The sequence below is a fragment of the Pseudoalteromonas rubra genome, from assembly GCF_005887115.1.
Classification (GTDB): domain Bacteria; phylum Pseudomonadota; class Gammaproteobacteria; order Enterobacterales; family Alteromonadaceae; genus Pseudoalteromonas; species Pseudoalteromonas rubra_F.
In genome coordinates this window covers 1-57,163 of the sequence record NZ_PNCJ01000003.1, presented here as the reverse complement: position 1 = coordinate 57,163, position 57,163 = coordinate 1, and the positions used below count along the sequence as shown (strand labels likewise).

58 protein-coding genes and 1 pseudogene (1 of these 59 cut by a window edge) are annotated in these 57,163 nt (G+C 47.4%); 14 read left to right on the top strand and 45 right to left on the bottom strand.

What is annotated here, in order from left to right; translation table 11 throughout:
• Positions 1 to 30: the 3' end of an RNA recognition motif domain-containing protein gene (locus CWB98_RS00655; protein ID WP_138543061.1), read on the top strand. 444 nt of this gene lie to the left of the window's left edge; only the last 30 of its 474 coding nucleotides appear in the window; its start codon lies beyond the left edge, outside the window; the stop codon is at positions 28 to 30.
• A gap of 139 nt (positions 31 to 169) precedes the next feature.
• On the opposite strand, the gene murI is transcribed toward CWB98_RS00655, so the two are convergent.
• Positions 170 to 973 (bottom strand): glutamate racemase, encoded by an 804-nt coding sequence (gene murI, locus CWB98_RS00650; protein WP_138543060.1) that lies wholly within the window; start codon positions 971 to 973, stop codon positions 170 to 172.
• A 99-nt stretch (positions 974 to 1,072) separates the two neighbouring features.
• Positions 1,073 to 2,185: a DUF5610 domain-containing protein gene (locus CWB98_RS00645; protein ID WP_054017559.1), complete on the bottom strand. Its 1,113-nt coding sequence runs from the start codon at positions 2,183 to 2,185 to the stop codon at positions 1,073 to 1,075.
• A 159-nt stretch (positions 2,186 to 2,344) separates the two neighbouring features.
• On the opposite strand from CWB98_RS00645, the gene trmA reads away from it, so the two are divergent.
• Positions 2,345 to 3,442 (top strand): tRNA (uridine(54)-C5)-methyltransferase TrmA, encoded by a 1,098-nt coding sequence (gene trmA, locus CWB98_RS00640; protein ID WP_138543059.1) that lies wholly within the window; start codon positions 2,345 to 2,347, stop codon positions 3,440 to 3,442.
• Positions 3,443 to 3,503: 61 nt separating this feature from the next.
• Here the strand turns inward: trmA and CWB98_RS00635 are convergent, their stop codons facing one another.
• From CWB98_RS00635 to ccoG, 4 genes are all read right to left on the bottom strand, one after another.
• Complete coding sequence (locus CWB98_RS00635) at positions 3,504 to 4,139, bottom strand: thiol:disulfide interchange protein DsbA/DsbL (protein WP_138543058.1); 636 nt, start codon at positions 4,137 to 4,139, stop codon at positions 3,504 to 3,506.
• Between the two features lie 12 nt (positions 4,140 to 4,151).
• A complete protein-coding gene (locus tag CWB98_RS00630; protein WP_138543057.1) occupies positions 4,152 to 4,775 on the bottom strand; it encodes a thiol:disulfide interchange protein DsbA/DsbL in 624 nt (207 codons plus the stop codon).
• A 19-nt stretch (positions 4,776 to 4,794) separates the two neighbouring features.
• The gene (locus CWB98_RS00625) at positions 4,795 to 5,769 is read right to left on the bottom strand and encodes a serine/threonine protein kinase (protein ID WP_138543056.1); all 975 of its coding nucleotides are present in this window, start codon (positions 5,767 to 5,769) and stop codon (positions 4,795 to 4,797) included.
• A 112-nt stretch (positions 5,770 to 5,881) separates the two neighbouring features.
• Entirely contained in the window at positions 5,882 to 7,309 is a 1,428-nt protein-coding gene (gene ccoG, locus CWB98_RS00620) for a cytochrome c oxidase accessory protein CcoG (protein ID WP_138543055.1), read from the bottom strand.
• 233 nt (positions 7,310 to 7,542) lie between these two features.
• On the opposite strand from ccoG, the gene CWB98_RS00615 reads away from it, so the two are divergent.
• Together CWB98_RS00615 and CWB98_RS00610 are read left to right on the top strand one after the other, a co-directional pair.
• On the top strand, positions 7,543 to 7,899 hold the full coding sequence (locus CWB98_RS00615; protein ID WP_054017553.1) for a hypothetical protein: 357 nt from the start codon (positions 7,543 to 7,545) through the stop codon (positions 7,897 to 7,899).
• Positions 7,899 to 8,102, top strand: a complete 204-nt coding sequence (locus CWB98_RS00610) for a hypothetical protein (RefSeq protein ID WP_138543054.1) — start codon at positions 7,899 to 7,901, stop codon at positions 8,100 to 8,102. The genes CWB98_RS00615 and CWB98_RS00610 overlap by 1 nt, the downstream gene beginning before the upstream one ends.
• A 5-nt stretch (positions 8,103 to 8,107) precedes the next feature.
• Here the strand turns inward: CWB98_RS00610 and CWB98_RS00605 are convergent, their stop codons facing one another.
• The 13 genes from CWB98_RS00605 to gspC form a co-directional block, all read right to left on the bottom strand.
• Positions 8,108 to 8,683, bottom strand: coding sequence for a UPF0149 family protein (locus tag CWB98_RS00605; protein WP_138543053.1), 576 nt, complete (start codon positions 8,681 to 8,683; stop codon positions 8,108 to 8,110).
• A gap of 3 nt (positions 8,684 to 8,686) precedes the next feature.
• Entirely contained in the window at positions 8,687 to 9,445 is a 759-nt protein-coding gene (locus CWB98_RS00600) for a type II secretion system protein N (RefSeq protein WP_138543052.1), read from the bottom strand.
• Positions 9,446 to 9,447: 2 nt separating this feature from the next.
• Positions 9,448 to 9,924, bottom strand: coding sequence for a type II secretion system protein GspM (gene gspM / locus CWB98_RS00595; RefSeq protein WP_138543051.1), 477 nt, complete (start codon positions 9,922 to 9,924; stop codon positions 9,448 to 9,450).
• Entirely contained in the window at positions 9,921 to 11,129 is a 1,209-nt protein-coding gene (gspL, locus tag CWB98_RS00590) for a type II secretion system protein GspL (RefSeq protein WP_138543050.1), read from the bottom strand. The genes gspM and gspL overlap by 4 nt, the downstream gene beginning before the upstream one ends.
• A complete protein-coding gene (gene gspK, locus CWB98_RS00585; RefSeq protein WP_138543064.1) occupies positions 11,129 to 12,127 on the bottom strand; it encodes a type II secretion system minor pseudopilin GspK in 999 nt (332 codons plus the stop codon). The genes gspL and gspK overlap by 1 nt, the downstream gene beginning before the upstream one ends.
• Complete coding sequence (gene gspJ / locus CWB98_RS00580) at positions 12,108 to 12,812, bottom strand: type II secretion system minor pseudopilin GspJ (protein ID WP_138543049.1); 705 nt, start codon at positions 12,810 to 12,812, stop codon at positions 12,108 to 12,110. Before gspJ ends, gspK begins: the two co-directional genes overlap by 20 nt.
• Positions 12,812 to 13,207, bottom strand: a complete 396-nt coding sequence (gene gspI / locus CWB98_RS00575) for a type II secretion system minor pseudopilin GspI (protein ID WP_138543048.1) — start codon at positions 13,205 to 13,207, stop codon at positions 12,812 to 12,814. Before gspI ends, gspJ begins: the two co-directional genes overlap by 1 nt.
• The gene (locus CWB98_RS00570; RefSeq protein WP_138543063.1) at positions 13,204 to 13,797 is read right to left on the bottom strand and encodes a type II secretion system protein; all 594 of its coding nucleotides are present in this window, start codon (positions 13,795 to 13,797) and stop codon (positions 13,204 to 13,206) included. Before CWB98_RS00570 ends, gspI begins: the two co-directional genes overlap by 4 nt.
• Positions 13,798 to 13,832: 35 nt before the next feature.
• Positions 13,833 to 14,258: a type II secretion system major pseudopilin GspG gene (gspG, locus tag CWB98_RS00565; RefSeq protein WP_054017544.1), complete on the bottom strand. Its 426-nt coding sequence runs from the start codon at positions 14,256 to 14,258 to the stop codon at positions 13,833 to 13,835.
• A gap of 72 nt (positions 14,259 to 14,330) precedes the next feature.
• Positions 14,331 to 15,557 carry a type II secretion system inner membrane protein GspF gene (gspF, locus tag CWB98_RS00560; RefSeq protein WP_138543047.1) on the bottom strand — a complete coding sequence of 409 codons (1,227 nt, stop codon included), beginning with the start codon at positions 15,555 to 15,557 and terminating at the stop codon, positions 14,331 to 14,333.
• On the bottom strand, positions 15,557 to 17,044 hold the full coding sequence (gspE, locus tag CWB98_RS00555; protein ID WP_128064772.1) for a type II secretion system ATPase GspE: 1,488 nt from the start codon (positions 17,042 to 17,044) through the stop codon (positions 15,557 to 15,559). The genes gspF and gspE overlap by 1 nt, the downstream gene beginning before the upstream one ends.
• 58 nt (positions 17,045 to 17,102) lie before the next feature.
• Positions 17,103 to 19,160 carry a type II secretion system secretin GspD gene (gspD, locus tag CWB98_RS00550; protein WP_138543046.1) on the bottom strand — a complete coding sequence of 686 codons (2,058 nt, stop codon included), beginning with the start codon at positions 19,158 to 19,160 and terminating at the stop codon, positions 17,103 to 17,105.
• Positions 19,161 to 19,188: 28 nt separating this feature from the next.
• Positions 19,189 to 20,085, bottom strand: a complete 897-nt coding sequence (gene gspC / locus CWB98_RS00545) for a type II secretion system protein GspC (RefSeq protein ID WP_138543045.1) — start codon at positions 20,083 to 20,085, stop codon at positions 19,189 to 19,191.
• A 241-nt stretch (positions 20,086 to 20,326) separates the two neighbouring features.
• Between gspC and hslR the strand changes: the two genes are divergently transcribed.
• From hslR to CWB98_RS00530, 3 genes are all read left to right on the top strand, one after another.
• Entirely contained in the window at positions 20,327 to 20,737 is a 411-nt protein-coding gene (gene hslR / locus CWB98_RS00540; RefSeq protein ID WP_138543044.1) for a ribosome-associated heat shock protein Hsp15, read from the top strand.
• Between the two features lie 11 nt (positions 20,738 to 20,748).
• Positions 20,749 to 21,594: an Hsp33 family molecular chaperone HslO gene (gene hslO / locus CWB98_RS00535; protein ID WP_138543043.1), complete on the top strand. Its 846-nt coding sequence runs from the start codon at positions 20,749 to 20,751 to the stop codon at positions 21,592 to 21,594.
• A 259-nt stretch (positions 21,595 to 21,853) separates the two neighbouring features.
• Complete coding sequence (locus CWB98_RS00530) at positions 21,854 to 23,392, top strand: phosphoenolpyruvate carboxykinase (protein ID WP_138543042.1); 1,539 nt, start codon at positions 21,854 to 21,856, stop codon at positions 23,390 to 23,392.
• A 97-nt stretch (positions 23,393 to 23,489) separates the two neighbouring features.
• On the opposite strand, the gene CWB98_RS00525 is transcribed toward CWB98_RS00530, so the two are convergent.
• The 3 genes from CWB98_RS00525 to ompR are packed head-to-tail and all read right to left on the bottom strand — an operon-like array spanning position 23,490 to position 26,256.
• Positions 23,490 to 24,194: a hypothetical protein gene (locus tag CWB98_RS00525; protein ID WP_249364560.1), complete on the bottom strand. Its 705-nt coding sequence runs from the start codon at positions 24,192 to 24,194 to the stop codon at positions 23,490 to 23,492.
• On the bottom strand, positions 24,187 to 25,536 hold the full coding sequence (envZ, locus tag CWB98_RS00520) for a two-component system sensor histidine kinase EnvZ (protein WP_138543041.1): 1,350 nt from the start codon (positions 25,534 to 25,536) through the stop codon (positions 24,187 to 24,189). The genes CWB98_RS00525 and envZ overlap by 8 nt, the downstream gene beginning before the upstream one ends.
• A complete protein-coding gene (gene ompR, locus CWB98_RS00515; RefSeq protein WP_054017535.1) occupies positions 25,537 to 26,256 on the bottom strand; it encodes an osmolarity response regulator transcription factor OmpR in 720 nt (239 codons plus the stop codon).
• Positions 26,257 to 26,466: 210 nt separating this feature from the next.
• On the opposite strand from ompR, the gene greB reads away from it, so the two are divergent.
• Positions 26,467 to 26,940, top strand: coding sequence for a transcription elongation factor GreB (gene greB / locus CWB98_RS00510; protein ID WP_138543040.1), 474 nt, complete (start codon positions 26,467 to 26,469; stop codon positions 26,938 to 26,940).
• 85 nt (positions 26,941 to 27,025) lie between these two features.
• Positions 27,026 to 29,362, top strand: a complete 2,337-nt coding sequence (locus tag CWB98_RS00505) for a Tex family protein (protein WP_138543039.1) — start codon at positions 27,026 to 27,028, stop codon at positions 29,360 to 29,362.
• A 75-nt stretch (positions 29,363 to 29,437) separates the two neighbouring features.
• Here CWB98_RS00505 and CWB98_RS00500 read toward each other — a convergent pair whose 3' ends face one another.
• The 3 genes from CWB98_RS00500 to bioH all read right to left on the bottom strand — a co-directional run bounded on the left by CWB98_RS00500 (position 29,438) and on the right by bioH (position 31,489).
• A complete protein-coding gene (locus CWB98_RS00500; protein WP_138543038.1) occupies positions 29,438 to 30,340 on the bottom strand; it encodes a putative metalloprotease CJM1_0395 family protein in 903 nt (300 codons plus the stop codon).
• Positions 30,340 to 30,648, bottom strand: a complete 309-nt coding sequence (locus CWB98_RS00495) for a hypothetical protein (protein ID WP_046007059.1) — start codon at positions 30,646 to 30,648, stop codon at positions 30,340 to 30,342. Before CWB98_RS00495 ends, CWB98_RS00500 begins: the two co-directional genes overlap by 1 nt.
• A 103-nt stretch (positions 30,649 to 30,751) precedes the next feature.
• The gene (bioH, locus tag CWB98_RS00490) at positions 30,752 to 31,489 is read right to left on the bottom strand and encodes a pimeloyl-ACP methyl ester esterase BioH (RefSeq protein ID WP_138543037.1); all 738 of its coding nucleotides are present in this window, start codon (positions 31,487 to 31,489) and stop codon (positions 30,752 to 30,754) included.
• Between the two features lie 57 nt (positions 31,490 to 31,546).
• Between bioH and CWB98_RS00485 the strand changes: the two genes are divergently transcribed.
• A complete protein-coding gene (locus CWB98_RS00485) occupies positions 31,547 to 32,221 on the top strand; it encodes a ComF family protein (protein WP_171045551.1) in 675 nt (224 codons plus the stop codon).
• Here the strand turns inward: CWB98_RS00485 and CWB98_RS00480 are convergent.
• Positions 32,218 to 34,752, bottom strand: a complete 2,535-nt coding sequence (locus CWB98_RS00480; RefSeq protein ID WP_138543035.1) for a M14 metallopeptidase family protein — start codon at positions 34,750 to 34,752, stop codon at positions 32,218 to 32,220. The genes CWB98_RS00485 and CWB98_RS00480 overlap by 4 nt on opposite strands.
• 155 nt (positions 34,753 to 34,907) lie before the next feature.
• On the opposite strand from CWB98_RS00480, the gene nfuA reads away from it, so the two are divergent.
• Entirely contained in the window at positions 34,908 to 35,483 is a 576-nt protein-coding gene (gene nfuA, locus CWB98_RS00475; RefSeq protein ID WP_125721746.1) for a Fe-S biogenesis protein NfuA, read from the top strand.
• An 18-nt stretch (positions 35,484 to 35,501) separates the two neighbouring features.
• Positions 35,502 to 35,762, top strand: a complete 261-nt coding sequence (locus CWB98_RS00470; RefSeq protein WP_249364559.1) for a hypothetical protein — start codon at positions 35,502 to 35,504, stop codon at positions 35,760 to 35,762.
• Positions 35,763 to 35,785: 23 nt separating this feature from the next.
• Here CWB98_RS00470 and dinF read toward each other — a convergent pair whose 3' ends face one another.
• Positions 35,786 to 37,117: an MATE family efflux transporter DinF gene (gene dinF / locus CWB98_RS00465; protein WP_138543033.1), complete on the bottom strand. Its 1,332-nt coding sequence runs from the start codon at positions 37,115 to 37,117 to the stop codon at positions 35,786 to 35,788.
• Between dinF and CWB98_RS00460 the strand changes: the two genes are divergently transcribed.
• Positions 37,094 to 38,140 (top strand): polysaccharide deacetylase family protein, encoded by a 1,047-nt coding sequence (locus tag CWB98_RS00460; RefSeq protein ID WP_138543032.1) that lies wholly within the window; start codon positions 37,094 to 37,096, stop codon positions 38,138 to 38,140. The genes dinF and CWB98_RS00460 overlap by 24 nt on opposite strands.
• Here CWB98_RS00460 and CWB98_RS00455 read toward each other — a convergent pair.
• From CWB98_RS00455 to CWB98_RS00395, 13 genes are all read right to left on the bottom strand, one after another.
• A complete protein-coding gene (locus CWB98_RS00455) occupies positions 38,118 to 39,149 on the bottom strand; it encodes a protein-glutamate methylesterase/protein-glutamine glutaminase (RefSeq protein ID WP_138543031.1) in 1,032 nt (343 codons plus the stop codon). The genes CWB98_RS00460 and CWB98_RS00455 overlap by 23 nt on opposite strands.
• Before the next feature lie 8 nt (positions 39,150 to 39,157).
• Positions 39,158 to 39,772 (bottom strand): chemoreceptor glutamine deamidase CheD, encoded by a 615-nt coding sequence (cheD, locus tag CWB98_RS00450; protein WP_138543030.1) that lies wholly within the window; start codon positions 39,770 to 39,772, stop codon positions 39,158 to 39,160.
• The gene (locus CWB98_RS00445) at positions 39,769 to 40,590 is read right to left on the bottom strand and encodes a CheR family methyltransferase (RefSeq protein WP_138543029.1); all 822 of its coding nucleotides are present in this window, start codon (positions 40,588 to 40,590) and stop codon (positions 39,769 to 39,771) included. Before CWB98_RS00445 ends, cheD begins: the two co-directional genes overlap by 4 nt.
• A 162-nt stretch (positions 40,591 to 40,752) precedes the next feature.
• Entirely contained in the window at positions 40,753 to 43,437 is a 2,685-nt protein-coding gene (locus CWB98_RS00440; protein ID WP_138543028.1) for a methyl-accepting chemotaxis protein, read from the bottom strand.
• A 1-nt stretch (position 43,438) separates the two neighbouring features.
• Positions 43,439 to 43,954, bottom strand: a complete 516-nt coding sequence (locus CWB98_RS00435) for a chemotaxis protein CheW (protein WP_138543027.1) — start codon at positions 43,952 to 43,954, stop codon at positions 43,439 to 43,441.
• Positions 43,951 to 46,059: a chemotaxis protein CheA gene (locus CWB98_RS00430; protein WP_138543026.1), complete on the bottom strand. Its 2,109-nt coding sequence runs from the start codon at positions 46,057 to 46,059 to the stop codon at positions 43,951 to 43,953. Before CWB98_RS00430 ends, CWB98_RS00435 begins: the two co-directional genes overlap by 4 nt.
• A gap of 18 nt (positions 46,060 to 46,077) precedes the next feature.
• On the bottom strand, positions 46,078 to 46,440 hold the full coding sequence (locus CWB98_RS00425) for a response regulator (RefSeq protein WP_046007072.1): 363 nt from the start codon (positions 46,438 to 46,440) through the stop codon (positions 46,078 to 46,080).
• A gap of 9 nt (positions 46,441 to 46,449) precedes the next feature.
• Complete coding sequence (locus CWB98_RS00420; protein WP_138543025.1) at positions 46,450 to 46,722, bottom strand: STAS domain-containing protein; 273 nt, start codon at positions 46,720 to 46,722, stop codon at positions 46,450 to 46,452.
• Between the two features lie 121 nt (positions 46,723 to 46,843).
• The gene (locus CWB98_RS00415; RefSeq protein WP_138543024.1) at positions 46,844 to 47,449 is read right to left on the bottom strand and encodes an SCO family protein; all 606 of its coding nucleotides are present in this window, start codon (positions 47,447 to 47,449) and stop codon (positions 46,844 to 46,846) included.
• On the bottom strand, positions 47,446 to 48,351 hold the full coding sequence (gene cyoE / locus CWB98_RS00410; protein WP_138543023.1) for a heme o synthase: 906 nt from the start codon (positions 48,349 to 48,351) through the stop codon (positions 47,446 to 47,448). Before cyoE ends, CWB98_RS00415 begins: the two co-directional genes overlap by 4 nt.
• Positions 48,352 to 48,354: 3 nt before the next feature.
• Positions 48,355 to 49,347, bottom strand: a complete 993-nt coding sequence (locus CWB98_RS00405; RefSeq protein WP_138543022.1) for a COX15/CtaA family protein — start codon at positions 49,345 to 49,347, stop codon at positions 48,355 to 48,357.
• The gene (locus tag CWB98_RS00400) at positions 49,344 to 49,844 is read right to left on the bottom strand and encodes a transmembrane cytochrome oxidase associated protein (RefSeq protein ID WP_171045550.1); all 501 of its coding nucleotides are present in this window, start codon (positions 49,842 to 49,844) and stop codon (positions 49,344 to 49,346) included. The genes CWB98_RS00405 and CWB98_RS00400 overlap by 4 nt, the downstream gene beginning before the upstream one ends.
• Entirely contained in the window at positions 49,834 to 50,508 is a 675-nt protein-coding gene (locus CWB98_RS00395; RefSeq protein ID WP_249364562.1) for an SURF1 family protein, read from the bottom strand. Before CWB98_RS00395 ends, CWB98_RS00400 begins: the two co-directional genes overlap by 11 nt.
• A 62-nt stretch (positions 50,509 to 50,570) precedes the next feature.
• On the opposite strand from CWB98_RS00395, the gene CWB98_RS00390 reads away from it, so the two are divergent.
• Positions 50,571 to 50,879, top strand: a complete 309-nt coding sequence (locus CWB98_RS00390) for a DUF2909 domain-containing protein (RefSeq protein ID WP_138543019.1) — start codon at positions 50,571 to 50,573, stop codon at positions 50,877 to 50,879.
• Here CWB98_RS00390 and CWB98_RS00385 read toward each other — a convergent pair.
• From CWB98_RS00385 to lexA, 5 genes and pseudogenes are all read right to left on the bottom strand, one after another.
• On the bottom strand, positions 50,779 to 51,642 hold the full coding sequence (locus CWB98_RS00385; RefSeq protein ID WP_138543018.1) for a cytochrome c oxidase subunit 3: 864 nt from the start codon (positions 51,640 to 51,642) through the stop codon (positions 50,779 to 50,781). The genes CWB98_RS00390 and CWB98_RS00385 overlap by 101 nt on opposite strands.
• 103 nt (positions 51,643 to 51,745) lie before the next feature.
• A pseudogene (locus CWB98_RS00380) lies at positions 51,746 to 52,273 on the bottom strand (cytochrome c oxidase assembly protein); the annotation flags it as partial.
• Complete coding sequence (gene ctaD, locus CWB98_RS00375; protein WP_138543016.1) at positions 52,270 to 53,868, bottom strand: cytochrome c oxidase subunit I; 1,599 nt, start codon at positions 53,866 to 53,868, stop codon at positions 52,270 to 52,272. The pseudogene CWB98_RS00380 and the gene ctaD, both read right to left, overlap by 4 nt.
• A complete protein-coding gene (gene coxB / locus CWB98_RS00370) occupies positions 53,865 to 54,977 on the bottom strand; it encodes a cytochrome c oxidase subunit II (protein ID WP_249364561.1) in 1,113 nt (370 codons plus the stop codon). Before coxB ends, ctaD begins: the two co-directional genes overlap by 4 nt.
• 329 nt (positions 54,978 to 55,306) lie before the next feature.
• Positions 55,307 to 55,915 (bottom strand): transcriptional repressor LexA, encoded by a 609-nt coding sequence (gene lexA, locus CWB98_RS00365; protein WP_138543014.1) that lies wholly within the window; start codon positions 55,913 to 55,915, stop codon positions 55,307 to 55,309.
• Positions 55,916 to 57,163: the final 1,248 nt, after the last annotated feature.

Sequence of the window (57,163 nt, the reverse complement as noted above, 5' to 3'; positions counted from 1 at the left end):
GAATCGCTGACTAATAACGATCAAGACTGATCTTTAATTTTATAACAGCTCGTTGTACACACTAACAGGGGGTAGTACCAGTCAGGTTACTACCCCTTTTTTATTGCCACATTTTTTGCTGCTCCTGAATTTGAGCATGCTGAAATGCACCCTCCAACCAACTCTTCAATTATTCCTGATCAAGATTGATCAGTTTGATTTCAGGCCGCCCAACCAGGCGTGCTTGTTGTGCTGTTGCATACCAGTTCATTGTGCCATGCTTTATTCTTAAACACTCAGCCTGAACTTCATCTTCCTCAACAGCACTATCTTTTGCAAGTAATGTATACACCCGCCTCGCAATCGCTGTACCTGAATCAATCAGAGTTATCGACTCCGGAATAGACTCGCTCAGGGGTTTCTCAATGATGGGGAAGTGCGTGCAGCCTAGTACCAGATGATCTAACTCAGGTGAGAAGTTAAGCTGGTTGATCTCAGCGACAAGCTGTTTACGATCAAGGTTACCGGACCAGTAAAACTGCTCAGCCAGTTCAACCAACTTAGTCGACTGATAAAGATCAACCCGGCATTCATTGGCAAATTGCTGGATCAACTGCTGCGTATAGATATTCCGAGAGGTTGCTGGTGTCGCCAGTAAACCAATGTGCTTTGCGCGACTGGCTGATGCCGCGGGCTTAATCGCAGGGACTACTCCGACAATCGGAATAGAGGTTAATTGGCGAGTTGCTCCCAACGCATAGGTTGAAGCGGTATTGCATGCAATCACGATAATATCGACGGGACGCTGCTCACGGTCAATCCACTTGATGAGCGCAGCCAAACGCTGCTGGATCGTCTGCTGGGACTGCAAGCCATAAGGCAGCAACTGATTATCCATCACATAACTGTAGTCGGCATGAGGCAAAGCGTTACTAATGTGCGTAAGTACACTGGTTCCGCCAATACCAGAATCAAAGACAAGAATATGTGGCACATGCGCTCCTTAATTACAGTTCGCGCGCAGTGTGCCACGGTCAGGGTTTAAAATAAATACTAACGTCAAATCCTAAACTGGGAGAAATTGATCTCCCTTCTATACTTGCTGATCTTGCTTATCAGCCTGACGAGATTCAAGTGCACTAAAGAACCCTTGAGCATAATCAAGAAACTCATTCAGACGCGCCTGACCCTCGTTTATCCAGGCCATGATATCCGGCAACTGAGCTTCTATGCCCAGTCCTTTCGCTTCATCATGGATCCCTTCCAGGCGCTGATCCAGTGGCTGTAGTGCCTTTTCCAGATCTTTCATCGGATTGCTCTGCTGATACTGAGCAATTGCAGCCGACGTTTTGGTCTGGCGCAGATCCATTGTGAAATTGACGATTTGCTCACTGTTAATTCCCAGTTCCTGCACTTTGGCAAACGCATCATCATAGTCACCGGCGAAAAAGGTATCGCTCACATCGCGGATGTCTTTCATCATGTCATTAATCGCGGCCTGCTCATCTTCGTTGAGATCGCCATTCACACTGATGGAAAAATTAAGCTCATGACTGCTTTGCTCACCATACGCAAACCCTTCGCCGTCGCCATTACGTGCATAGCTTGCCGCTTTCGACTGACTCATCGCATCACTGAAAGAAATCACCACTTCGTCGCCTTCAGCTGTGGTGAAGGCATACTCAGCTTGATTAGATAAACTGGCAAACTGTGCAGCACTCACTGATACTTGCTGCGGTTTAGGATCAAACAGCTCTTTTTCAAACTCATCCAACCCTTTAAAAATCCCTTCGCGGGACTTTTCTATGCCTTCCTCAATTTCATCATTAAACAGGCCTGTGCCTTTTAAATCTTCAGACGCTTCATCAATTCCCATCTGCACGCCCTTACGTGCTTGATCAAGCATACTTTTGAGTGTGTCGTCGTCTTCTCCGGCGGCCTTGGCTTTTTTAACTGCCCCCTGGACAAACCCCAGCACATTTTTGACAATTTCTTCAAAATCAAACAGGGGCTTGTCTTTTTCTTCTTTTTTCTCAATGCCCAGTGCTTGAGCGAGTTTATCATCGAGGATCTTTGCCGCTGCCTGAGACTTGTTTCCGTGGTAACTATCCGTATTAATTGACATATTAGGGATAAGCGATTTGGCTTTACCCGCGTTATGCTGCATCGCCGGATTCAACAGCTGATTCAACTGTCCGATTTTCATGTCTGCTCTCCGCTTTACTTGATAGTTGGTTATCGGCCAAAACGCCTTAAGCTTAAGTCTATTGTACAATAAAAGAGCAAAATATTTTGCTCTTTGCTGGACAAATCGAAAGTGCATCCTAAAATAGCGCCTCTTTGCATTAACTATGGTGGTTTTAATATGGCGGTGATCACGATTGACACTTCGACCTACGAGCAACAGTTGACAGAAAAACAACAGCGGATCAGTGCGCAATTTGCCCGCTTCGATGCGCCACAACTGGAAGTGTACGACTCCCCAAAAAGCCACTATCGCCAGCGTTGCGAATTTCGCGTCTGGCATGATGGAGACGATCTGTTCCACATCATGTTCGATCAACAGACCAAAGAAAAGATCCGGGTCGATCAGTTCGATCCTGGCGCCCCTTTGGTCAATGAAATGATGCAGGTCATGATGGATAAGCTGCGCCACAACGACATCCTGCGCCGCAAGTTATTCCAGATCGATTATCTGACAACACTCAGTGGCGAAGTACTGATCAGTCTGCTTTATCACAAGGCGCTGGACGACACCTGGCAAGAGGCCATGCAGGTTTTACGTCAGGAACTACAACAAAATTACAAGGTCGACTTTATCGGTCGTGCCAGAAAGCAAAAAGTGGTGTTTGGCAATGATTTTGTGACAGAGCAGCTCACAGTCAATGGTGAACAGTACACCTACCAGCAGGTTGAAAATAGTTTTACTCAGCCTAATGCGGCAGTAAATGAAAAAATGTTGGCCTGGGCACAGGACCTTTGTACGCCGCTGCAAAATGACTTACTTGAGCTATACTGTGGCAATGGCAACTTCTCTATCGCACTGGCAGGGCAGTTTAACCGAGTATTAGCCACAGAAATCTCTAAGTCATCGGTTCACTCTGCACAATACAATATTGCAGCGAATCAGATTAATAACCTGGATATCATTCGTATGTCGAGTGAGGAATTCACGGCAGCAATGAAAGGCGAAAAGCAGTTTTCCCGCCTCAAAGGCATAGACCTGCAAAGTTATAACTGCCAAACCATTTTAGTCGATCCACCTCGCGCTGGTATGGATGAGCTCACCTGTAAACTGGTCAGCCAATACGACAACATCATTTATATTTCTTGTAACCCGGATACGCTGGAGCGCGATCTGGAATTACTCTGTGACACGCATCAGGTTTCACGCATCGCCATTTTCGATCAGTTCCCCTATACCCACCATGTGGAGTCGGGTGTCTTTCTTACCAGAAAATAAAAGTGAATTTTAGGTATAAAAAAACCCGCGTTCATCGCGGGTTTTTTTATCCCTAAAAGTATTAGGACTTTTTCGCCAGATAGTTGATCAGAGCGGCAATGTCATCAGGTGAAGTCACACCAGATTCACGCGATAGGATCAGCTTGTATTTTCCATTTACAATAAAAGTCGGTACACCCGTCAGTGCGCCTTTGTCTTGCATCTGCTCTTGTAAGCGCTTCATTTTTTTCGCTTTAGTGCGTACAGAGAAGCTCTTATATAATTTATCAAATTTCTCTGCTGATACGCCCTGAGCAACAAACAAATCTTTAATGTCAGCAATTTCGTTAAACTTACCACGCTTGCCATGCAAGTGGGCAAACATCGCCGCAACGATCTTATCCTTTTGCGGTAATACGGACGCCGTAGCCAATGCATTACTCATCATCTGCTGGATTTCAGGATCGCGTACACCAACAAAGTCAACGTGGCTTTTTTTGAATTTCACGTCGCTGTCTAGTTTTGGTTTGAACTCACCAATTAAAGATTCAAAGTTGTTACAGGCCGGACAATAAAACGAGAAGTACTCAGTTACTTCAGGCTTTTTGGTGCCCCGCTCAGCGACAACCTCATAGTGCTTGCCTTCCTGGAAACTGGCGGCGCTTGCCATCAAAGGTAGGAATAGCGCCAATGCTGCGGCGTAAATTGATTTAAACATGGTCTGCTCCCATTATTTTTCTAGTAAGTATTTAACCAGCTCATCCAGCTCAGCCTGACTGCTTAGCTCTCTCAGGTTAATTTTGTATTTGTCATTCACAACGAAAGTCGGTACACCTGTCAATGCGCCCGCCTTACCGAAAGTATCCTGCTTTTCAACCATCGCTTTTTCCGCGCTAATCACTGGCATGCTGGCCATTGCGGCATCAAACTGTTCGCCACTGATACCATTGGCTTCCAACAGCTTTTTGATGTCTTTAAGATCTTTAAGTTGTATCTGCTGTACATGGATGGTGTTGAAAATCTGATCACTGACCTGCTGCGCTTTACCATGGTGTTTTGCAATGATGTAGGCATAGCTCAGATAACTTTGCACTTCAGGTGACAATCCGCCCAAGAAATTCACGTGGCTTTTTTCAAATATTGCACCTGCTGGCAGGTTTTTTTCTAATGCTTTCGCTACCGGCTCGAACTGAAAACAGTGCGGGCAGTAAAAGGAAAAAAATTCAGTGACCTTGGCAGACTCACTCTTTGTCGTTGTTAATGTCTGGTAGTGTTTACCATCCGTGAAATCGGCAGCCATTGCCAGCACAGGCATACACAACGCAATTAGCGCAACCTTAATCGATTTTAACATTACTATTCTCTCTAAATTTTTATGGATAAAGACTGATCGCCGCTTCATCCAGTGCGGCAAGTTGTTCTTTTAATGCCAGGATCTGCTGTTCCCAGTATTTGTCTGTTGCAAACCACGAAAAGTTCCGGGGAAACGCCGGATCGTGCCAACGTTTGGCCAGCCACCCCATGTAATGTACCATACGCATTGCTCTTAGCGGCTCAATTAACGCCAGTTCACACGTATCGAACGAGGCAAACTCTTCGTAGCCGGATAACAGGGTATCAAGCTGCATGACCTGATTTTGTCTGTCACCGCTTAACATCATCCAGAGATCCTGAACAGCGGGACCGTGACGACAATCGTCAAGGTCCACAATCATTAACTGTTCCTGAGACCATAGAATATTGCCAGCATGGCAATCACCATGCAAACGGATCTGCTGGAATGGTGTGAATTTTTCTTCTGCTTTGTTAATCACCTGATCAAGCACCGTACTAAATGCCAACCGCAATGTGTCGGGCAAACACTCAGAGGCAAGAATTTCAGTACGAGGCTGGTGCAAATAGCTGGTCACATCAATCTCAGGACGGTGCACAAACGCACTCTGTTGCGCAACGCTGTGTAGGCGACCAATGTAGCGCCCCAGCATTTCCAGGTGATCCAAATTATCCATTTCGAACTGCCGACCACCGACACTCGGAAACAAACAAAATCGATAGCCCTGATGTTCAAACAAACTGTGTCCGTCAACACGCAGAGGAGCGACAACAGGTACTTCATCCTCCTGCAGGGCCAGTGTAAAATCGTGCTCTTCCTGGATCTGTTCTGACTGCCAACGCTCGGGGCGATAAAACTTGGCAACATAACGGCGGTTATCATCAGCACGAAACTGATAAACCCGATTCTCATAGCTATTGAGTGGTAATAATCCGGATTCGGGATAAATACCGACACTTTCAACAGCGTCGAGGATTAGATCAGGCGTTAAGTTCTGAAAACTGAAATCTGTCATAGTTTTAACCTTTCACAGCCCGGGACCTCAATAGCGGTGGGCCAAGTAACAAAAAAGCGGGCTAACCCGCTTTTGTGATGTATATGAGTTACCCCATTGTACCCTATCTGCGCTAACGACCTTTAAAAAAGTTCGTTGGCTGTGCGATGTACTCTTCGGGCTCATCTTTTACTGTAATGACAAACTCAAACTCCGTCACCGGCAGCGTCAAGTCGTACGGGTCAATCACCACAGATAAAGGCTGGTCTATAGTTGAGCCTGCCGCGATTTGAATTTCCTGTTTTCCAATGATCGTGAAGTCAGACAAACCGCGAACGCTGATCAGGAAAGTCTGAGGCTCCTGCGCCTTGTTGATCATTTTCAGCGTATAGGTATTTTCCACCAGGCCCTCTACATTAACCCGGTAAAGCTGATTTCTGTCTCTGATGATATCCAGATCGAGTGTTTTGCGCATCGCAACATTGGCAACCAGCGCGCCACTGAGCACAATCAGGATCAGCAAATAGCCAATGAGCTTACCCCGCACCGCTTTAGTTTTTTCACTACCACTTTCCAGATTGCGTTCAGTTGTGTAGGAAATTAAGCCTCTGGGGTAATTCATTTTATCCATCACGCCATCGCAGGCATCAATACAGGCGCCACAATTAATACACTCGTATTGCAGGCCGTTACGGATATCGATGCCGGTCGGGCAAACCTGCACACACAACTTACAGTCGATACAATCCCCCAGTCCCAGGGCTTTTGGATCTTCCTTACGACCACGCGGTCCGCGGCTCTCACCGCGCTCGTTGTCATAGCTCACCGTAAAGGTATCTTTGTCGAACATCGCTGACTGGAAACGTGAGTAAGGACAAATATGCAGACACATGATCTCCCGCATCCAGCCGGCATTACCATAAGTACATAAGGTGAAGACCAGCACACTCAACGCTGCATAGCCAGATGCAGAGAACATCAACAGATCAGGTAAGAGTTCACGTATAGGAGTGAAATAGCCCACAAACGATATCGCCGTATACAGGGAAAACAGCATCCAGCTAAGGTGCTTGGCGGATTTGCGCCAGAATTTATCAAAGTCCATCGGCCGCTGATCAAGCTTTTTACGCTGATTGGCGGTACCCTCTAACTTTTCTTCAAACCAGATAAAAATGAAGGTCCAGACCGTTTGCGGGCAGGTATAACCGCACCACACCCGGCCATAAAAGGTGGTTACCAAAAATAAGGCAAAGGCTGCAATCATCAGAATAAAGGCCAGAATGGTTAAATCCTGAGGCCACAAGGTCAGTCCAAAAATATTGAACTTTTGCTCAAAGATATCGAATAGTACCGCCTGCTCGCCGTTGAAATTGATCCAGGGTAACAGCATGAAGGCCAGCATGCCGATAAAGCCAATTTGCTTTCGGAGTTTCTGATGCAACCCAGTGACAGCCCTGACATAAATACGGTTGCGAGGGTTAAACCTGTCTGGTTGTAAATCGTCGGGTTTATGAATTTTGACGTCGACGGGGATATTCTTGACCTTAATTTGTTTGTCCATCTCAGCTCCTTACGCGCCTGGGACAGGTACTTGCTACAGTGACCTCTATTTTATATGTGTAGTATATCAATCTGGATTAGATCTTGCTCATTTTAAAGGGAAAAGCCGACATAAAACAGCAATACTGATAAACTAAGTAATAAAAAATTCCTAGCACTAAACTTGCTTTTATTTCCCTCATTTTATTACACTGGCGACATCTTTTAGCTGTTTAGATCAAAGTAGTTGCAGTTATGAAAAAGTACCTGATTTTAGTCGTGGTGATCCTGGCCCTGTTCACCATAGACCATCCTAGCATCAAAGAGCCACGCGAACAGATGATCCAATATGGTGTAGACCTGCTTGGAGATACCAGCAAAGCCCAGTACAGTATGGCTGCAAAATTGGCTCGTCAGCAGATTAATAAAGAGCTGACTTTGACTGAGTCTGAGCAGTCTTACATCATGTCTGCTTTGTCGACCAATGAGAAAATGAAGGTGTTTCATCTGAAGTTTTGTGAAGGTAACGAGCTGAATATGTATTTCTATGGCCCAAAGCTTCTGACAGTGTGTGAGATTGCCGCTGGCTCATTGAAACAGGCAGGTTTGTAATGGACTTTTCTCAGCTCAACAAAGCCAGGGCTAAATCTTTTAATGAGCAGAAGGCACTACTAAAAAGATTAAGCAAAGGTCAGACTGTGTTATGCACACACTGTAATCAGCCTGTACTGCTCGACCTGACCGGTGCTGAAGGAACGAAAGGCAGTGCCCATTGCGCTAAAGGCTGTACCAATATTGCACTTGATTTGATGTAACTGAGTTACTCGTTGTACAGGCCGCTGGCCAGAGCGACTTGCTCTATCAGTGCGGCATACCCTTGCGCAAAGTCGTTAGCAAGGCTAAGTTGCTCAGCACAAAAGGCAGCCATATCATGCCCCCCTTGCTGACAAAACTGTGCAACTTGCTGCTCTTGCAGACTGAAAAAAGCCAGCTGTTCAGTGGCCATTTGCAACGCCTGGAGTAGCTCTTGTGATATACCTGAGGCACTCACCAGGCGTTCGTAGTAATGCTGGCTGGCCAGTAAAAACCCCTGACTCCACTGCTGCTTGTCAGCCCACAGAGACTGTGCCTGCACAGGCAGAGAAAACTGGCCAGAAAAAACCTGCTCGCTAATATGGTGATGTAATGCTAAAAAAGCGAACACAGTATGCTCTTCTAACGCCTCATCATTCAGACTCACCTCACTCAGCCATTGCTCGGGCTCTATCCCATCAGGACCACAAATAAGCGCAAACAGATAGCCTTCAACGCCACGCAGGCTCAAAGCTCCGGGGCGTTGCTCAAGATACTCGCTGAGCGCAGCCTGATGCTGCGCTTCGTAACTAAAGGTCATCATAGTTTATAAGCTTACCGGGTAACGCCCTTCGCTATCCGGACGCCCTAAGAATTTAACTGCATCGTGTACTTCTTTAGGTAAAGACGCCTCGGGTTTGATGTTGCCCGCAACGCGGAACTGCATATTGGCGGCCAGGGTCGCATCAGCACGCAGTCCAAGGCGATTTTCCGGGTCAACTGTCACCGCGATGTCACCAGACTTACAAGTCAACGTCCCACTCATATCACCGATACTAAACCAGCCCGTGAGACCTTTAATATCAATATTCGGACTGCTGATCTCCCCATTTAGTGCTTCACAGTAAGGCTGCCCTGTACGATACTCATCAATGCTCAGAATCACACGACCTTTGGCATCCACAGGCAGTGGTAGTGTAACCTGTTGCATAGCCTGCTCAACACTAAAGCGTAGTATCGCATCATCCAGCTTAGCCGACTTATCCAACAGTGACATCGAGAAATTACTGTTGCCTGAGATTTCGTCCAGTGTTCTGGGTGAGCCAAAGCGCACTTTACCCTGCACCTGGCCGGTCAGCAGTCCCCAACCATTAAGCTGCCAGGTAACGTCATTGAGCTGAACATTTTCATAGCGCACTTCGCTGATCCGCCCTTCCCATACAGAGCCAGACACGGCGCCAACAGACAAGGCGCGTGGCAGCGATCCTTGTGACAATTGTAAAACGATACTGGCAGGCATAGTGATAGCGACAAACACGCTAAACGCCAGCAAAAAAACCAGTACCAGACTGATGATCTTTTTCATACTTATTTCTCTAATACCAGACGACTAACTCGAACATACCCGGGAGCATCTTCTTTGCCCAAATCCAGGTTAGCCACTTTAACACCATGCTGATTGGTCAGCTCGTCCAGCCAGGCAATCAACTGGTTAAACTCTACATTGTCGATATTCACACGTAGTGAGTTATCGCTGGGTTGCATTTTGCTGATGGCAATTTTATATCTACCACGAGTACGGTTGACCAGCTGAGTCAAGTTAACATTGCCTGCAGAGGCGCGACTTGAGCTCTGACTCTTTAATTGCGTCACACTTTTACTTACCCAGGAGACCAATGCCTGTTGCTTATCGACTTCTTTTTCTGCTTTTTCAACCGCATTGTTCAACGGGCGAATTATACCCATCACCAATACAAATATGCAGAACACAATCCCAGCAACAATTAACAACTTTTGCTCCTGCTCTTTGAGGGACTGCCAATAATTAATCACTTGCTGTTTCATGCTGCACCTCGAATGCGGATCTCGCCGATCACGTAATCGCCATCATTATTAAGTGCGCCTTGCTGCACTGTCATACCACGTTGTTCGAGGATACTTTTTACCTGACCAAACACCTGGAAGCCATTTGCTTTAGCACGGATCCTTAATTCATTACGACGTTGATCATAGCGTAAGGTCTCAGGTTCAAAATCTTTCACCTCGTCAAAAACCGTCACAAAGTGGTTTGTCAACTCAAGAAACCCGCCCTGCTGCTCACCAGATAAACTGTTCAGCTCGTTCTGTATTTGTTTCTTTAACAGGTGCGGACGTACGACCTTATTCGGGAATGCTTGCTTGTAACTCGCAACAGCCTGAGCACTGAGTTCATCGGCCTGATTCTGTAGCAAGAACAGCTGAGTCGATTTGACTGCAATAAAACACACTAATGCGACCGAGGCCGCAATCAAGCCACTGCGCCAGTCACGCCACCATTGAGGCTGCTTCTTCTTCGCGGCAAATTTACCCTGACGTAGATTAAAAGCCTCATGATCCAGCTGCTTGGCAAACAGTGCAAGGGGTAAGTCATACTCACTTTCCATTGCTTCTAATGTCTTTTCAGACTCCAGCGCCTCTCCTGGGCTAAAATGCTGAATACGCTCAGCAGGCAATAAGCTCAAGTAACCTGCCAGCCAGTCCGGTTCGACACCGCTCGCCTGCCATTCAGCCGCGCGGAACAACCACTGCGTGCCCAGTTCAATGGCACTGATGGCATTTTCTGGTGGTACAGGCAGTAATAGCGCATCAGGTATCAAACGCTGAACACTGATATCAAAATCGTCAAATAATGCCATCCAGGCTGCCAACCAGGCCTTGTCACACAAGGCAACATCTATGGTGTGTTGCTCATCACGCTGACCGGCTTTACCAACTGCAATAAAGGCCTTATCAATGTCACAGGCTATTTGCTCTTCCAGCATAAACGGCAGAGCCTGTTCCAGCTTACGATTCCATTTTGCCGGTAAATCAATTGTTTTTAACTGCACGCTAGAGGCAGGAAGCAACACTGCAACCGAGCGGCTTTGTGCTTTTTCGCTTAGCTCACCGAGCAGTCCGGCATGCTCCAGCTCACCGCTGGCAATGATCTGTGCATCTTGCACCGACCAGACCAACCAATGAACAGGCTCTTGTTGTGAGTGACCCACACGGATCATCAATTTTTCTGACACTAAACGCCTCCAAATTTACGCGCTAGGATGCTCGCCCGACCCTCTTTTATTTCGATTATTGAGGTCAGGCGAAACAAACGCTCATCGAACTGAGCCTTTGCTCGTAACTTAAAATAATTGCTTGAGATAGTAAAAATTTTCTCGTTCTTTTGCTTATCTGAAGCACCTTGATTCGCGGCTTCAGCGTAAAACTCCTGAATAGAGTCAAAGCCTTTTTCCGGTCGGGCAGAAATAATCGCTTCCGCGCCAGATTGACTTAACCCTTCCATCAACGCACTCAATAACAACGCTTGCTCAGGCTGTATCGTATTGACGTTAATAGCCAGCTCAGTGTTACCAGGAATCACACACACATAAGGTAATAGCTTTTCCATCACTAGCGGGTTAAACCCTTTGATGATCCTCAGCTCACTGACCGACGCGAACAAATTATTCGCTGTCAGATATGGGGTTCTGAGAGACATATATTCATCTTCTTCTGCGCCTGAGCGGAACGTGATACTGTCATCGTCCAGCCAGTCATACACACTGTCTGCCATCGCCTCTTCGCTTTCTTCACTGGGCAGATCTTCAATGTTCTTCAATAGCTCAAGTAACGCTTTGTGTGCAGGGTTCGTCTCGTTCCGGGAACCTGTATTCTTCGCTTTAACCCTCAATGCATTGAGGTTTAAACATGCCTGCAGATCTGTGATTTGACCGCTCAATGTGCCGTGATCGACCGGATAAGGAACTTCTTCCAGTGCCCAGGGCTGGCCAAGGTGCACTTTATCTGGTTCATCTTTTCGACTGTCCAGTAACACCTTCTTCACTAATTCTTCTGCACCGTAGCTATACCACTTTGCCTGTTGATGCGTTTGCAGGTTGGTCGCTTTTTGTACCTGAACCATCAGACTCATGGTCATTTCCGTCGCAATCGTCGCAGCCAGAGCCACGATGAATAGAACAATGACTAACGCTGCACCACGTTGAGATCTCACGTTAGCCCCTCCTTTGTCCATCATCATTCTGATCGTCGTTATTATTGTTGCCGCGGCGATTATCATCATCGCTGCTGGCCTGTTTAACCTTTCCGTCGCCCGGAGTTAAGAAAATACGCCGGATAGGCTCAGCATCTTTTTGTTGCACTGTGACGGCGACCGCCAAAGGCAGGGCTTTAATATCCCAGTTATTTTGCCACTTTTGCTTTTCGTCAAGGAATTCAAACTTGAGTTCCTCAACATTTTCAAGGATCATCTGGCTACGGGGTTCTGTACCGTCCAGCTGATCAACATAAATTCGGTAAATACGCTCAAGGTTGTCATCTACAACCCGATATCCGACGGCCTGTAGCTCAGAGCGAGGCAGGAGACTGATCGGATTCGTCCAGCCGTCCCGAACAAAGGCAATACCATCGTACTGGCTGTTTAAATTGTAACGACCATGAAGAATGTAAGTTGGGCTGAAATCTCCAGCTTCATTACGCACCTCTCGCTTGGTCATCTGGTTGAAATCCTGATCCATCAGACGAAACATCGTCTGTAATGACTCCAGTTCAGCCACTGTTTCCTCTGATGCCTCTTTCGCTCTGAGTGTGGTATCGAGGATCTGATGTGTAGCCGTCACGACCATAGCAAGAATAGCTAACGCCAGTAAAACTTCTATCAGGGTGAAACCACCTTGCCGAGTAGTGTTCTGCGCCTGCATTACCGCTTCCCTTTTTTGTAGATAAAGGTGGTCAAGTCGTACACCGAATGTTCACGTTTTTCATCAGAAAAGACTTCAATTGTGACTTTGACAAAAGTCGGGTCTGCTGTGGCGAGAGTGGACTGAGACCAATACCAGGTAACTCCCCCCATTTCTTCGTCACCCTTGAGGCCGTTTCTGACAGCCCCTTCTTTGGCGCCTGCGCGCATCATAACGAGGCGATTCTCCGCGACCCAGGATGCATAAGCCTGCTGCTCAAGCGTACCAATGTGATTGATATGCTCACCCGTTGCCTGCATCGCCGCGATACCGGCCACTGCGCAGATACTGAGCGCCACCATCACTTCAAGGAGCGTAAAACCGGCTTGTTTTGTTCTTACAACCAGGCCGTTCATGAGTCTTCCGGTTCCTTACGTAAATTCACCGGCGCCATAAACTCACCTTCAACGAAGTATACCGGCTCACTTTGTTCCTCGAGCTCCAAGCTGAGCTGAAATGCACTCACTTCTCCTGACGAGAGCAGCAATACCTGAGGTATTTTTAATTTCTTAAGTTCCAGCAAACTTTCTTCGTCACCGGAGCCCATCAGCTCGCGCCAGTTGGCCTGCTCCAGCATATTGTCTTGTGCCCAGGCGAGATCTTCAGTGGTAAGTTCAATCTTGTACTCATCCGAATAGTCTATGGCCTGATAAAGCGCTTCCGCATCAAAAGTGGCCCACTTTTCACCATCAAACACCAGAAACTCAAGCTTCTTCTTGTCCAGATGAAAGCCCAGTTCAATTTGGTTGAGAATGGCAAATTCAGAGGCCATGTTAATCACACTGTGCAGTCGCAGCGCTTCGCGCTCCAGTTCTTCTTCCATATCGTCAGATAAAGTGTAAGTGACCAGATTGACTGAAAAGCCAATGATCACCAACACCATCAGGATTTCGATAAGGCTGAATCCGGCCTGACGACCGAACTTCAGCGAGCGAGCTTGTTGCATACTCGGCTGAACATCTGCTGCTGTGCGCATAAGAATTAACGGTCTTCTTCGCTGTCCCAGTTACCCAGATCGTCATCTGTACCTACTTCGCCATCAGGTCCCATAGAGAAGATGTCGATCTTACCCATCTCACCCGGACTAACCAGCTGATAAGGGTTACCCCATGGATCTTCAGGCAATTTTGAAATGAAGCCGCCCTCGGGGAAACGTTTAGGCACAGGGTCAATGGTGGTTTGTGTAACAAGCGCTTCCAGACCTTGCTCTGTAGTAGGATATTTTTTGTTTTTAAGCTTATACATTTTCATTGCGTCTTCAATCTGACGAATGTCCAGCATCGCTTTTTCTTTCGCTGCTTCTTCTTGCTGACCCATGATGTTAGGTGCCACGATTGACATGATCATACCGATGATCACCAGAACCACCATGACTTCTAATAATGAGAAACCGGATTGTTTATTCACGTTATTTACCTCAATGCTGTTGGCGCATGGCAAAAAGCCAAGACGCTGATGTTGTATATGCAATTAATTTGACTACAGACCAATTGCTTTGTTCATCGCCATGATTGGCTGCAGGATAGCCATTACGATAAACAGCACGATAACGGCCATGCTTGCAATCATGGCGGGTTCGAGCAGTTTTAACGAAACGCTGACCATACTTTCGAATTCCCTGTCCTGGTTGTTGGCAGCACGCTCAAGCATTTGCTCCAGTTCACCAGACTTTTCACCACTTGCAATCATATGAAGCATCATGGGCGGAAATAGCTTTGTTTGTGCCAGTGCAGCCCGCAGGCTTGCACCTTCACTCACATGAGTTGCCGCATCTGTGACAGCGGCTTTGATCTTTTCATTTTCCAGTACCTGGCCAGAGATTTTCATACCCTCTAACAATGGCACCGAGCTTGAAGACAAAATACTTAAAGTACGGGCAAAACGGGCCGTGTTAATGCCTCGGCTGATTTTGCCAATGCCGGGAAGCTGCAAAAGCTTAGCATCATACCAAAAACGGACTTTGGGTCTTTTCAGAGCTTGTTTGCTCAAAAATACACTGCCAAATATCACCACCAGTGAAATCATCCAGTACGCCTGAACGAAATTACTGGCAGCCATTACCCACTCAGTAGTCCAGGGCAGTACCTGTTTGGATTTCTCGAAGGTTTTAAGGATTTTCGGTACTACGGTGCCCAACAGAACCGAGACGATGGCAATAGCAAAAATCACCAGAATGGTTGGATATACCATCGCCTGAGTGATCTGGCTGCGCATGTGCTGTCGCTGTTCGGTGTAATCCGCCAGTCGATTCAATACCTGGTCTAAATGACCGGACTTTTCGCCCGCGGCGACCATCGCACGATAAAGATTATCAAAGACATGCGGAAACTCAGACATACCATCGGCCAGCGTGTAACCTTCCACCACCTTGGAACGCACAGCCATCAGCATACGTTTCAGGCGCGGCTTTTCACATTGCTCAGCAACGGCCATTACCGCCGCTTCTACCGGGAGAGAGGACTGTATCAGGGTAGCTAGCTGACGCGTGATAAGGGCGATATCGGATACCGAAGGTTTGTAACCTCGCGTCAGGGTGAAGCCGCCTGAACTGGCCGACTTTTCCTTTTCCGCAGCCGGAGCCACCTCCAGCGGCATCATGGCTTTTTCGCGCAACATCTGGCGAACTTGCTTGGCGGTATCCGCCTCCAGAATGCCTTTTTTCTCTTTTCCTTTGCCGTCTAAAGCACGATACTCAAACGCAGCCATTAGCCTTCCTCACGGGTGACCCGCATCACCTCTTCCAGTGTCGTCTGGCCTTTTAGCACCCGCGCACACCCATCCTGACGAATACTCGGACTGAAAGTACGAATGTACTTTTCTACCGACTGCTCACCTTTGCCGTTGTGGATCAGCTCACGAATGTGCTCATCTACTATCAGTAGTTCATGAATACCGGTTCGACCCTTGTAACCATTGAAGTTACATTCTTCACACCCTACAGCACGATAAATGGTGGTTTGCGAGCCTTTCTCAACACCTAATAGCTCACACTCACGATCATCCGCCAGATGGGCTTCTTTACAGTTAGGGCATAAGGTTCTTACCAGTCGTTGTGACAATACACCTAACAGTGATGATGACAGCAGGAACGGCTCAACCCCCATATCTTCCATCCGGGTAATCGCACCCGAAGCCGTGTTAGTGTGCAGCGTTGACATAACTAAGTGACCGGTCAAAGATGCCTGAACACCGATTTGTGCTGTTTCCAGATCCCGGATCTCACCCACCATCACCACATCGGGATCCTGACGCAAAATAGCGCGCAGACCACGGGCGAAGGTCATATCTACTTTCGGGTTAACCTGGGTCTGACCAATCCCGGGGATCTCATATTCAATAGGATCTTCTACAGTCAAGATGTTGCGATCACGGGAGTTAATCTGCGTCATACCTGCGTACAAAGTGGTACTTTTACCAGAACCCGTTGGGCCGGTAACCAAAATAATACCGTGTGGCTTGGCGATGATCTCAGCAAACAGCTCACGGTTGCGTTCGGTCATACCCAAGTCTTCGAGGTTCAGGCGTGCATTGTTCTTATCCAACAGACGCAATACAACGCGTTCGCCAAAGCTTGATGGCATGGTCGATACCCGCACATCAACCGCACGGCCGGCAATGCGCAGACTGATCCGGCCATCTTGCGGCACCCGTTTTTCGGCGATGTCGAGCTTTGCCATTACTTTGATACGTGATACCAGCAATGAAGACAATTTACGATTCGGCTTGAGGACTTCTTTTAGCACACCATCCACCCTAAAGCGGATCACCAGTTCCTGCTCGAAGGTTTCGATGTGAATATCTGACGCACCTTCTTTGATCGCCTCACTGAGCATGGCATTGATCAATTTAATGATCGGAGCATCATCATCAGCTGCCAGCAGGTCTTCCGTTTGTGGCATTTCTTCAGCCAATGAGAACAGGTCAACTTCGTTTCCGATGTCTTCCATCATTTGCTGTGTTTCAGAGCTATCGCGCTGATAAGAGGCTTCGAGTAGCAATTCAAACTTATCGTCGTCCAACTGCTCCAGAGTAAAGCCAGCCTGGGCAATTCGACGCACTTCGAGTAATGCATCCAGCGACGGCTGACCTTTGTAGTAAACTTTCAATCCGTCTGGCTGCTGACTCAGCAACAGGCTCTGACGTCTGGCATAGGCAAAGGGCAGACGCACATGTGACGCCGCTTCTGGTTCCATTGCCTCATCCAGCGCAAGCGCCGTCTCGTCATGGCCGTCGATCAGTTCCTGTACTGCTTCAGTCATTGTTCTTCTCGTTTTGCTCGTTCAGAAACTCTTCATACGTTGGCGGTAGCACCATCGCATCATCCCACTGCGGCAGAATTGGCGCATCCTGCAACGGCATCAGATCAATACCATCTTCACGCTGCTTAGTCTGCTCACCACGGATAAACTTGTACTTAGCATGGCTCAGTTCGTTCATACTGCGGCTGTCACGAACAATCGTCGGGCGAATAAATACCAACAGGTTACGTTTACGTTTGGTCGTATTAGTTGACTTGAACAAATGTCCCAGGAATGGAATATCACCCAACAGTGGTACTTTAGAAACACTTTCCTGTACGTCTTCGTCAATCAGACCACCCAGGATGACCATGCCGCCGTCATCAGCAATGACAGTCGTATTGATAGCGCGTTTATTCACTGAGATATCAACCGCGGTTGCACCACTGACGCTGGAAACTTCCTGCTCAATGGTCAGCTGAACCGCTGTACCGTCATTAATTTGTGGGGTGACTTTCAGTTTCACCCCCACTTCCTGACGGTCAACTGTCTGGAATGGATTCGAGTTATTCTCACTGGCAGTTGAGCCGGTAATAATAGGCACTTCCTGACCAACAATCATAGAGGCTTCTTCATTGTCCATGGTTGTAATAGAAGGTGTTGCAAGGATATTCGAGTTGGTATCGGTTGATACCGCCTGGATGATTGCGCCCCAGTCGTTTTTCACCACGCCCATTGCCAGACCATTGATGCCGCCCAACAACGACCCTAGCGGCCCTAAATCACCTTCTTGTGTCTCGTCATAGGAAGTTGTATTACCCGACTCCGTACCAATTACGTTCTTAGTAATAGTCTTATCACGAGCCTGCTCGGCAGCCACAGCCAGTGCACCAACCGGCACGGTGGTACCATTATTAAACTGCAACATGCCGCCTTTTTCGGTGATCCACTGCAGACCGAAGTTGATACCATCCCCTTCCTGTACTTCTACCACGATGGCTTCAACAAGAACCTGAGCACGACGCACATCAAGCTTTTCAATGACACTGGCCAGTGAACGCATGGTATCCGGCTGTGCGGTGATCACCAATGAGTTAGAGTCTTCATGGGCTTCGATGCTCGTCTCATTTTGATTGTTGCGAGTACGGGTTTTACTGCCACCCTGCGCTTCTTCCTGCAGGGTTTTACTCACCCCTTGCAGCACTTTAACCAGCTCTTCAGCCTTCGCATAATCAAGATAGAAAACCTGAGTATTGCCCTGATTTTCCAGCTCTTCATCCAGGCGTTTAATTAATTCAATCGCGCGGGTACGCGCTTGCACTTCACCACTGACCACGACGCTGTTAGTACGGTTGTCTGAAACGATCTTAGGGATCAAAAACTGTGGTACTTGATTTTTACCACCATCTTTGTAAATTTTTTCGACCACCTGAACGACATCATCGGCCGTTGCATGCTTCAGGCGTACAATGTCAACACGCTGGTCACCCGCCTGGTCTACCGACTTGATAATACTGACTAACCGGTTTACCGAGGCGGCATGACCTGTCAGCATCATCACGTTGGCAGAGTTAAAGTTGGTGACGTGACCACCATCTTTTTGGTCACTGAACTGACGAATAAGCGGGCCAAGTTCCTGTACGCTGACGTTTTTAACCTCAACAACCCGAGTGATCATCACATCGCCGTTATCAATATCACCGTCACCCACTAAAGGTACATTGGCTTTTTTACCATCTGAGCTGCGTACGACTTTCAACACACCAGTTTCCATCTCTACGACCGCATAGCCGTATACTTCCAGTACATTGAGGAAAAACTGATAGTACAGCGCCTCGTCCATCAGCTCATAGCTGCGGACATTAATATTGCCCCGAACATTCGGGTCGATGATGATGGTCTTGTTGAGGTTTTTACTGATGATATTAATGAATTCGTTAATATCAGTGCCTTTAAAGTTGGCCGCATACTCAACCGCAGAAACAGACAAGGACAATCCAGCCGCAAATAACAGAGCTGCATACTTAGCTAACCCTTTTTTGATTTTTGTGAGGTGTAGCTTTCTACCCATGATTTTTATAACTCCAAAATTATAGTCTTTACAGGCTAAATTGCACATCGACAGTCTGGCCGTCACGTTCAATCGTGATATTGGCATCAGTACTATTTCTCAGCTCATTCATCGCTGACATAGCCTGTTTCATATCCGTGAGTTGGAAGCCATTAATAGCAATGGCGAGATCGTTATTTTTAAGCCCCATCTTCTTAAACAGTTCAGGGTCTTTGCCCGGACGCAAGCGATAACCAACCAGCTGGCCATTACGTCGCTCAGGCGAAATACGAATGTAGTCGAACAATTTGCCCGGCTCGGCCAGCAACTCATCACGGCGCTGTTTTAGCTCTTCACGGGCTTTGTCACTGATCTGTTTTGGCTGGTTGCGGTTAGCAGCACGACGAGATTGTACCGGCGTGGCAACCTGACGACTAAACTCAATACCGTCAAGCATCAGGGTTTCAAACCGGCCACTGACTTCCAGGATGACTCGATCAGGCAGTACCTGAGCCAGTTTGGCACGCGTTCCTTTGATGGGGTCCTGTACCACATAGGTTTCCTGTCGGCCCTGAGATTCAATAATAGCCAGACCCGCGGCATCGTCCTGGCTGACCGCAACGATACCCGTCAGACGCACATTCAATTGTGTTTCAGGCGCATCGGAGATCACTGGCTTAGGCGCTTCAACAGCCGGCTTCTCGTTTGCCTTTCCAAACAGGTTGTGGCCAAGAATAGTTTGACTACTGACCGCGGCAGAATTTTGTGCATACATCTGCGATTGGGTAGGTAGGGGCTGAGTCTGAGGAACTGGCCAAAGCAGCCAAAATAACTTAGCGAAAAGAAACGCGATATACACAACAGCCAAATACACCACCAGGCGGCTAAGCTTCGCATGGGGTAAGTCATGTATTAATTTTTGCAACTGTTGTAGCTGTAATTCCATATGTCATATTCTTATTCTGTTGAGCGCCTCAGTGTACCGCCTCGAATTCGATTCAACAAGCACGCGTATATGAAACTTTAAAGTAAATAGGTACAACTTAGAATACCTAACTGAACACAGTATTAACAGTGCCTGTGGCTGAGATGTAACCACATCAGAGCGTGTCCAGATGCTTTTTTTGCTTCATCAAATGTGTTAAATTTCACCGATTAAATTAGCTTTGGGCATTAGTTAACGAATTGTGACAAAAGTCAATCAAGAAAACAACCTAAGCGAAGTGAAAGTACGCCTGGACAAATGGCTCTGGGCGGCACGCTTTTATAAAACCCGCACCATAGCCCGAGAGATGATCCAAGGTGGCAAGGTACACTACAACGGCCAGCGCTGTAAACCCAGCCGAACGGTTGATGTTGGTGCGGTGATAAAATTGGCACAGGGATTCGATGAGAAGGAGATCACCGTGCTGAAGTTAATGGAAAAGCGCCAGAGTGCGCCTATCGCTCAGACACTCTATGAAGAGTCCGCAGCCAGCCTTGAAAAACGGGCGCAAAACGCTATAGCACGCAAAAACAACAGCTTTTTTGCACCGCGCCCCGAGCATAAACCAGATAAAAAGCAGCGTCGCGAACTGCTCAAACTGAAATCTAGCTAGGATCCGAATTGATGCAACAAGATTTACTTCATCGATATATTTTTGATCAACTCGATGTACGTGGCGAACTCGTACAAATTGAACACACCTTTAATGACATTATCAATGGCCACAACTACCCGAAGGAAGTGCAAGTCCTATTGGGCGAGCTACTACTGGCGTCCAGCCTGCTGACCGCCACATTAAAGTTTGAAGGCGACATCACAGTGCAATTGCAAGGTGATGGGCCGGTAAAATACGCTGCTATCAATGGTGACCACAAGCAAAATATGCGTGGCATTGCCCGAGTGCAAGGTGAGGTAGCAGGGAGCAGTGTTCAGGACCTGATGGGCAAAGGCTATATGGTGATCACCATTACTCCTGATAAGGGCGAGCGCTATCAGGGCGTGGTACCACTGAGTGGCGAGACCCTGGCTGCCTGCCTGGAAGACTATTTTGTTCAGTCTGAACAATTAAAAACTCGCTTATGGTTTGCCACCGATGTCAGTGGCGAACGCGCAAAGGCAGCTGGTCTGTTTTTACAGGTCCTGCCGGTAGACAAAGCCAAGTCGGAAGAAGACTTTGCCCACCTCGAAGCACTCAGCAACACCATTAAAGATGAAGAGTTGCTTATGCTTGATGCGCAAACAGTCCTGACACGCTTATATCACGAAGATAACCCACAATTGTTCGAGCCACAGGAAATTAATTTTGTCTGCGGTTGCAGCCGCGATAAAACCATCAGCGCTTTGGTCAATATTGGCCGGGAAGCTTTGCTTGACGATGTTCAAAAGCAGGGTGAGATCAATATCAGCTGTCATTACTGCCTGAAAAATTACCGATTTGAGGAGCAAGATATTAAGGCAATTTTTAATTAGCCAGGCTACTTTTATCAAATTGGAGACAAGCCGCCATTTTGGCGGCTTTTTTGTCGCTAAAAATTGATACCGGTGTCATTTTAAGGTCATATTTCATGACACCGGTATCATTGAAATTATTCGATTTTTTTGACAAATTTATGGCGTTTTACCCTGTTTCAGGGCTCGAATATCTGAATTTCATCTGTTACTATGATTTCAGCTTTTGGTGAAACTTCTCCAGAGCTATCCCGTTCAATTCTCACATTTAGGTATAAACATGACTTCAAGCGCTACTCGTTTTGTCGATTTAACTGCAGCTGAACTTGTCGAACACGCCATCCGCCGTGGTGAAGGGACTTTGGCCGCAAATGGAGCTTTTGTAGCAAAAACTGGCCGCCGCACAGGGCGTTCACCTAACGACCGTTTTATCGTTAAAGAGCCAAGCACAGAAAATGACATCCAATGGGGTAACGTTAACCGCCCATTCGATGCAGACAAATTCAACGCGCTGTGGGCCCGTGTAGAAGCACACGTGAACAGCAACGACCACTTCGTCTCTCACCTTGAAGTGGGCTCAGATCCTGAACACTATCTACCAGTTGTTGTAACAACAGAAACAGCCTGGCACCATATTTTTGCCAAGAACATGTTTATCGAGCCTGAAAAATACAATGCAGCTGATTTACCCCAATGGCAGGTAATGAATGTACCTTCTTTCGTTTGCGACCCAGAACGCGACGGAACAAACAGTGACGGTACAGTCATCATCAACTTTGCAGAACGCAAAGTGCTTATTGCAGGTATGCATTACGCCGGTGAAATGAAAAAGTCTATGTTCTCTGTACAGAACTTCCTGCTACCAGCGAAGGGCGTACTGCCAATGCACTGTAGTGCAAACGTAGGTGAAGCAGGCGACACTACATTATTCTTCGGTTTGTCTGGCACAGGTAAAACGACTTTGTCGGCAGATCCTAAGCGCTTCCTGATCGGTGATGATGAGCATGGCTGGGCACCTGGCAGTGTTTTCAACATTGAAGGCGGCTGTTATGCAAAATGTATCGACCTGTCTCAAAAGAACGAGCCGGTTATCTGGAACGCAATCAAGTTTGGTACCATCCTTGAAAACGTAGTACTGGATGAACAACGTGTCCCTGATTTTAATGACACTAGCCTGACACAGAATACTCGTGCAGCTTACCCGCTTGAGCACGTTGAAAAGCGTAAAGTAGAGAACCGTGCTGGCGAACCTCGTGCAGTAGTATTCCTGACTTGTGACGTGAGCGGCGTATTACCGCCCGTGTCTATTCTGTCTGAAGAAGCTGCGGCATACCATTTCCTGAGTGGTTATACTGCAAAAGTGGGCTCAACAGAAATTGGGTCAACCTCAGACATCGAGTCGACTTTCTCAACGTGTTTCGGTGCGCCGTTCTTCCCGCGTCCGGCAGGCGTTTACGCAGAGCTTCTGATGAAGCGTGTGCGTGAGTTCAACTCAAAAGTTTATCTGGTTAATACCGGCTGGACTGGTGGTCCTTACGGCATTGGTAAGCGTTTCGATATTCCGACCACACGTGCTGTGATTGATGCTATCGTTAACGACACGCTGGAAGGCGTAGAAACACAACATATTGATGCGCTAAACCTCGACGTACCGGTTGCTGTACCAGGCGTAGACAGCAAACTGCTTAACCCAATCAACACTTGGGAAGACAAAGCAAAATATGCTGAGTATGCGTCTAAGCTGGCTGCTGACTTCGAAGCGAACTTCGCAAAATACGATGTCTCTGAAGCCATCAAATCAGCAGGTCCTCGCGGCTAAGCTGATTTAGAATCAGATTCCTTTATCAAAAGCGCCCCTCGTTGGGCGTTTTTTTGTGCCTGAATTAAGGATCGAACTGAAATCGCGCGCAGCCCGACTAGAACAGATTTTTAAGCTGTTTCCAGGCTGTTGCAATCAGTTGTCTTAAGGTCACCGGGATCACTGCAAGTAATGCCACGCCTTTATCAAAATTGGGGTTCAATATGCAGTAATGGGCTATTTCTGCTTTGTTACTGGCTTTAAACTGAGCCACTTCAGCAGCTGAATAACGTGTTTTTCGTCCCACCACTTTGAGGCACTGCAACCCATTCACGCCACACTCAAGCCCAGTCGGATTTAATGCCTGATACAGCTGAGACTCCGCCGATGAGCCTGTCGCGGTTGGGTAAACCGTGGCAATGTTTTTTGCCATGGCCCGGAACATAGCTGGGCTAAGCATGGTATCTGCATATAACAAGGTGCGCCAGGGCCGGCGCAAATAAGCCCTGGTCACCTCCAGAATAGAAAAAGAAAAAGTATTGTTCTTACCCCGAAACTGCGGTAAAAATCCCGCAGATGCGCGAATTACGCAAAATGCTTGATGGCTGTCATCGAAGGTCAGCAAACAGTATCCAGCCAGTTCACCAGCCTCACTGTAATAGAGTCTCAGCCGTCGATTAACTGGCCCCTCCTGCTCAAAGTAGTAAGCAAAGTACTCAGCAGGTTCTATCCCCTCAAAGCACTGCCCAATGATAGTAAGCAGCTGAGCTTTGGTTGCTGTATCCAGACAGCCGGGCAAATACGATAGGTCGCGCTTATTCACTGGGCTTGGGCTGCTCAGGCGTCGTATTCATGGCGCCGAACTTTTTCGCCACCGGCAGCATAACTTCGGCGCTCAGGCCGCCTTCTTTGCGATTACGCAGCCGGACTTTTCCACCATGAGTGGAAACAATCCGCTTGATGATAGCAAGCCCCAAACCACTTCCTTCACTGCCCCGAGCCAGATCCCCTTGTTTAAACGGCTCAAAGAGCGATTCTAACTCTTCTTCGGGGATCCCAGGTCCCCTGTCCTTAACTTTAATAAACACCGCTTTGTGGCGAGCGCTGAATTCTGTCATCACCTCTATCTTGTCCTCAGAATAGCGGATGGCGTTCTCAATCATATTAGTGACTACGCGCTTCAATGCAACATGGTTCATCATGACGGCGGGGATATTTGCCGTCGTTGTCAGGACGATTTCTCTTTGATGTTGTTGCTCGGCATGTACAACTTCTTCCACAACCGCATTGACATCATCCAACACCATTTCTGCACTGTTATGATGCCTCAGATATTCAATAAACTGATCGATAATGGCATTCATGTCTTCAATATCGTCGATAATTCCTTCTTTTAAATAGGCTTCCTCATCAGACATCATTTCCGTCGCTAAACGTATACGCGTCAGTGGCGTTCTTAAATCATGGGATACACCCGCCATCAATAAACGTCGATCATTCTCAAGTTCTGCAATCCCTTTGGACATTTTATTAAATGCCCGAGTTACTTCGATAACTTCCGTGGAGCCATGTTCAACCAGGCGGGCAGAAAAGTCACCGACGCCAACCCGACTGGCCGCAATCTGTAAGGCCTTAAGTGGCCGATTCAGATGCCGAGCGAACAACCAACCTCCGAGCACACTTAAAAAACCGATACTGGAGAGGTAAAACACCAGAAATTCCATTTTGGTTTCAGAGAAACCAGTGAGCGGCACCCGAACCCAATAACCCGGTGCCTGAGGTGCTTCTACCCAGTACACAACGGGGTCACCCTGACTGATCCGCACCCGGGCAGACCCATTGAGCTGCTCAGACATGCTGCGTGATAGCAGAGTATATTCCCTGGCCTCTCCAAGCCCGTTGCGGTAAGCCTCACGCTGAACCATGACCTCGATACCTGTGATCTCAAAAAACTTTTCCGATAAAGCAGAGTCGACCTCGACGCCTTCCTCCCAATCAATGAACACCGTTTTAACCTGCTTAGCAAGCATCAGGTTAACCTGTTCAAAGGTCGGCTTAAACACGTATAGGGTCACCGTAATATAGGAAACAATCTGGTTGATCAGCAGCAGCGCACCGACAAAAAATACCGTCTGTCCAAATGCGCTGCGAGGCAGAATACTCATTTACTTCTCGCCATCCGGGACAAAAACATAACCCAGGCCCCAGACAGTCTGAATATAACGGGGGTTAGAGGCATCTTCTTCTATCATTCTGCGCAAGCGTGATACCTGAACATCAATACTGCGCTCCAGTGCACTATAATCTCTGCCACGAGCCAGGTTCATTAACTTGTCACGACTGAGCGGCTCTCTGGGATGGCTCACCAGCGCTTTTAGCACAGCAAATTCGCCGCTGGTCAGGGCAATTGTTTCATCACCCTTTTGCATTTCTCGAGTTGCCAGATTGAGCTTGAAAGCACCAAATTCGACTTCATTTTCTTCGACAGCCGGCGCTCCTGGTACCTCTTTGGCACGGCGACGTAACACCGCTTTGATCCGAGCTAATAGCTCACGCGGATTAAATGGTTTAGGCAAATAATCGTCAGCGCCCAGCTCCAAACCAATGATGCGGTCAACTTCATCTCCCTTTGCCGTTAACATGACAATCGGTATTTCATTTTCTTTTTGCCTGAGTCGACGGCAGATAGATAAGCCATCTTCACCTGGTAACATGAGATCCAACACCATCAGATGAAAGTTTTCACGTTCCAGCAACCTGTCCATTTGCTCAGAATTGGCTGCACTGCGAACAATAAAGCCCTGCTCAACCAGATATCTTTCCAGCAGGCTGCGTAAACGCATATCATCGTCGACGACTAACACTTTAGTGGTTTCGTTCCCCATTGGCATTCTTCTTATTTTTTCTCTAGTTGACCCTAAATATAATTGAAATTAAAACGCTTAGACACCATAAACACAGAATAAGATTGTTACCGAACGTTACAGGTGTGTACCTGGTTTGGCTATACAAATTCCGAGTTTCGTGGAATTGGTATGCGCCCGGATCCGGAGTACACTAAACACATGTCGACGTTTCACCCTAGTATGCACAAGATGAAAACCAACCTAATAACACCTGAGGGCTATAGAAAGCTTCAACAGGAACACGATCACTTATGGTTTGAAAAGCGCCCGGAAGTGACCAAGATCGTTAACTGGGCTGCAAGTTTAGGCGATCGCTCAGAAAACGCCGACTATACTTTTAATAAACGCTTATTACGCCAAATAGACCGCCGAGTCCGCTATCTGCGTAAGCGCCTGCCGGATTTAAAAATTGTAGAATACTCACCACAGCAACAAGGTAAGGTCTATTTTGGTGCCTGGGTCGAAATAGAGAACGACGGTGGCGAGGTTAAGCGTTTTCGTATTGTAGGGCCGGATGAAATCTACGAGCGTAATGATTACATCTCTATCGATTCTCCCATGGCAAGAGCGCTACTGGGGAAGTCCGTTGATGAAGAATACAGTGTAAAAACCCCACAAGGGGAAATGCTGTGGTACGTCAATAAGATCGATTACACGGCCTGACCACATCCGTTACAGATATGATATGATGACCGCAAATGCTGGCCAAGAAATAGAGCTAGCCAATTGAACTATATAAGGATTTTGCATGAGCAATATCTCAGCCCGTTTAGCTGCTGAGCTAAACGCATCACAACAGCAAGTGGATGCTGCTACCGCGCTACTGGATGAAGGTGCGACCGTTCCGTTTATTGCCCGTTACCGTAAAGAGGTAACCGGTGGCCTGGATGATACTCAATTGCGCTTACTCGAACAGCGCCTGGGTTATCTGCGGGAGTTAGAAGAACGCCGTGCTTTCATCATGAAAACCATTGATGAGCAGGGCAAACTCACTGAGCAGCTAGCGGCAGAGCTTAAACAGGTACAAAGCAAAACCGAGCTGGAAGATTTATATTTACCCTACAAGCCAAAGCGCCGTACCAAGGGCCAGATAGCCATTGAAGCTGGGCTTGAACCACTGGCTGAGCTACTGTTCAGCGATCCTGATCAGACACCAGAACTGGCTGCCGAAGCCTATATCAATGCTGAGAAAGGCATTGAGGACAGTAAAGCCGCACTGGATGGTGCCAAGTTCATCCTGATGGAGCGCTTTGCAGAGGATGCAAAATTACTCAGCAAGTTCAGAAACCAATTAAAGCAGCATGGCTATTTGCAGAGCCGTGTTGTTGCGGGACAGGAAGACGCTGGCAGTAAATATCGTGACTACTTTGAACACGATGAAAAACTGGCTGGGGTCCCTTCTCATCGCGCCCTCGCCATGCTCAGAGCACGTAACGAAGGTATTCTGCAGTTGTCTATCAACCCAGAGCCACAAGCAGAAGACCCCCAACAATATTGTGCCCAGATGATAGCGGATCACTATGGTCTGGATGTATCGGGCCGAGCAGCAAGTAGCTGGTTAATGACCGTTGTGCAATGGGCCTGGAAAATCAAACTGGCCACGCATCTTGAAAATGAAATGCTGGGTGCTACCCGTGAATTTGCGGAGCAAGGCGCCATTGATGTCTTTGCCAAAAACCTTAAAGATCTGCTGATGGCGGCCCCTGCGGGACCGCGTGTAACAATGGGGATCGATCCTGGCCTCAGAACCGGGTGTAAGGTTGCCATTGTCGACAAGACGGGCAAATTACTGGCAACCACTACAATTTACCCTCATGCGCCGCAAAATCATTGGGATAAATCTCTGCGTACACTGGAACAACAGTGTCGTCAGCACAAAGTGGAGCTGATTGCCATTGGCAATGGCACGGCCTCTCGCGAGACAGACAAACTGGCCGCAGAGCTGCTGAAAGCCGCCAGTGAGCTGAAGCTCACTAAAGTCATGGTCAGTGAAGCAGGCGCGTCGGTCTACTCCGCTTCGGAGTTTGCTGCCAATGAATTTCCGGATCTGGATGTCTCGTTACGTGGTGCCGTGTCGATCGCTCGCCGATTACAGGACCCTCTTGCTGAACTGGTTAAAATTGAGCCTAAGTCGATTGGTGTAGGCCAGTATCAACATGATGTATCACAAAGTCAGCTGGGCCAGACACTAACGACCGTTGTAGAAGACTGCGTAAACTCAGTTGGTGTCGATGTCAACACAGCCTCAGTGCCTCTATTAACGCGTGTGTCTGGGTTAAATAAAACATTGGCCACCAACATCGTTAAATTTCGGGATACCAATGGCTCATTTAGCAACCGTAAACAGCTGAAACAGGTAGAGCGTCTGGGGCCAAAAGCATTTGAACAGGCAGCGGGCTTCTTGCGCATTGCCAATGGTGATGACCCTCTGGATGCCTCCGCGGTTCACCCCGAAGCTTACCCTGTGGTGAAAAAAATCTGCGGCAGTAAATCACTGGATGTCACCGCACTGATAGGTAACAGTGATGTACTGGGCAAACTGGATCCTGCCGATTATGTCGATGACAAGTTTGGTGTGCCAACCATCACTGATATTCTGGGCGAGCTGGACAAGCCAGGTCGCGATCCTCGTCCCGAGTTTAAAACGGCTCAGTTCAAAGCCGGGGTAGAGACCATTTCCGACCTAAAAGTTGGCATGACCCTCGAAGGCGTCGTCTCTAATGTTGCTAACTTCGGTGCCTTTGTCGATGTTGGCGTACATCAGGACGGACTCGTTCATATTTCAGCACTGACGGACAAGTTTATCTCAGATCCACGAGAAGTGGTTAAGGCGGGTGACATTGTTAAAGTTAAAGTCATTGAAGTAGACGTAGCCCGCAAACGGATCAGCTTTACCATGCGACTAAACGATGAGATCCCGTCAAGTGCCGGACAAAAACAGAGTAAGCCTGCCGCGCAAAAGCCCGGAGGCAAGTCTCAACGACCCGCACAGCGCAAAGACACCCGGCGTGACAATCGTCGTGACAACGGCAACGCAGCGATGGGCAATGCTTTTGCTGAAGCCTTTGCCAAGCTGAAAAAGTAATTGCTGATATATACAACGAAACAGGCCCGCTTCTGCGGGCCTGTTTCGTTTATCTGATTGGTATTCCTACTGGGTTTAAATTACTACCGATAGCTGAGAGGCTTCTTTGGGCTTGGCAATATGGCCGTAAAACCCTTCTATTCTCAGTGCTCGTGATGCTATTTCAGGATCTCTGTCGATAGGCAGCGCTACAGCGAATGGGTCGACCTCCTCTTCCAGTCGAGCAGACTCAGGTCGCTGCTCACTTAACTCATCTTCGTTCAGACGACGAGTTTGATATCCCACAACCCGGTTGCTATTTTCATCCCCTTCTTCACCGCTGATAGATTGTTTGGCCAGGTCAGCCTGAGCCTGTGCAATTTTAGCCGTTGCATCTGCCGCGATTGCTCTGTCTGCACCCGAAGGCTCTGCTGGCGCCAACGCTGCCGCACGAACTGTCTGCATTTTGTCTATGGTTTCACGCGGATCGCCAGTCGGCGCTACGTCGATCATCACTTCGCCGCCGACAGCGTAATTGTTGCCGTCCGGGCCGCGTTGATATTCATAGCTGGGGGACCCTGCATACTGACCACCCACTCTGGCATGCGCTTCTTCGTGCAGGCGTACTTCCCGATCCCGATCTTTCAGTTCCTGAAGCTGAGCTTGCTCTGCTTCCAGTTCAGCCTGCTCACGGTCGCTTAGCTCTTGCGGATCTTGCTGTTCCTGTTGATTGCCCTGCTCACCTTGCTCCCCTTCCTGACGCTCTTCAATCGTCTTACCATCTTTAAGCTGACCTGTACTGTCGTACAGGCCGGAATCATCTGCAGAAAAAGTTTTTTGCTTTTCGCCGTCAGACAGCGGCTTGTTTTCAGTAAACGCAGGGGAAACCGGCGCAGGTTTAGGAATAACCTCGCGGAGCTGATTGTCACGTTGCGCCGTCTCAGTGTAGACGTTCGCCGTGTTTAGGTTCATCGCCGGGGGTGGCGTTACTATATTCATTACACTTTAATATCAATCAAAGTACCCAATACTTCGTCGGCTGTGCGAATAGTCTGCGCGTTCGCTTTGGCGTTAAATTCTGCTACCTTTAGGTCAACCACGGCTTCGTCTAACCTGGGAGGTTGTCCCACAGGTGCGGTGACGCCTTCATTACTGGATGCGCCCTGAAGTTGTCGTTGCTGTGCAACCTGCTGCTCGCTCTGCTGGTCCAGTGTTGCCTTATTAATGTCGGCTGCGGCTTGCTCGGCACTTTGGCGGGCAAACTCAAAACCCTGAACACCTGCATTGAGGATATCATTGACTGCCATATCTCGCCCTAAAGTTAGAAAATCTCAACCTAATTATTGCTCAATTTATAGACGAAATAAAGTAAAGGCGGCAAAAAATTGCCGCTTTTTTCATTGTAGAAAACTAAAGAATTGATTTTAAATGAGTAACAAACTCGTCTTTGTGGGAAATAAACGGTGCATGTGATGCTTTGGAAAAGGTAAGCGCTTTAAACTGCGGATTGAGTGCAGCCATTCGCTCAATCACATCGCTCGGTACCAGTGCATCTAGGCGACCAAAAAGCCCGAATACAGGCTGACTGAGCGCGCCAAACTCAGAGCGGTAATCACAGCTTTGTAATGCATCCAGCCCTAGGCTGAGCGCGTTGGCATTCGGGGCCGGTAGCTGACTTAACAGCTGACGCAATTGTTTAATGTCATCCCGGGCATGTTCGCTGCCCATAGCCTGAATCGCAAGAAATCGCTCTATGGTTTTGGCACTGTCATCTGCCAGTGCTTGTTTAAACCCTGCCAGCACTTTCGGTTTAATCCCAGGCCAGTCAGGCTGCTCCACAAAGCAGGGATTAGATGCCACCAGCACGAGTTTGGCGACTTTTTCCGGATATCGATGCGCCAGATTAAGGGCCACAAGTCCACCCAGAGACCAGCCAACCAGCACTGAATCATTGCCCAACTGAGCTGCAATGTCATCTGCAACCTCATCTAAGGTGGAGATGTGTTCAGGAAATGCCGCGCCACCAAAGCCTGGTAAATTGATCGCACGAACGGGCAAAGCCTGCGTCTGCTGAAGCTGTTCAACACTCAGCTGCCATACTTGTTTATTCATTCCCCAGCCGTGCAATAGGACAATTTCGCTTTGCATTAACTCACTTCCTCAACCAAACTTGTCGCTATGATAGCGATTCAAGGATGGAAAGCAATGTCATTATCCCGTGCAATCACACAGACTCTGTTCCCCTGCCAGTGCGCTTGTTGCCGCTGCCCAACAGACACCACTGACCTGTGCACAGCATGTCTGGAGGCCCTGCCTCTTTTCTCTCCCGCAGAGGGGAACCTGCTATTACGCCCTGATATACAAGCACAGTTCAGCTTGCCCAATTGTGATGGACTGATCGCCTGTGGTTGGTATCGTGGTGCACTAAAACGTTGGTTATGTGAATTAAAACTACATCAGAGGAACCATGCAGCCAGCTTACTGCGTCAGGTCATCACACATCAGTGGCAGTGCTACTGTGAGGAGCAACTGATTGATGCGGATGCCGCCATTATTATCCCTTTACCTAAACATCGCCTGATCAATCGTGGCTTTAATCAGGTGATGCAGACCTGGGGCCGAGTACTTGAACCCCAGCTATCCATTCTGCCTGTTTTATCGAAACGCATGACCCGAGCCCAGCAAACGTTAAATCGCAGGGCACGATTGCAAAACCAGCGTCAGGCTTTTACTTTATCGGGAACGCTGGTTGGCAAGCGTATTTTGTTGGTTGACGATGTGATCACCACAGGGGCAACCTTAAATGCAGCCGCCCAGCTCTGCCAACACGCTGGCGCTGAACAGATCTGGGCATGTGCTACCTGTCTGACACCGGCCTAATGAACCGCGTGTGCGAAAAAGAGCGCATTATTAAACAATCGGCTGCTCCCATACCAGAAACCGCGAAAAACAGGGTTGTCCGTCATCGCTATTACCACTCCTTTTCCATAGCTGTCAGCGACCAGAGCGACCGATTTTGCGATTTGTGAGACATTGCGATCGTCGGCATAACCCGCAAGTAGCGGCTGTTGTTGATACATTGCTACATCGAGGAACGGAGCTTCATTGGGCTCAATCACCCAGCTGCTATTTTTGAATACAGGTAAGGCACTGTTCTCAAAACCGAATGCCAGCGGATGAGAAAGATCTAAGTGAGTCTCAAAAATGGCGCCTGCAATACGCTGTTGTGCAGCCAGCTGTTCTTTGTCTTCAAAACGCAGTCCCTTCGTATCAAACGTCTCGCGCATTTCTTTGCTGCCGATGACCTTGGCATTGAGCAACTGGTGCTCTATCAGCCACTGCGCACCGCGCTTATGACCCCAAATAACACCGCCTTTATGGACCCAGCTGATAATGGCAGCTTGCGCTTTTTTACTCAGCGCTGAATAGCGTCCATCGGCCAGTATAATGTGGCTATAGCGACTCAGATCAACCCGTTCAAGACGATGCAGCTCAATGATGCTTGGCGCAATCCCCACATGTCTGTCGAGGTGGTACCAGACTTCGCCCACTTCATACTGGCTGGTACCCTGACCACCCACCAATAGTACTTCTGGCTTGCGCAGTGGCATCATACGACGGGAACCTAAATCAATACCCTGCGGCGTCAGACCCGAGCTGATGGCTGTAAGTGGAATACCGAGTTCCGTCGCCTGCTTTGTCAGCAAGTGCTGCCAGTCATCCTGGTTTTGCAACCCCGCAGGGATCACTATCGTGCCAGCATCAAAATGTTGTTCTCCGCTTGCCAATCTGGCAGTGAATGACTGCAATGCAACACGCGCTTCCAACCCTTGTGTCAATAGAAGGTTGAGTAACTTAGGTGCAAGATAATGCTGCCATGAAAAAGCATAAGCGTACGCTTTGCCGGGCAACGGTTCTGATTCACTCAAGACGGCCGACTGCCACTGAGTGTCGCTGACATTCAGGCCCCAACTACTGGTGACCTGCGCAAAGTCCAGATCGTAGGCATGCGGCAAGGTCCATCCCGATACATCGTAAAATGTATTGTCTTTAAAATGCGTTTGTTCACTAAACATGGCCAGGATGAGGCGAACCTGAGGCTGCGCCAATGGAATGTAAAGATCCCCAGCCTTAAACTGATGTGCCTTAATCTTCAACGGCTTTTCCAGTCGATACGCCTTCACCTGATGCTGGCTCAGAAGTGCAACAAACTGCTTCAACCGATATGGGTCTTTACCTGCCGACACCACGTATCCCTGAAAGTCTTGTTGTTTAGCTTCTTTGAGGGCACTTGAATAAAAGTGCTGCTGGTAATCAAGTAGTGCCTGACGGTTCGCAGCTGCTCCGTGAATTGTTGAAAATGAAGTAATAAGTTGGTTCTTTATCGTCTGTGGAAAGGTCAGCAAGCCGTTAATGGTTTCCTGTGCATGACCACGACTACTGGCCTGCTCAAACAGAATACCCACAGCTCCATTGATATCTGGGTAGGTTGACCCTTTGCCGTAGTAAAAGTCATCAAAGCTCTCCTGTGTAAAATACAGCTGACCGGTCTGATCCAGTGCATCAGCATGAAACTGACCAATGGCCGAAGTTAAACTTTGGTTGCGTTCGGGTGTCAGCGGGTGTGTACGCGATGGGATCCCTGGCTGGAAAAAATAACTTGAGTTAGGGCCCATTTCGTGAAAATCAGCTAAAACATTTGGCTTCCACTCATGAAATGCTGCGATCCGTGCCTGTGATTCTGGATGTTGTAGCAACAGCCAGTCCCGATTTAAGTCAAACCAATAATGATTGGTTCTGCCAGAGGGCCAGCCTTCAACATGCTCTCTGTGTTGAGGGTCGCTTGATAATACCTGACCGCGATGACTGTTGGCCCAGTTAGCAAACCGCGCTAATCCGTCCGGATTCAGTGATGGGTCTAGCAATATCACGGTATCGCGCAACAAAGCATCTATTTTCTCCCCCTGAGCAGCCGCCAGGTAGTAAGCCACCAGCATGGCCGTGTTACTGCCCGACGGTTCATTGCCGTGAACACTATAACCGAGCCAGACAATGGCCGGCGCCTCTTTGCGAGGCTGTGGCTGCTCAAGCGCGCTCAGGTGTGCATTTTTTACTGCTTCTATATCTTTTAGCCGGTTTTCATTGGCAATGGTCAGCAAGATCAGTGGCCGATGTTCATGACTGTGGCCTATGGTCTTAATCGATATCCGCGGACTAACCTCTGCCAGCTTGCTTAAGTAGTGGAACAATTGTTCCGGACGTACATGCCACTCGCCAACCTCATACCCCAATACCTCATGTGGTTTAGGAATAAGTGGATCAAATTGTTGTGTGTCATCAAAATAAAAACTCAGTGGCTTAGCGCTGAGTTGCAAACTCAACATACACAGCACAATTAACAGGCGATACATAGTTACTCCATCTACTCCGGCAATTCTTGACCAGTCAGTACGCTAGCAATGAGGCTCGAGTTGCTGCAAATTTTTACGCCCAACACTAGCTACAACAAGATGAGGGGAGTATCATAGGGATTAACCGAGTAATTTAGTCAAGTATAGCGTAGATTATGATCACAATTTCAGAGACAGCTCAGTCACACTTTGCCAAGCTATTGGCCGATCAAGCCGATGGTACAAACATACGTGTATTCGTCGTAAACCCAGGTACAGCTCAGGCTGAGTGCGGCGTTTCATATTGCCCAGCAGATGCCGTTGAAGACAGCGACATCCGTTTACCGTTCAATGGATTTGATGCCGTTGTCGACGCCGAAAGTGCCCCCTTCCTTGAAGAAGCAGAGATCGACTTTGTCACTGATAAAATGGGCAGTCAACTGACCCTTAAAGCGCCAAACGCGAAAGCGAAAAAACTCAGCAACAACGCGTCACTGGAAGAACGTGTAGAACATATGCTGGTCACTGAAGTAAACCCTCAATTAGCCAATCACGGTGGCCAGGTCAGCCTGGTAGAGATCACGGCTGAGGGCGTTGCCGTATTACAATTCGGTGGCGGTTGTAACGGCTGCTCCATGATCGATGTCACACTTAAAGAAGGTATCGAAAAAGAAATGATCGCTAAGTTCGAGGAAATCACGGGCGTACGTGATATCACCGAGCACTCACGCGGTGATCACTCATACTATTAATTCCTTATGCGGCATTTAATGTATCGCTTAGGGTCGCACCCTAAGCGTAGCCTGCGATTCTTCCTCTCAGGGCTTGCCTTATTTGCCCTGAGTATGATGCTCATTGCCTTGGGCTATTTTTTTCAACCCTGGTTGCAAATACCTGGTGTGATCATTCTCCTGCCCGCGCTGAGTATTGCCGGTTATGGTTATCTGGGTATTTTCGCGAATCGCTTTTCTCAGGTGTTATCTGCACGCGAATCAGCCAAAGCGGCAGCCAAAAAAGCCTTTGAAGAATAGCTCACCGCTTTCCACTCACATACCTACTCCAGCAACTGCTGCCTGACACTCAGCAGTCGGTACTTCAGTATCAGGGTCAGCCCCCTCACTGCCATAAAGCAACTCATGGCAAACCACAAGCCATGATTACCCCAATGCTGAACCAGCCAGAACGGTACGAAGAACCCAAGCACAGCAGACAATAACATACTGTTGCGCATTTCTTTTGCGCGGGTCAGGCCGACGAAAACACCATCAAACAAAAAGCAGCTTGTTGCAATTAATGGAAGCACGATCAACCAGGGCAAATATATTTGCGCAGTATCGATAACAGCAGGAATATCCGTCAATAAACCAATTACATACGGACCAAATAGAGCAAACATCCCAGTGTATAACAGTGCAAAGCAACTAGCCCAGAGGCAACTGATCCGGACCCAGCGCCTTAACATAGACAGATCCCGGGCACCTTTCGCCTGGCCGACTTTCGCTTCGACCGCATAGGCTATGCCATCCATTGCAAAGCTCACCAGCATCAGAAAATTCAGCAACACCGCATTGGCAGCCAAAATGTCTTCACCCAGCCTTGCACCATAAAAGGTCATAAAGCTAAAACACAGCTGCAGCATGAGTGAACGAATGAAGATATCACGATTCAGGTGCAGCAGGCGCTGTACTTCTTGTCGGTGAGGAACTTTGATCTGCCACTGCCAGCCAGCATCGTTCAGCACCTTGCGAAGCAAACAGCAAGACAATACCAGCGCCGAATAGTCTGCAATCACTGATGCCCAGGCAGCACCTGCAACGGCAAAACCCAGCACCACCACAAACAGTACATCCAGCACTATATTAACGATATTAGTAAACAACACCACATAGAAAGGACCACGCCCATATTGCATCCCCAGCATAAACCCAAGCATCACCAGATTTAGCATGGCCGCTGGCGCACTATAAATTCTAATGGAGAAGTACACCTCGGCTTGATTAAGCACCTGAGATGTTGCCCCGGACAACACCGCGATGAGCTCAAGCAACCACGGCGTACATACAATCAGCAACAAAGAAAATGCAAGGGCAAAGCTCATACTGGCTGAAAGTGACTGTAGCGCCCGACCCGAGTCTTGCTGACCATATGCCTGGGCAATCTCCCCCGTAGTACTCATACGCAGAAAACTGGCCAGCCAAAACAGCAAAGCGATACTGCCAGAACCCAGTGCTATCCCGGCAAGATAATATGCGTCACTCAAATGACCGATGACTGCAGTATCAACTAACCCTAACAGGGGCACCGAGATATTTGATAAAATCATCGGAGCAGCAATAGCAAGCAACTGAAAATGGTGGGAAGTATGCGCTCGATTAAGTGGTTTCATGTATTAGTTCTTATACTCGTTTTATTCAATACCCGAACAGGTCTGGCCGCGGTCATTCTACAATATCATCATGTCAGTGAAAAACTGCCGGCAGTGACCAGCGTCAGTGAAGCAACTTTTCGCCAGCACCTGAATTTTCTTAAGTCGGAGCAGTTCTCAGTTATTGCGTTAAATGAACTGATTCAGCAGCTACAAGCGGGAAAAACCCTGCCGCCTAAAACAGTCGCCATCACCTTTGATGATGGCTACCTGAACAATATGGAAGCCGCGGCACCTGTACTTGAACAGTTTGGCTACCCTTATACAATTTTTGTTAATCCTAAGCTTATCGATGAAAAGAAAGGCTACGTCATGAGCTGGGAACAACTACGAGCACTGTCAAATCGCGGCGCATTAATCGCCAACCACAGTGCGCAACATGACTATTTACACCTCAAAAAGGCAGGAGAAAGTCAGGCGCAATGGCGGAGCCGGATCCGTCAGGATTTGGTTTGGTCACAAGCCAGGATCAAAGAAGAAATAGGTCATGACTTACCTTATATCGCTTATCCCTACGGCGAGTTCGATCGTCCTTTACAGGAGCTGATCGCGGAACTTGGTCTGGTTGGGATTGGGCAACATTCCGGTGCGGTGGGGCCAGACTCAGACTTTACCCGGCTGCCACGATTTCCTGCATCCGGCATTTATGCCAATTTAAACACCTTGAAAACCAAACTGTACTCGCTGGCATTTTCACTTGCCAAAGCTGACTATCAGGACTCGGTCACGGTTAATCGGACCCCATCAATCACACTGACTTTTAAAGAGATGGATTTCTACCAAAACCAGTTTGCTTGTTTCGTGTCAGGGTTAGGCAAAGCAGATTTAACTTGGCAGGGAACAAAGACCGTGACCATTACAACCACCAAACCTTTACCGAATGGCCGTTCTCGATACAATTGTACAGCACCGTCTAAACGCTTTAGCGGGCAGTTCTATTGGTACTCGCAGCCGTGGGTTATTACTGACGCTTCACAGCGTTAAGCAACTCCATTGTCACTTTAGACAAGGGAACCACTTTCTCAGCCGCCTGGATTTCAACGGCGGCTCGGGGCATGCCCCACACAACCGATGTGGCTTCGTCCTGTGCAAGCGTTTTTGCCCCGGCCTCTCTCAGACGCAATAAAGCTGCTGCACCATCACTGCCCATACCGGTTAACAGGCCTGCACTCACTTGCTTGGCCCACGGCAGCAAAGAATCAAACAACACATCAACAGATGGCCGATGCCGGTTAACTTTCTCGCTCTGACAAAGGTGACACTGTAAGCGTCCATTTTTTTGAACGATTTTAAGGTGCATATCTCCTGGTGCAATAAACACATGGCCAGGCATAAGGACATCACCGTCCTCAGCTTCTTTCACATGCACATCGCAACATCGGTCCATGCGCAACGCAAACGAAGTACTAAACACAGGTGGAATATGCTGTGCGATTACAATGGGAGGGCAATGTTTGGGTAAACGTACCAAAACCTCACGCAGCGCTTCGGTACCACCGGTAGATGCCCCCAATGCCAAAACAGCGCTGCTTTTAAACTGCGCATGCTGAGACACGGGCATTTGACTGGCATCTTTTGCTACACGAAACGCGTAGAGATTGGCCTGACGAGCAATTCTTATTTTCTGATGTAGTTTCTCTGCGTAGGCATTGAGTTTCTCAGCGACATTGGAGGTTGGCTTAGCAATAAAATCGATTGCACCCAGTTCAAGCGCCTCAAGTGTCGCGGGAGAGCCCTGTTGTGTTAAGGTCGATAGCATAATCACCGGCATAGGGCGCAATCGCATAAGGTTTTTAAGAAAGCTCAACCCGTTCATTTTCGGCATTTCTATATCCAGCGTTAACACATCAGGGTTTAGTTGCTTAATCATATCTCGTGCCTGATAAGGGTCTTCTGCAGCGCCAACCACCTTAATATCATCGGCAGCCTCCAGAACTGCCGTTAATATCGCTCTGAGAGATGGGGAGTCGTCAACTATCAATACCTTAATCATGCAAGCCCCTAAAACAGCTCAATGTCAGTTTGTTTACCTTGCTCTTCAATATCATGCAGATACTTGACCTCGCGTTTTTCAATGGTGTCATTATGCATCTGACGAAGCTTTTTAACCTGAGCCTTACCGGTTTGAGGGTGGAATACCACCTTACGCGGCCATGGACCGCCAACGTCGTGGGAAATCAGTGTGAGCTGCTCTTCCTCGACATAGGCTTCCGCAAACCGTATATTGCCAATGCCTATGTCTGTCATCGAGCTGATGATTTTGCCTCCCCCAAACAATTTTATCTTCAGGTTTTCACGCTTGGCACCATTTTTAATCACTTCGTTAATCAGATATTCCATCGCCCAGTTACCATAGCGACAATTGAGGTCATCGGCATGGATTGAGGTGGTGCCTTTTACGCCGGGTAACATAAAGTGGTTCATCCCCCCAACACCTTGTTGCTCATCATAAATACATGCAGCAATACAAGAGCCCAAGACAGTCGAAATCAGTTCGTCACTTTTAGACACATAAAACTCTCCTGGCAGTACTTTTGCCACTACAGCCCCGCGGCCAGAATCCCAGAACCGTTTTACATGCTCAAAGCCGTGTAGTACTGGCTGAAACTGATTCATATCTGTGCTGCCTTTTGATACATAGTTTTCCCCAGATTTTTAAACTCCAGATGCTCCTTGCCCATGGTCTCGGAATGACCAATAAACAAATAGCCTTGCTCTGCGAGCAATTGGTAGAAGTTCTCAAACAACCTATCCTTTGTTGCCTTGTCAAAATAAATCAGCACATTGCGACAAAAAATCACATCGAAGGGCCCTTTCATAGGCCAGGGCTCAAGCAAATTGAGGCGTTTAAAGTACACACTTGCCCGCAACTTATCTTTTACTCTGTACTGGCTTCCATCTGGGCTGCACATAAACCATTTTTTTAGGTGCTCATCGGTCAGGCCGGTCACAGAAGCACTGTTATAGATCCCCTCTTGCCCTTTGTGCAAGACGTTAGAGTCCAGGTCAGTTGCCAGTACCTTGACATCCCAGTCAGCTGGAAACGCATTACTGATTGTCATAGCAATACTGTATGCCTCTTCTCCGGTAGAACAACCCGCTGACCAGATCCTGATACGCCTGTCTGTTTTATGCCTCTCCTTTAGCTGAGGGATCACTTGTTGATGCAAAAAATCAAAATGGTGCGACTCCCGAAAAAAAGAGGTCAGGTTAGTCGTAATGGCATTTATAAAGTGGCTAAACTCAGCATCCGTATCTTCATTTAGAAATTCAAGGTAGGCAGAAAAAGAACTTAACCCGTTTGCTCTTACCCTGCGTGCAAGCCGCGAGTAGACCATATCGCGTTTGTGAGGCCCAAGCACAATGCCACATGTTTCGTAAACGCGTCGAGAGATACTGCTGAAGTCCTCGTCGGTCATCAAAAATTCTTTCATATCTCTGCTCACTCATACGCAGTGAAGTCTCAACTCCCGTGGCCTGTTGTGCCATATGCTATTTCTGAATATTACTCCGGGTGACAAAGACCTGTTTCCAAGGCGGAGCTGCGCCCGTTACAGCATCGCGGCTCCGTAAAAATTGTAACGAGCTCCGGGCGATTAAAATTCTTCCCACTCCTCAGAGTCGTCTGCAAAGCGGTTGGCTGCTGGTTCCAGCGGTTGTCGCGTTGTACGGTTTTGAGGAGCAGATAAGCCAATCGGCGCGCGCGCCTGGCCATTGGTCTTTTGAGTTTGCTCGGGTATTGCTTGACGGGGAACAGGCGCTTCACCCACTTTGAAAAAGTTCAACATATTACGCATATCATTGGCCTGCTCCGCCATAGACTCCCCGGCAGCAGACGCTTGCTCAACCAACGCCGCGTTTTGCTGCGTCATTTCATCCATTTGCGTAACCGCTTTGTTAACCTGTTCAATCCCTGAGCTCTGCTCTACCGACGCATCAGCGATATCGGAAATCATATTCGTCACTCGTCTGACTGACGCAACTATCTCTTTGAGCGTCTCACCGGACTCGTTCACTAACAGCGTACCATCTTCAACCTTGCTAACACTGTCTCGGATCAAATCTTTGATTTCTTTTGCCGCACCCGCCGAACGTTGAGCCAAGTTACGTACTTCACCGGCGACTACAGCAAAGCCACGTCCCTGCTCACCGGCACGCGCCGCCTCAACCGCCGCGTTTAGTGCCAGTAGATTTGTCTGAAAGGCAATTTCGTCTATCACACTGATGATATCCGCAATCTTTTTGCTCGCATCATTGATAGCGGACATGCTTTCAACCGCTCGATTAACTACTTCACCACCGCGCGTTGCCTTTTCACTGGTTTCTTCGGCCAGTTCATTTGCCACTTTGGCATTGTCAGCGTTCTGACGAACCGTACTCGTCATTTGCTCCATGCTTGAAGCTGTTTCTTCAAGAGAAGAAGCCTGCTCTTCTGTACGCTGGCTTAAGTCAGCATTACCTTGTGATATTTCTTCTGCACCGCTGGCTACCAGCCCAGCGGAGGCACTGATCCGCTCTAACACATTGGTTAGCTTGTCGGCCGTGCTGTTGGCGTCTTGTTTCAATTTATCAAACGCGCCCTGATACTCCGCTTCAATTCGCTGAGTCAGATCTCCCCGAGCAAGTGCATCAAGCATGTTGCCGGTATCGGCTACCGCACTATCGACACTTTCCAGTAAGCCATTCAGGCCTTGTGTTAAGCGTAAATAGAAGCCTTGCTTATCCCCTTCATCCAACCTGGCAGACAGATTACCAGCCCGAGCCGATTCAACAACGGCATTCACTTCCTGTTCAATGGCGACTTCACCGGTTCTGTCTTCCCACTCTACGACGGTACCCGCACGTTCACCTGTGTCTGTAATGATCGGATTAGCAACCAATCCAAAAGTCCGTCCCCCCACTTTAATCTCTGTTTTATAGGGTTTAGACAAGGTTTCCAGTAAGCGTTTCTGATGCGCAGGATTACGATGGAATACATCAATATTTTGTCCGACTAACTGACTACTATCGAAGTTAGGTAAGTCTTTACGGATATCAGACTCAGCGTTTCTCATCATCTCGAGCACTGCCTGATTCATATATACAATCGTATTGGAGGAGTCCGCAATCATGGTATTGGTTTGCACATTGTCGAGTGCCCGCCGTACCCGCAGGTTTTCACCCGCTGCCTGGCGCGCTTTTTTCTCTATGTTCAGTCTCTCTGTTTTATCTTCCCACTCCACCACAGTACCAATACGAACTCCTTTTTGATCAAACACAGGCGTAGCAATCAAGCCAAAGTTAAAGCCCGCTATCACAATATCTGTGTTGTACACGTCCGATAGTTTGTTCAGTATGCCGCGTTGATGTTGTGGGTTGACATGAAATACATCAATGTTGGTTCCTATTAACGTATCCGCATCAAAGTTAGGTAGGGCCGTGCGAAGTTGCTCTTGATTGTTTCTGAGCATCGCCAGTACAGACTCGTTCACATAAACAATATTGAGGTGTTCATCTGCTAGCATCACGTTGGCCTGACATACATCCAGAGCTCTGGAAATGCGCGCATTTTTCTCTGCTAAGTTTCTATGCTTTTCTTCAGCCGCCAGCCACTCAGTTTGGTCTTTCCACTCCACCAGCGTCGCGATTCGCTGCCCGTCATCAAATACAGGCGTTGCAATCAGGTCGAAAGTCAGCCCGGCAACTTTTATCTGGGTTTGATATGTTTCTCGCAAATTGGCCAGAATATTGCGTTGATGGCTCGGGTTTTTATGGAATGAGTCAATGTTGGTGCCAATTAGGCTTGCAACGTTAAACCCAGGCAGTTCAGCTTGTAATTGACGTTCGTTGGTACTTAACATGGATTTGACTGAATCATTCAAATACACAATATTCAGGTCTTTATCCGCAACCATAATGTTGGCCTGGCATCCCTTTAAAGCCAGCAACAGGCTCTGTGTGTGGTCAGATTTTTGTTGTTCTTCATGAGCCACATTTAAGGCTTGAAATAACTCAGGGAAATCAGTGAGATCCATTGCATGCAAAACACTCTGGTCATCCATAGACACATGAGGCAGAACACGATATACGCAGCCAAGTTGAGCACCTAACGCTGACAGCGCCATTCTTAGATAGCCCAGCGCAATTACAACGCCGAATATAGGTAGGGCTATCGATAACATCTTCATTTGATCGGAGCCTGTGCCCCCAAGTTGGAGCCCAAGTATGATACTGACGATCAGGATCACACCTGCGATTAAGATCTTATTGTTTAAACTACTTTGAATACTCTGACTACTCATCTCAGCCCCCGTTGCTCTTAACACTGCTCTTGTCGTGTAAATCGAGCACTTTTTTCAAATTTAATAACACCACCATTTTTTCCCCAACATTAACCAACCCATGAACAAACTGGGCGTTCTCAGAATCCTGAAAGTCAGGTACATCTTTGGCTTTTTCTTCGGAGATACTGTACACATCAGACACGGCATCAACGACGATCCCCATCAACTTAGTCTGTTCTGTTAGTTTTACCGACACCACTATAACGACCGTTAACGGGCCATAGTCGATATGTGTTATGCCAAAACGCCGTCGCAAATCGATAATAGGGACTATGGTTCCACGTAAGTTCATTGCTCCCTTCACGTAAGATGGTGAGTTGGGGATGACAGTGACAGGTTCCCAACCCCGGATTTCCTGAACCGCTAATATATCAATGCCGTATTCTTCTTGGTCCATCATGAATGTCAGAAACTGTTTTTCATCACTCTCGGTGTCCAATACCAATTGTTGATTTAACTTTGTATGCTCTGTCATGCCGTAACCGCCTCATCTGCCTTCAGATCTACAAGTAATTCTGAAGAGCCAGGCCGCCTTAGGCCGCTCAGTTTGATTAATCCACTAATATCTATTATCAAAGACACCGTTCCGTCACCCAAAATGGTTGCACCTGATATACCATCAACGCGTTGGTAATTGGCCTCTAAACTTTTTATGACAACCTGCTGTTGCGCCAGCAAATCATCCACCAGAATCCCAACCTTATAATTGTCATTTTCAACAACCACCAGTAAGGTTTTATCGAGCTCTTCTCTCGCCCCTCTGTGATTGAAAATATCGTACAAACGCAGTATCGGGATATATTCGTCACGCAAACGCAGCACCTGTAACCCTTTGCCAACGTTACTCACTTTGGCAATATCAATTTGTAGCGACTCAACAATAGAGATCAGAGGGATAATATAAGTATGGTTAGCAACCTGTACGAGCTGACCGTCCAAAATTGCTAAGGTGAGAGGCAGACGAATTGTAAACGTTGAACCAACACCAGCCTCTGAACTCACCTCAACAGAGCCATTTAACGCTTGGATATTTTTACGAACCACATCCATTCCGACACCGCGCCCGGAGATTTCACTAACGTTATCGGCAGTGGAAAACCCAGCCATGAATATCAGCTCGTTAATTTCGTCAACAGTGAGCTCATCCATCTCCTGGATCAGCCCGTTTTGAATGGCTTTCTTACGAATTTTCTCTGTATCCAGACCTTTGCCATCGTCCATTATTTCGATAACAATATTGCCGCCCTGGTGGAATGCATTCAGTGTGACGGTCCCAACGGGGTCTTTGCCTTGCGCGATACGTTGTTCTGGGGTCTCTAGGCCATGATCCAGAGAGTTGCGTACCAAGTGAACCATAGGATCCGAGAGCTTTTCCATCACCGTTTTATCCAGCTCAGTTTGCTCTCCAATCAACTTGAGTTCAACTTGCTTGTTCAATTTTTGTGAGATATCTCGTACCAGTCTTGGAAAACGGCTAAAAACAAAGCTTATCGGCAGCATACGAATGCGCATCACATTTTCCTGAAGGTCACGCGTATTGTGCGCTAGCTGTGCCAGGCCTTCCTGTAATGCGGCAATACTGGACTCCGTTATTTCCTGCTCGCCAATCTGGCTAAGCATTGCCTGTGTAATGACCAGTTCACCCACCATATTAATCAGTGAATCGACTTTATCGATACCCACTCGAATGGAAGTCGTACTGGGGTCGGCGTTTTTTCGGGCATCTTTACCTTGTGATGGTTCTTTCTTTGTTTCCTGGACAGGCTTTGTAAGAGCTGAACTATCAGCTTGTGGCTCGGGAATACTAGGGGTATGTTGCGTATCGCTTTCAGAGGACTCGCTAGCAGGTTCTTCGAACAAACCTCCGCATTGAACTATGGTGATCTCAGCATCATCCTCAACCCATTCGAATATTTCGCGAATGGCGCTCTCCCCGCGCGTCGTTGTCAGAAAAAACCGCCAATATAAGTAACAATCTTCGGGGTTTAGTTGTTTAAATTTAGGCAGTTCATCATGTAATGCTTGTGTTTCTAATTCACCAAGTTCAGATAATTCTGCAATCATAAACAAGGGTTCATTACCCGTTTTGAACAGATAAGGCAGTGGTTTGAAGTCGATCTGAAAGGTGATAGGAAGACTCGTACTTTCTTCGGGCGTGCTACTTATTTCCGCCTGACTGCTTGTGGCATTGTCGCCATTGAGGATGGCCTCAAAACGTAACTTTAGCTCATTAGCCTCCTCTTGCTCAGGCTCCTGTTGTGCTTGTAACGCCGTTAACATAGCACGCAAGCAGTCCACAGCCTTGAGCAGCAAGTTTACGTGCTCTGCGGTGAGCTGGCGTTCTCCATTGCGAATTTGATCAAGCAGCGTCTCAAGTACATGAGTGAAGTCAGAGACAGCCGTAAAGCCAAAGGTGCCGCTGCCCCCTTTTATCGAATGTGCAGCCCGAAATATGGTGTTGATGGTTTCCTGATCTTCTTTTCCTGGCTCGAGGTTTAGTAGCTCGGACTCCATCGCATCAAGCCCTTCAAAGCTTTCTTCAAAAAAAACGTCGAAAAACTGACTTAAGTCGATACTCATGGCAGCACCTCGTAAGGGTTAACGAATTACTTTTTTCAGTACAGCCAGTAGTTGTTCCGGATTAAATGGTTTCACAATCCATCCTGTCGCACCTGCGGCTTTACCTTCACTTTTTTTGTCCAATCCAGACTCTGTGGTCAGCATCAGAAGTGGCGTGAATTTATAGTCTGGCAGATTACGCAGCTCTCGTATTAATGTAATACCATCCATCACAGGCATATTCACATCTGAGATCACAGCATCAAACCCTTGTTGCTTAGCCAGATTGAGTGCTTCACTGCCATCCTTAGCTTCTACCACATCAAAGCCTGCTTTTTTCAATGTAAAGCCAACCATCTGACGCATAGAAGCAGAATCATCCACAGCTAAAATCTTTTTCATAATGACCTCTTAATTCGTACTACTGATAGATAAAAGTTCGGTTAACCCTAGTTTCTCAACAGATAAAGACAATGCAGCACTTTCGCCTACCCACATGATCTGCTGCTCAATATCCAACAAATACTTTTGCAGCGCACACAGCAGTTGAATTGAAGCTGTGTCCGCATGCTGTATTTCACTAATGTCTAAAGAAATGGCATGACCAGCTTCGAGTTCAAGCAACAACTGTTGATGCAACTCTTCAACTTGGTTTATCACAAGCTCTGGGGGGAGTTTAATCATGTGCCTTGCACATTCCTTGCAAATCTTATTGATATGAATAGATTAGACCGTGACCGTGAAATTGCCATATTTATAACGGAAAAGAAATAATTAATTATTAAATTCAGTGACTTTACTCAGCTCACTGGTACTTGGATACGATAACTTTAAAATCGTCTATGAGCTGTTCGGCATTGATAACTGGCACTTCTCCGGCCTTGAACTCTGGTTTAAATATTGCTTCCAACTGTGCCTTTGGATTAACCAATGCAATGGATGCACTATGGTCAACATAATACTCGAGTTCATCACTGTTATTAATGGCATAGATCAAACCAATGTCTCGAACAAATGGAAATAAGACGTTATGCGGTGCAGACGCTGCGACAAAACGGGGGTTGAAATAGTCTATATATTGTTTGCGCTTTTCCTGAGTATCACGTTGTGGATCAACAGCAACGAACCAAACATTGACGGCCTGAACAGACTCTAGCTTTGCTGCAATATTTGTAAGCTTAGCCAAGGTCATAGGGCATATATCGGGGCAGTGTGTGTAGCCGAGAAACAGCAAGCTCCATTGTCCAGTTAGCTGTTCAGTCGTCACCTGTTGGCCATGTTGATCTTCCAGAACGAACGGCTTTAGTGTCCGAGGTTGCTCGTAATGTACGGCAAATTCAGATACTTTCGGTGCTGGCTGACACCCACTTAACATTGCCAGCACCACAAAAAGAATAAAAAGGGTTTTCATACCAGTGCTCTGTCTACGAATAATGAGACAAAGAGTAACAGCAAATACCAGATAGAAAAACGAAAAACCCCCATCGCCTGTTGCGCTGTATGATCCACGTACAGGCGCACAACTAAAAATGTAAAAACCCCATTGAGGATGCACGCCGAAGCCAGGTACACAAGCCCCACCATGCCAATCAAATACGGCAACACACATACCAGGGATAACAGCAACGTATAGACGACCATGCATAGCTTGGTAAACTGTATCCCATGTGTGACGGGTAGCATAGGGATCCCTGCTCTTGCATAATCCGCTTTGCGAGCGATCGCCAGTGCCCAAAAATGAGGCGGCGTCCAGGCAAAAATAATCATAACCAACAACCAGGGCTCTGCTGCCAGAGCGCCGGTCTCGCTAACCCAACCAAGCAATGGCGGTAAAGCACCTGCAAGGCCTCCAATAACAATATTTTGCGGTGTCATATGTTTAAGGAAAACTGTATAGACCACAGCATAGCCAAGCAATGCCAGCAAAGTTAGTACTGCGCACAACCAATTACTGAACCATAAAAGACCTACGGTCCCAGTAGCTGCCAGGCCGGCAGCAAAGAGCAGTGCTTTTGATACAGAGAGTTGCTGCATGGCAAGAGGTCGGTGACGCGTTCGAGCCATTTTACTGTCTCTATTGCGGTCAACGACATGATTGATGGCCGCTGCCGACGCAGAGATCAGACCGATTGATATTAGGCTCATTAATTGTTGGCCATAACTTCGCCCTAAATCAGGTGCAAGTGCAAGACCCACCCAGGCTGTCAGCACCAGCATCAAAACTACCTTGGCTTTGGTAATCACCAGATAAGGCTTCATACCAGCAAAAAGATCAGGAAAAACCGAGCCGAGTTGCTGTACACTCATCGCCATACCTTACCCCCTGGATTGATAAAATAGTAGATAGCACACCCGCACCATTGACAGTAATAAAAGTGCGGCCATCACGTTATGGAACAGCGTCAGCAGCAGTGGGAACTGCCAATGCACAATTGCTCCCCCTAAAAGAACCTGGCATAGCACCAAAATAGCCGGGAGCAAAATAACAGGCTTTACACTTAAATCAGGAATACGCACATAAAGCCTCCAGCAAAGAAACAAAATAGCGATCAGCGTTACCATGGCCCAAACCCGATGAACTAGGTGGATAGAAAGACGAGTTTCAAAAGGTAAGACACCAAACTCATAGCTGGCAGAAGAATGTGGTAATTGAAACAGGCTACTCAATGAGAACAGCTCGCCATTTTCGCACAATGGCAATCCCCGGCAATGTGGTGCTGCGTAGTTTGCAGCCAGCCATCCACCCAGCGCAATTTGTATTATCAAAACAACGAGCACACTGAGCGCTATCACTCTCAGACCAGATAAATGCGCAATAGTGACAGCTGGCGGTTTACAGGCTTTAAGCCACAGCAGGGTCAACAGGCTGAGTATGGTAAATCCACCCAGCAAATGGCCCATTACAATCAGTGGCTGCAAATTCATCGTCACTGTCCACATACCCAGCAGCGCCTGAAAGACGATTAATGCAACAAGTAAAGCAGACAAGCCTTTGATCCCTTTGTTATGGCTAGGGTGGCGCAGTGCTAAAATGAAAATCGCGGCAACAACCAACCCTAAACCACCGGCAAAATACCTGTGTACCATTTCAATCCAGGCCTTCTTCTGATGGACTTCGCTACCTGGAAACTTTTGTTGTGCAGATTTCAGTTCATGAGCTTCGTTTGGCACCGTCAAAAAACCATAACAGCCTGGCCAATCAGGACATCCCAGACCCGCATTGCTTAGCCGGGTGTAGGCACCTAAAGATACAACCAGTGCTGCAAGCAACGCTGACATCAAAACCAGTTTTTTAAATCCTTGCGTCATTGACTACCCCCTGAACTGCTCCGTTCATAAGACAAGAGTTTTTTAAGATCTTTCAGAAGGCCTTTTAGCAATACTCTGTTGGCGGTTTGATCCTGCTGTGGCAAATATTCCAGTACAACCAGGCCACGCTTGTTGACGAGATAGAATGCCCCCGGTGACAATACTGAAATTGTCGGTATTACACTGGCCACTTCACTCTGACCTTCACCAAGTAACAATAGACCAACTTGCTGGCGGTGTTTCCCCAAGGCAACAACGAGCTGCTCCAATAACTCTGACTGACCCTGACATGTTTGATCACAATCACTTGGTTGATTCAATGCAATAAACCAAGCTTTGTTCTGCTGTTCTGGTACACCCAGTATGATTTCCTGACTTAAAAACCGCCCCTGATTGGTCGTCGTGTCTGGTTGCCATCCAGACCTGAGTACAAGCCAGGCAGCAACCAAAGGTATGATACAACATGCTAAAAATAATCCCGGAACCTTACTCATCATGCTTCCTTTTAAAGGCAAAATAGGGAATGATCATCGCCGCAACAGCCAGTAACAACCATTGCAACGCATAGGCTCTATGTTTTTCCGGTCCCATTACCACCGCCTCATAATGAGGTTGAATTGCCGTAGTAACGGGACGAGAAACATACGCAAGTGTGGGCAAAATAGAGCGCTGCGTCTGAGAAACAAAAAATGCATGATCTAAATACTGAAGCAGCTGTGGCTGCCCTGCATTTAAATCTGGCTGAGTTGCCAAAGTGAATCCCGCCCACTTGCCAATTTTGAACTCAACGTCGATTGTTTGTTGTAAGGCAGGTAACTCAACTTCAGGTAATACCGTACGACTTTGTGTCGCAGATACAAATCCCAGATTAACGACAAGCCATTCGTCGCGGTATTCAGGGCGAAACAAAGCCACAACATCATAACCAGGTGATCCGTTAACAATCTGGTTGTCTAGCAGCCAGTAACGTGATTCGTCAAAGTATCCGCGTATCCGAAACTGCTTTCCCTCGAGTACAGCCTTGTTTGGCAGATCAGCAATCTCATTAAACTCACGTGGTGCTTGGCCGCTTTGCCGCTTCTCAATCAGATATGATTTTTGGGCTGCTCTTTGCCATTGCCACACAGAGAGAGCGAGACACGTACATACCACAACACTCACTGCCAAAATTGTGCAATATGCGCTAACCTTTGATCTACTTATACTTATCTGCGTCATATGCCATGCTACTCAAGTTAATTATTATTGTTTTGCTTTTCAGCATCATCTATAACCTGTTTAGAGCTTTGTTCATTATGCTCAAAGGGGATCAATCTGGTGAATCTATGTCTCGTCTCCTCGGTAAAAGGGTATTTTTCTCCGCAAGCGTATTACTGCTTATCCTCATTGCGAAAGGGTTGGGCTGGCTCAACTTCAATCCAGCCCCGAACGCTATAACACATACACAAACACAAACAAGCACAACCAAACCACATCCACAAAGTGCCAATACCACGCTCCTGCCTGGAATGCAAAGTGATTATGTGCGCTGAAATGGCCTTTCATCACCCTCAACCACACCACAGCTAAAATAATGGCACCGAGCGTAACATGCATGCCGTGAAAGCCTGTGAGCATAAAGAAGGTGTTGCCGTAAATGCCTGCATCTAGTGTTAACCCCAGATCCTGATAAGCATGTATGTATTCCTCTACCTGAAGTACAAGAAACCCAAAGCCCAAAAGAATGGTTAGCCCCAAAAATACTTTCACTTTGTTTCTTTGGTCCTGCTCCATTGCGCTGTGCGCAAAATGCAAGGTAACAGAAGAGATCAGAAGAATAATGGTGTTTATAAGTGGTAATCCCTGCCAGCCCATTGCCTGTGTCGTGTCTCCACCGGGTGTACTCAGTAGTGGCCACACCGCCTCGAAACTGGGCCACAGTATTTCGTGCGTCATTGCATTGTTACTTGCCCCACCAAGCCAGGGAACAGCAAACATTCGGGCATAAAATAAAGCACCAAAGAATGCAGCAAAAAACATCACTTCCGAAAAGATAAACCAGGCCATGCCCTGACGGAAAGAGCGGTCCATTTGCGCCGAATATAAGCCCTCTTGTGACTCATGAATGACGTGTCGAAACCACCCAGCCAGCATAAACAACAACAGGCCAATTCCCGCATACAATATGAACTGACCACCAGGGCTCTCCATAACCGTTAACCCACCGCCTACGGCTACACCAAACAGCGCAATTGCTCCCACTATGGGCCAAGGGCTTTGCTCAGGTACATAGTATTTTTCGTAACCACTAGCCATGACTTATTCCTCGTATTTGTTGATACACTGCGGCCTGTATACTCTGAGCATAGTCTTTACCTGCCGCGCTATGCCTGGAATGCTTTGCTGGATTCAATAGCGCGTCATACGCAGCCGCATTTCTGTCTGTGATGTCATAGAGCGTGTATGCCAGAGTCAGCTCTGCAATATCATTGGGCAGCTCAGTGTCTACATAAAATCGCAGCGTAAATGACATTTTCTGGCGAGCCTGCATACTTTGCTGATCGAAGCAAAAACAAGCGAGCTTGTGTAGATACTTAGCCGCCATACCGGGCGAGACTGAAGGAATTGCCTGCATGATCCGAGCCTCACCGCTTAGGTTTTCGGCCGTAAAATTCACCTCGGTTAGCGTCCCAGGCGTCACCGTCACCTGATAAGTCGCCGCTTTAACTTTGAAAGGTGCTTGCCCTTGTGTATGGGTCGTGAAACTCACATCAACTAGCCGTGCTAAATCTTGTTCTTCGCTTGCTTCAGCCGCTGTCAGCTCTACTTTGCCATTCAAACCGGTTATATCGCAAAACACGTCGTAAAGCGGTACCAATGCAAATGCAAATGCAAACATACCCAACACCAACAGCACCAGCTTTCTAAGTAACGGGGTATGCATCACTTCACCTCAGGTGGAGTACTGAAAGTGTGATAAGGCGCTGGCGATGCTACCTCCCACTCTAACCCTTCTGCACCATCCCATACTTTAGCAGGCGCACGCTGGCCACCCGCTATACACTTAAATACCACCGCCACAAACAACAACTGTGACAAACCAAATGCAAAACCACCGATACTGATCAAAGCATTAAAGTCCGCAAACTGCAGAGCATAATCAGGGATCCGACGTGGCATACCTGCCAGTCCGACAAAATGCATCGGGAAAAATAGGATATTCACACTGATAAGAGACAACCAAAAGTGCCATTTGGCCAATGTCTCGCTATACATATAACCCGTCCACTTGGGTAACCAATAATAAGCGGCAGCCATGATAGAAAAAACTGCGCCAGTCACCAGCACATAGTGGAAATGAGCGACCACAAAATAGGTATCGTGATACTGAAAATCAGCGGGGGTAATCGCTAGCATCAATCCAGAGAAACCGCCAAGCGTAAACAACACGATAAATGCAATGGCGAATAACATGGGCACTTCAAAACTAATTGAGCCACGCCACATGGTGGCTACCCAATTGAAGACCTTGACACCCGTAGGCACAGAAATAAGCATGGTCGCGTACATAAAAAAGAGCTCACCCGCCAACGGCATCCCTGTGGTAAACATATGATGTGCCCAAACGATAAACGATAAAAGCGCAATGGAAGATGTCGCATAGACCATGGATGCATAACCAAAAAGTTTCTTTCTCGAGAAAGTAGGCACTATGGTAGAAATCACCCCAAATGCAGGCAAAATCATGATATATACTTCAGGGTGGCCAAAGAACCAGAAAATATGTTGGAACATGACCGGGTCACCGCCGCCAGCTGCATCAAAAAAGCTTGTCCCAAAATACTTGTCTGTCAAAACCATGGTCACGGCACCAGCCAACACAGGCATTACCGCAATCAACAAAAACGCAGTAATCAGCCAAGTCCATACAAATAGTGGTAGCTTCATCCACGTCATGCCAGGGGCACGCATATTGACAATAGTCACAATAACGTTAATTGCTCCCATGATGGAACTAACACCCATAATATGAACAGCAAAGACAAATAATGCGGTGTTATCATTACTATAAGTCGTAGAAAGTGGCGCGTAGAATGTCCATCCGAATGCTGGACCACCGCCCTCCATAAATAGCGAGGCAAGCAAAATAAGAAAAGCAAACGGTAAGATCCAGAAGCTCCAGTTATTCATACGTGGCAATGCCATATCGGGTGCACCTATCATCATAGGTACCATCCAGTTTGCAAGGCCTGTAAATGCGGGCATGACTGCGCCAAACACCATGATCAAACCATGCACTGTGGTCATTTGATTAAAAAAGTGTGGATCAACAAGCTGTAACCCTGGCTGGAACAATTCAGCCCGAATGACCATAGCCATACCGCCGCCGATTAGAAACATCAGTAAAGAAAAGAGTAAATACAAGGAGCCTATATCTTTATGGTTAGTCGTAAAAAGCCAACGCTTAATTCCGGTTGCCGGACCGTGGTGACCATGGTCATGCTCTTGATCAAGAGCAGCCTGTTGTGTACTCGAAGTCATTTGGCTTCCTCCTGTTTGCCGTCAAGGTAAGCTTGTATTTGACTAGGTTGGATAACTTCCCCAGTATCATTCCCCCAGCTATTTCTTTTATAAGTAATAACTCCCGCGACTTCTTTTAACGATAGTTGCTTCGCAAACGCTTGCATTGCGGTGCCTGGACGTCCATCCATAATGATTTCAATATGTGCTTTTAAATCCCCTGTAACCATAGCGCTCCCCTTCAACGCAGGAAACACGCCTTGCAGACCAAGCCCTGTGGGTTGATGACACGCTGCACAATAGGCCATGTATACTCGTTCGCCCGTTGCCATAAGCTCTTCTTTACTGAGCGTTTGGTCAAGCAAAGCAGCCTCTTGCTGAGCAGCGAGTGCTCTTTGTGCCTTTTCATTGGCAAGCCATTCCTGAAATTCAGCCTCCGGTTTGACTTCTACAACGACAGGCATAAAGCCATGGTCTTTACCGCACAATTCAGCACACTGTCCACGATAGGTACCGGGCTCATTCACGTTAGTCCAAGCTTCGTTAATAAACCCTGGGTTAGCGTCCTTTTTAACTGCAAAATCAGGCACCCACCAAGAGTGAATAACATCATCAGAGGTCAATAAAAAACGTACTTTCTTGCCTGTAGGAATGACCAGAGGTTTATCGACCTCAAGCAAATAATTTTCTGTTTTGCTCTGCATATTATCAATCTGTGCTCTCGGCGTAGACATAAGAGAATAGAAGTCCACGTCATGGCCTAAATACTCATAGTGCCACTTCCACTGTGAGCCAGTTACTTTAATGGTTAAGTCGGCTTTGTCGGTATCTTCCATCGCGATTAATGTTTTTGTCGCGGGCACCGCCATTGCAACCAGAATTAGAAACGGAATAGCTGTCCAAAGGATCTCAACTTTCGTGCTTTCATGAAATTGCGCGGGTTCTGCACCTTTAGAGCGTCGATGATGGATCAGGGCCCAAAACATGACGGAGAAGACAATCAGTCCAATCACACAGCAGATCCAGAATATGGTCATGTGTAATTGATATACCTGATTGCTAATGTCAGTAACACCTACGCGCATATTATAGTCGCTTGCGAACGTGAACATACTGACAAGTAAACACATCGCAATTGTGATGAGTTTGGCTATTTTCATTAGACGTCTCCCTCAATTGCTTCAAGTGTGAGAAGCAACGGTTCTTATTATCGGATGACTGTCATTTCACCTGGGTTATCCCATGAGTACTGCACGACTATTTAACAACTAGTCAAAATTTAAACGTTTAGCAAGTTTTTATCTGACGCTGACTTTTATTTATATGGTAGGGAAATATATGAAAAATAGCTGTTTGTTAGGATTCACTAATACGCTAATGCACTAGGGGTGGCTGAATATAAGTGTTTATAAGACGTAAAATTCGCCCGACTTGTATTGTGCCGGGCGGTAGGGATTATTTAAATATCGCTGCGAATCACGCCGACGGCCAAACCTTCGACAGAGAAATTCTGTTGCTCTAGATCTACTTCAATAGGAGAGAAGTCTTCATTTTCAGCATGTAGGTATACCTTCTTACCTAGCTTCTCGAAGCGCTTAACTGTTACATCTTCCTCAACCCGAGCAACGACAACCTGTCCGTTATTAACCACCTGAGTCCGATGCACTGCCAGTAGGTCACCATCCATAATCCCAATGTTCTTCATACTCATACCATTAACTCGTAAGAGGTAATCTGCTGAGGGATGAAACATAGCAGGGTCAACTGAACAATGACTTTCAATATGTTCTTGTGCGAGTATCGGTTCACCTGCAGCAACTCGACCAATTAAGGGTAACCCAAGTTGCTCTGGCTCATCCTCAACTAAACGAATACCTCGACTTGCACCAGGTACCATTTCAATTACGCCTTTCTTGGCTAATGCTTTCAAGTGCTCTTCTGCAGCATTCGCACTGCGGAACCCAAGCGACTCGGCAATCTCTGCTCGAGTGGGCGGCATGCCAGTATCCTTAATGAAAACTTTTATAAGTTCAAAAACTTGTTCTTGTCGTTTAGTAAGTGGTCGCATATAACTGGTTTTCCATACAGTGCATTTACTGTGAGTATATACAGTTATCATTTTTTCGCAATGGTTAATCGTCTCTAACCGGCAAAGGAACTTTAGTCATACATTTAAACCTGTTGGTTATGAAATGCAATCCTGTTCTTCCTTCAATATGCGCCGTCAATGACTCATACCAATTTGGTTATACCAATTTGCTTAATTAAGTGTTCTATTTTGAGGCGAGAAAATAGGGTCGATAACAAGACGAAAATTTTGCTATTTAGTTATTCTAAATGAGAAGTTTTTAAAACAGTTAGCGTCATATTTGCTCCGTCAAATTGAACAGGTATTAAGTGACATTGGTATCAGATACCATCCTGAACGAGTCATGTTTTCAACAACAATTGCGTTGTTTTCCCACACGCGACGCGGGATCTGTTTAAGCCTTTCTCTCGAGCTGAGTGTATCTGTTCCAGCTTACTTGCTATACGCACTTTGTAGCCTGTTAGAAGATCCCGCATCAAGTGCGGGATGACGCTAGTGTGAGCTTATATGAATGGAGAAATACATGACACTGCGTCAGAAATCGCTCTATACACCATGAAATGTTTGAGCCGACGTAGTTGCTACACGCAAAGTGTGGCTTTCCTGCAGCGGCGCCAGGTTTTACCCAGCTCTACCACATCTCCAACAACAACTCCGTTGCCATCCCGCACGCGATGCGGGATCTGTTTAAACCTTTCTCTCGGGCTGAGTGTGTCTGTTCCAGCTTACTTGCTATACGCACTTTGTAGCCTGTTAGAAGATCCCGCATCAAGTGCCGGATGACGGTAGTGTGGGCTTGTATGAATGAAGGAATACATGACACTGCGCCAGAAATCGCTCTATACACCATGAAAGCAAGGAGTATGGTTGAGCCGACGTAGTTGCTACACGCAAAGTGTGGCTTTACTGCAGCGGCGCCAGGTTTACCCAGCTCTACCACACCTCCAACAACAACTCCGTTGTCATCCCGCACGCGATGCGGGATCTGTTTAAACCTTTCTCTCAGTGCTGAGTACGTTTGTTCCAGCTCATTTGTCATACGAGCGGTGTGGATTTCCAGCAGCTACGGCATTTTAAATCACACACATTCGTTTCACTACTGAGTTTGGGTGACGAGAAACCGAAGCAACGCTTCGCAGTTCGAGGAAGTGAGCGCAAGGACGCGCGAAGGGGAGATACTACATGGAAGTACTTTACTCCAAACGCAAAAAAGCCCGACTCTTTCGA

What these genes read in the sequence shown, in the direction of transcription:
- CWB98_RS00645 (WP_054017559.1), bottom strand. Translation starts at nt 2,185, where the DNA reads ATGAAAATCGGACAGTTGAATCAGCTGTTGAATCCGGCGATGCAGCAT.
- trmA (WP_138543059.1), top strand. Translation starts at nt 2,345, where the DNA reads ATGGCGGTGATCACGATTGACACTTCGACCTACGAGCAACAGTTGACA.
- CWB98_RS00635 (WP_138543058.1), bottom strand. Translation starts at nt 4,139, where the DNA reads ATGTTTAAATCAATTTACGCCGCAGCATTGGCGCTATTCCTACCTTTG.
- CWB98_RS00630 (WP_138543057.1), bottom strand. Translation starts at nt 4,775, where the DNA reads ATGTTAAAATCGATTAAGGTTGCGCTAATTGCGTTGTGTATGCCTGTG.
- CWB98_RS00625 (WP_138543056.1), bottom strand. Translation starts at nt 5,769, where the DNA reads ATGACAGATTTCAGTTTTCAGAACTTAACGCCTGATCTAATCCTCGAC.
- ccoG (WP_138543055.1), bottom strand. Translation starts at nt 7,309, where the DNA reads ATGGACAAACAAATTAAGGTCAAGAATATCCCCGTCGACGTCAAAATT.
- CWB98_RS00615 (WP_054017553.1), top strand. Translation starts at nt 7,543, where the DNA reads ATGAAAAAGTACCTGATTTTAGTCGTGGTGATCCTGGCCCTGTTCACC.
- CWB98_RS00610 (WP_138543054.1), top strand. Translation starts at nt 7,899, where the DNA reads ATGGACTTTTCTCAGCTCAACAAAGCCAGGGCTAAATCTTTTAATGAG.
- CWB98_RS00605 (WP_138543053.1), bottom strand. Translation starts at nt 8,683, where the DNA reads ATGATGACCTTTAGTTACGAAGCGCAGCATCAGGCTGCGCTCAGCGAG.
- CWB98_RS00600 (WP_138543052.1), bottom strand. Translation starts at nt 9,445, where the DNA reads ATGAAAAAGATCATCAGTCTGGTACTGGTTTTTTTGCTGGCGTTTAGC.
- gspM (WP_138543051.1), bottom strand. Translation starts at nt 9,924, where the DNA reads ATGAAACAGCAAGTGATTAATTATTGGCAGTCCCTCAAAGAGCAGGAG.
- gspK (WP_138543064.1), bottom strand. Translation starts at nt 12,127, where the DNA reads ATGGACAAAGGAGGGGCTAACGTGAGATCTCAACGTGGTGCAGCGTTA.
- gspJ (WP_138543049.1), bottom strand. Translation starts at nt 12,812, where the DNA reads ATGCAGGCGCAGAACACTACTCGGCAAGGTGGTTTCACCCTGATAGAA.
- gspI (WP_138543048.1), bottom strand. Translation starts at nt 13,207, where the DNA reads ATGAACGGCCTGGTTGTAAGAACAAAACAAGCCGGTTTTACGCTCCTT.
- CWB98_RS00570 (WP_138543063.1), bottom strand. Translation starts at nt 13,797, where the DNA reads ATGCAACAAGCTCGCTCGCTGAAGTTCGGTCGTCAGGCCGGATTCAGC.
- gspF (WP_138543047.1), bottom strand. Translation starts at nt 15,557, where the DNA reads ATGGCTGCGTTTGAGTATCGTGCTTTAGACGGCAAAGGAAAAGAGAAA.
- gspE (WP_128064772.1), bottom strand. Translation starts at nt 17,044, where the DNA reads ATGGAACCAGAAGCGGCGTCACATGTGCGTCTGCCCTTTGCCTATGCC.
- gspD (WP_138543046.1), bottom strand. Translation starts at nt 19,160, where the DNA reads ATGGGTAGAAAGCTACACCTCACAAAAATCAAAAAAGGGTTAGCTAAG.
- gspC (WP_138543045.1), bottom strand. Translation starts at nt 20,085, where the DNA reads ATGGAATTACAGCTACAACAGTTGCAAAAATTAATACATGACTTACCC.
- hslO (WP_138543043.1), top strand. Translation starts at nt 20,749, where the DNA reads ATGCAACAAGATTTACTTCATCGATATATTTTTGATCAACTCGATGTA.
- CWB98_RS00530 (WP_138543042.1), top strand. Translation starts at nt 21,854, where the DNA reads ATGACTTCAAGCGCTACTCGTTTTGTCGATTTAACTGCAGCTGAACTT.
- envZ (WP_138543041.1), bottom strand. Translation starts at nt 25,536, where the DNA reads ATGAGTATTCTGCCTCGCAGCGCATTTGGACAGACGGTATTTTTTGTC.
- ompR (WP_054017535.1), bottom strand. Translation starts at nt 26,256, where the DNA reads ATGGGGAACGAAACCACTAAAGTGTTAGTCGTCGACGATGATATGCGT.
- greB (WP_138543040.1), top strand. Translation starts at nt 26,467, where the DNA reads ATGAAAACCAACCTAATAACACCTGAGGGCTATAGAAAGCTTCAACAG.
- CWB98_RS00505 (WP_138543039.1), top strand. Translation starts at nt 27,026, where the DNA reads ATGAGCAATATCTCAGCCCGTTTAGCTGCTGAGCTAAACGCATCACAA.
- CWB98_RS00500 (WP_138543038.1), bottom strand. Translation starts at nt 30,340, where the DNA reads ATGAATATAGTAACGCCACCCCCGGCGATGAACCTAAACACGGCGAAC.
- CWB98_RS00495 (WP_046007059.1), bottom strand. Translation starts at nt 30,648, where the DNA reads ATGGCAGTCAATGATATCCTCAATGCAGGTGTTCAGGGTTTTGAGTTT.
- bioH (WP_138543037.1), bottom strand. Translation starts at nt 31,489, where the DNA reads ATGCAAAGCGAAATTGTCCTATTGCACGGCTGGGGAATGAATAAACAA.
- CWB98_RS00485 (WP_171045551.1), top strand. Translation starts at nt 31,547, where the DNA reads ATGTCATTATCCCGTGCAATCACACAGACTCTGTTCCCCTGCCAGTGC.
- CWB98_RS00480 (WP_138543035.1), bottom strand. Translation starts at nt 34,752, where the DNA reads ATGTATCGCCTGTTAATTGTGCTGTGTATGTTGAGTTTGCAACTCAGC.
- nfuA (WP_125721746.1), top strand. Translation starts at nt 34,908, where the DNA reads ATGATCACAATTTCAGAGACAGCTCAGTCACACTTTGCCAAGCTATTG.
- CWB98_RS00470 (WP_249364559.1), top strand. Translation starts at nt 35,502, where the DNA reads ATGTATCGCTTAGGGTCGCACCCTAAGCGTAGCCTGCGATTCTTCCTC.
- CWB98_RS00460 (WP_138543032.1), top strand. Translation starts at nt 37,094, where the DNA reads ATGCGCTCGATTAAGTGGTTTCATGTATTAGTTCTTATACTCGTTTTA.
- dinF (WP_138543033.1), bottom strand. Translation starts at nt 37,117, where the DNA reads ATGAAACCACTTAATCGAGCGCATACTTCCCACCATTTTCAGTTGCTT.
- CWB98_RS00455 (WP_138543031.1), bottom strand. Translation starts at nt 39,149, where the DNA reads ATGATTAAGGTATTGATAGTTGACGACTCCCCATCTCTCAGAGCGATA.
- cheD (WP_138543030.1), bottom strand. Translation starts at nt 39,772, where the DNA reads ATGAATCAGTTTCAGCCAGTACTACACGGCTTTGAGCATGTAAAACGG.
- CWB98_RS00445 (WP_138543029.1), bottom strand. Translation starts at nt 40,590, where the DNA reads ATGAAAGAATTTTTGATGACCGACGAGGACTTCAGCAGTATCTCTCGA.
- CWB98_RS00440 (WP_138543028.1), bottom strand. Translation starts at nt 43,437, where the DNA reads ATGAGTAGTCAGAGTATTCAAAGTAGTTTAAACAATAAGATCTTAATC.
- CWB98_RS00435 (WP_138543027.1), bottom strand. Translation starts at nt 43,954, where the DNA reads ATGACAGAGCATACAAAGTTAAATCAACAATTGGTATTGGACACCGAG.
- CWB98_RS00430 (WP_138543026.1), bottom strand. Translation starts at nt 46,059, where the DNA reads ATGAGTATCGACTTAAGTCAGTTTTTCGACGTTTTTTTTGAAGAAAGC.
- CWB98_RS00425 (WP_046007072.1), bottom strand. Translation starts at nt 46,440, where the DNA reads ATGAAAAAGATTTTAGCTGTGGATGATTCTGCTTCTATGCGTCAGATG.
- CWB98_RS00420 (WP_138543025.1), bottom strand. Translation starts at nt 46,722, where the DNA reads ATGATTAAACTCCCCCCAGAGCTTGTGATAAACCAAGTTGAAGAGTTG.
- CWB98_RS00415 (WP_138543024.1), bottom strand. Translation starts at nt 47,449, where the DNA reads ATGAAAACCCTTTTTATTCTTTTTGTGGTGCTGGCAATGTTAAGTGGG.
- cyoE (WP_138543023.1), bottom strand. Translation starts at nt 48,351, where the DNA reads ATGGCGATGAGTGTACAGCAACTCGGCTCGGTTTTTCCTGATCTTTTT.
- CWB98_RS00405 (WP_138543022.1), bottom strand. Translation starts at nt 49,347, where the DNA reads ATGACGCAAGGATTTAAAAAACTGGTTTTGATGTCAGCGTTGCTTGCA.
- CWB98_RS00400 (WP_171045550.1), bottom strand. Translation starts at nt 49,844, where the DNA reads ATGATGAGTAAGGTTCCGGGATTATTTTTAGCATGTTGTATCATACCT.
- CWB98_RS00390 (WP_138543019.1), top strand. Translation starts at nt 50,571, where the DNA reads ATGCTACTCAAGTTAATTATTATTGTTTTGCTTTTCAGCATCATCTAT.
- CWB98_RS00385 (WP_138543018.1), bottom strand. Translation starts at nt 51,642, where the DNA reads ATGGCTAGTGGTTACGAAAAATACTATGTACCTGAGCAAAGCCCTTGG.
- ctaD (WP_138543016.1), bottom strand. Translation starts at nt 53,868, where the DNA reads ATGACTTCGAGTACACAACAGGCTGCTCTTGATCAAGAGCATGACCAT.
- coxB (WP_249364561.1), bottom strand. Translation starts at nt 54,977, where the DNA reads ATGTGTTTACTTGTCAGTATGTTCACGTTCGCAAGCGACTATAATATG.
- lexA (WP_138543014.1), bottom strand. Translation starts at nt 55,915, where the DNA reads ATGCGACCACTTACTAAACGACAAGAACAAGTTTTTGAACTTATAAAA.